Source organism: Spirosoma lacussanchae (genome assembly GCF_005870035.1).
GTDB classification, from domain to species: domain Bacteria; phylum Bacteroidota; class Bacteroidia; order Cytophagales; family Spirosomataceae; genus Spirosoma; species Spirosoma lacussanchae.
This window is the reverse complement of sequence record NZ_SWJG01000014.1, coordinates 1-57074: the sequence shown is the minus strand read 5'-3', so window position 1 is coordinate 57074 and position 57074 is coordinate 1. Positions and strand designations below refer to the sequence as shown.

The 57074-nt window shown below is 55.4% G+C and carries 53 protein-coding genes and 2 tRNA genes (1 of these 55 running past the window's edge); 6 read left to right on the top strand and 49 right to left on the bottom strand.

Translation table 11 applies throughout. The features are described from left to right. The 17 genes from FBR45_RS25790 to FBR45_RS25710 all read right to left on the bottom strand — a co-directional run. On the bottom strand, nucleotides 1–1540 hold the 5' portion of the coding sequence (locus FBR45_RS25790) for a hypothetical protein (protein WP_138507347.1). 191 nt of this gene lie to the left of the window's left edge; the window shows 1540 of its 1731 coding nt (coding positions 1–1540); it begins with the start codon at nucleotides 1538–1540; its stop codon lies beyond the left edge, outside the window. A gap of 142 nt (nucleotides 1541–1682) precedes the next feature. After that, a complete protein-coding gene (locus tag FBR45_RS25785) occupies nucleotides 1683–2291 on the bottom strand; it encodes a hypothetical protein (protein WP_138507346.1) in 609 nt (202 codons plus the stop codon). Between the two features lie 95 nt (nucleotides 2292–2386). Then, on the bottom strand, nucleotides 2387–3865 hold the full coding sequence (locus tag FBR45_RS25780; protein WP_138507345.1) for a terminase large subunit: 1479 nt from the start codon (nucleotides 3863–3865) through the stop codon (nucleotides 2387–2389). After that, nucleotides 3807–4424: a terminase small subunit gene (locus tag FBR45_RS26535; RefSeq protein ID WP_138507344.1), complete on the bottom strand. Its 618-nt coding sequence runs from the start codon at nucleotides 4422–4424 to the stop codon at nucleotides 3807–3809. Before FBR45_RS26535 ends, FBR45_RS25780 begins: the two co-directional genes overlap by 59 nt. Before the next feature lie 117 nt (nucleotides 4425–4541). Next, nucleotides 4542–4796, bottom strand: a complete 255-nt coding sequence (locus FBR45_RS25770; protein WP_138507343.1) for a hypothetical protein — start codon at nucleotides 4794–4796, stop codon at nucleotides 4542–4544. A 271-nt stretch (nucleotides 4797–5067) separates the two neighbouring features. Continuing rightward, on the bottom strand, nucleotides 5068–5325 hold the full coding sequence (locus FBR45_RS25765) for a hypothetical protein (RefSeq protein WP_138507342.1): 258 nt from the start codon (nucleotides 5323–5325) through the stop codon (nucleotides 5068–5070). Between the two features lie 5 nt (nucleotides 5326–5330). Beyond that, nucleotides 5331–5519 carry a hypothetical protein gene (locus FBR45_RS25760; protein ID WP_138507341.1) on the bottom strand — a complete coding sequence of 63 codons (189 nt, stop codon included), beginning with the start codon at nucleotides 5517–5519 and terminating at the stop codon, nucleotides 5331–5333. Beyond that, the gene (locus FBR45_RS25755) at nucleotides 5516–6169 is read right to left on the bottom strand and encodes a PD-(D/E)XK nuclease-like domain-containing protein (protein WP_138507340.1); all 654 of its coding nucleotides are present in this window, start codon (nucleotides 6167–6169) and stop codon (nucleotides 5516–5518) included. The genes FBR45_RS25760 and FBR45_RS25755 overlap by 4 nt, the downstream gene beginning before the upstream one ends. Nucleotides 6170–6171: 2 nt before the next feature. Beyond that, nucleotides 6172–6768, bottom strand: coding sequence for an NUMOD4 motif-containing HNH endonuclease (locus FBR45_RS25750; protein ID WP_138507339.1), 597 nt, complete (start codon nucleotides 6766–6768; stop codon nucleotides 6172–6174). A gap of 110 nt (nucleotides 6769–6878) precedes the next feature. Further along, nucleotides 6879–7328 (bottom strand): hypothetical protein, encoded by a 450-nt coding sequence (locus FBR45_RS25745; protein WP_138507338.1) that lies wholly within the window; start codon nucleotides 7326–7328, stop codon nucleotides 6879–6881. A 184-nt stretch (nucleotides 7329–7512) separates the two neighbouring features. Next, nucleotides 7513–7746, bottom strand: a complete 234-nt coding sequence (locus FBR45_RS25740; RefSeq protein WP_138507337.1) for a hypothetical protein — start codon at nucleotides 7744–7746, stop codon at nucleotides 7513–7515. Between the two features lie 3 nt (nucleotides 7747–7749). After that, nucleotides 7750–9084 (bottom strand): hypothetical protein, encoded by a 1335-nt coding sequence (locus FBR45_RS25735; protein ID WP_138507336.1) that lies wholly within the window; start codon nucleotides 9082–9084, stop codon nucleotides 7750–7752. A gap of 90 nt (nucleotides 9085–9174) precedes the next feature. Beyond that, a complete protein-coding gene (locus FBR45_RS25730; protein WP_138507335.1) occupies nucleotides 9175–9843 on the bottom strand; it encodes a hypothetical protein in 669 nt (222 codons plus the stop codon). Between the two features lie 73 nt (nucleotides 9844–9916). Next, nucleotides 9917–10111 carry a hypothetical protein gene (locus FBR45_RS25725; protein ID WP_138507334.1) on the bottom strand — a complete coding sequence of 65 codons (195 nt, stop codon included), beginning with the start codon at nucleotides 10109–10111 and terminating at the stop codon, nucleotides 9917–9919. A 1-nt stretch (nucleotide 10112) separates the two neighbouring features. Further along, nucleotides 10113–10457, bottom strand: coding sequence for a hypothetical protein (locus FBR45_RS25720; protein WP_138507333.1), 345 nt, complete (start codon nucleotides 10455–10457; stop codon nucleotides 10113–10115). Nucleotides 10458–10491: 34 nt separating this feature from the next. Continuing rightward, nucleotides 10492–10848, bottom strand: a complete 357-nt coding sequence (locus FBR45_RS25715; protein ID WP_171044966.1) for a GIY-YIG nuclease family protein — start codon at nucleotides 10846–10848, stop codon at nucleotides 10492–10494. A gap of 123 nt (nucleotides 10849–10971) precedes the next feature. After that, on the bottom strand, nucleotides 10972–12375 hold the full coding sequence (locus tag FBR45_RS25710) for a tyrosine-type recombinase/integrase (RefSeq protein WP_138507331.1): 1404 nt from the start codon (nucleotides 12373–12375) through the stop codon (nucleotides 10972–10974). Between the two features lie 281 nt (nucleotides 12376–12656). On the opposite strand from FBR45_RS25710, the gene FBR45_RS25705 reads away from it, so the two are divergent. Beyond that, on the top strand, nucleotides 12657–13634 hold the full coding sequence (locus FBR45_RS25705) for a helix-hairpin-helix domain-containing protein (protein WP_138507330.1): 978 nt from the start codon (nucleotides 12657–12659) through the stop codon (nucleotides 13632–13634). A gap of 30 nt (nucleotides 13635–13664) precedes the next feature. Here FBR45_RS25705 and rlmD read toward each other — a convergent pair whose 3' ends face one another. Beyond that, a complete protein-coding gene (gene rlmD / locus FBR45_RS25700; protein ID WP_138507329.1) occupies nucleotides 13665–15098 on the bottom strand; it encodes a 23S rRNA (uracil(1939)-C(5))-methyltransferase RlmD in 1434 nt (477 codons plus the stop codon). A 70-nt stretch (nucleotides 15099–15168) separates the two neighbouring features. Here rlmD and FBR45_RS25695 point away from each other — a divergent pair, with 70 nt between their 5' ends. Next, on the top strand, nucleotides 15169–17415 hold the full coding sequence (locus FBR45_RS25695) for a T9SS type B sorting domain-containing protein (protein ID WP_138507328.1): 2247 nt from the start codon (nucleotides 15169–15171) through the stop codon (nucleotides 17413–17415). A 27-nt stretch (nucleotides 17416–17442) separates the two neighbouring features. Beyond that, on the top strand, nucleotides 17443–18252 hold the full coding sequence (locus tag FBR45_RS25690) for an SDR family oxidoreductase (protein WP_077921012.1): 810 nt from the start codon (nucleotides 17443–17445) through the stop codon (nucleotides 18250–18252). Nucleotides 18253–18277: 25 nt separating this feature from the next. On the opposite strand, the gene FBR45_RS25685 is transcribed toward FBR45_RS25690, so the two are convergent. Next, entirely contained in the window at nucleotides 18278–18952 is a 675-nt protein-coding gene (locus FBR45_RS25685; protein ID WP_246082393.1) for a hypothetical protein, read from the bottom strand. 118 nt (nucleotides 18953–19070) lie between these two features. Between FBR45_RS25685 and FBR45_RS25680 the strand changes: the two genes are divergently transcribed. Further along, nucleotides 19071–19146 (top strand) — tRNA-Lys (locus tag FBR45_RS25680). Between the two features lie 69 nt (nucleotides 19147–19215). On the opposite strand, the gene FBR45_RS25675 is transcribed toward FBR45_RS25680, so the two are convergent. After that, complete coding sequence (locus FBR45_RS25675; RefSeq protein ID WP_138507326.1) at nucleotides 19216–19638, bottom strand: DUF3127 domain-containing protein; 423 nt, start codon at nucleotides 19636–19638, stop codon at nucleotides 19216–19218. Between the two features lie 151 nt (nucleotides 19639–19789). Here FBR45_RS25675 and FBR45_RS25670 point away from each other — a divergent pair. After that, nucleotides 19790–19871 (top strand) — tRNA-Leu (locus tag FBR45_RS25670). 813 nt (nucleotides 19872–20684) lie between these two features. Here the strand turns inward: FBR45_RS25670 and FBR45_RS25665 are convergent. The 5 genes from FBR45_RS25665 to FBR45_RS25645 all read right to left on the bottom strand — a co-directional run bounded on the left by FBR45_RS25665 (nucleotide 20685) and on the right by FBR45_RS25645 (nucleotide 22680). Further along, complete coding sequence (locus tag FBR45_RS25665; RefSeq protein ID WP_138507325.1) at nucleotides 20685–21083, bottom strand: helix-turn-helix domain-containing protein; 399 nt, start codon at nucleotides 21081–21083, stop codon at nucleotides 20685–20687. A 4-nt stretch (nucleotides 21084–21087) separates the two neighbouring features. Further along, nucleotides 21088–21555 carry an ADP-ribosyltransferase gene (locus tag FBR45_RS25660; RefSeq protein ID WP_138507324.1) on the bottom strand — a complete coding sequence of 156 codons (468 nt, stop codon included), beginning with the start codon at nucleotides 21553–21555 and terminating at the stop codon, nucleotides 21088–21090. Nucleotides 21556–21648: 93 nt separating this feature from the next. After that, nucleotides 21649–21933 carry a hypothetical protein gene (locus FBR45_RS25655; RefSeq protein ID WP_138507323.1) on the bottom strand — a complete coding sequence of 95 codons (285 nt, stop codon included), beginning with the start codon at nucleotides 21931–21933 and terminating at the stop codon, nucleotides 21649–21651. A 59-nt stretch (nucleotides 21934–21992) separates the two neighbouring features. Next, the gene (locus tag FBR45_RS25650) at nucleotides 21993–22382 is read right to left on the bottom strand and encodes a hypothetical protein (RefSeq protein WP_138507322.1); all 390 of its coding nucleotides are present in this window, start codon (nucleotides 22380–22382) and stop codon (nucleotides 21993–21995) included. 58 nt (nucleotides 22383–22440) lie between these two features. Continuing rightward, nucleotides 22441–22680: a hypothetical protein gene (locus FBR45_RS25645; protein WP_138507321.1), complete on the bottom strand. Its 240-nt coding sequence runs from the start codon at nucleotides 22678–22680 to the stop codon at nucleotides 22441–22443. Between the two features lie 1441 nt (nucleotides 22681–24121). Between FBR45_RS25645 and FBR45_RS25640 the strand changes: the two genes are divergently transcribed. Continuing rightward, on the top strand, nucleotides 24122–25723 hold the full coding sequence (locus tag FBR45_RS25640; RefSeq protein ID WP_138507320.1) for a hypothetical protein: 1602 nt from the start codon (nucleotides 24122–24124) through the stop codon (nucleotides 25721–25723). Between the two features lie 580 nt (nucleotides 25724–26303). Here FBR45_RS25640 and FBR45_RS25635 read toward each other — a convergent pair. From FBR45_RS25635 to FBR45_RS26460, 24 genes are all read right to left on the bottom strand, one after another. Continuing rightward, nucleotides 26304–33842 (bottom strand): hypothetical protein, encoded by a 7539-nt coding sequence (locus FBR45_RS25635; RefSeq protein WP_138507319.1) that lies wholly within the window; start codon nucleotides 33840–33842, stop codon nucleotides 26304–26306. Between the two features lie 123 nt (nucleotides 33843–33965). Next, the gene (locus FBR45_RS25630; protein WP_212748657.1) at nucleotides 33966–35354 is read right to left on the bottom strand and encodes a DUF6371 domain-containing protein; all 1389 of its coding nucleotides are present in this window, start codon (nucleotides 35352–35354) and stop codon (nucleotides 33966–33968) included. A 101-nt stretch (nucleotides 35355–35455) separates the two neighbouring features. Then, nucleotides 35456–36919: a DNA primase family protein gene (locus FBR45_RS25625; protein WP_138507318.1), complete on the bottom strand. Its 1464-nt coding sequence runs from the start codon at nucleotides 36917–36919 to the stop codon at nucleotides 35456–35458. A 279-nt stretch (nucleotides 36920–37198) separates the two neighbouring features. Beyond that, on the bottom strand, nucleotides 37199–37537 hold the full coding sequence (locus FBR45_RS25620; RefSeq protein WP_138507317.1) for a helix-turn-helix domain-containing protein: 339 nt from the start codon (nucleotides 37535–37537) through the stop codon (nucleotides 37199–37201). A gap of 57 nt (nucleotides 37538–37594) precedes the next feature. Continuing rightward, nucleotides 37595–38443 (bottom strand): hypothetical protein, encoded by an 849-nt coding sequence (locus FBR45_RS25615; protein ID WP_138507316.1) that lies wholly within the window; start codon nucleotides 38441–38443, stop codon nucleotides 37595–37597. 61 nt (nucleotides 38444–38504) lie between these two features. Beyond that, on the bottom strand, nucleotides 38505–39851 hold the full coding sequence (locus FBR45_RS25610; RefSeq protein ID WP_171044965.1) for a site-specific integrase: 1347 nt from the start codon (nucleotides 39849–39851) through the stop codon (nucleotides 38505–38507). 288 nt (nucleotides 39852–40139) lie between these two features. Then, a complete protein-coding gene (locus FBR45_RS25605; protein ID WP_138507315.1) occupies nucleotides 40140–40751 on the bottom strand; it encodes a hypothetical protein in 612 nt (203 codons plus the stop codon). 79 nt (nucleotides 40752–40830) lie between these two features. Next, nucleotides 40831–41805 (bottom strand): hypothetical protein, encoded by a 975-nt coding sequence (locus tag FBR45_RS25600; protein ID WP_138507314.1) that lies wholly within the window; start codon nucleotides 41803–41805, stop codon nucleotides 40831–40833. A 12-nt stretch (nucleotides 41806–41817) separates the two neighbouring features. Further along, nucleotides 41818–43632, bottom strand: a complete 1815-nt coding sequence (locus FBR45_RS25595; RefSeq protein ID WP_138507313.1) for a hypothetical protein — start codon at nucleotides 43630–43632, stop codon at nucleotides 41818–41820. Next, on the bottom strand, nucleotides 43629–47441 hold the full coding sequence (locus tag FBR45_RS25590; RefSeq protein WP_138507312.1) for a phage tail tape measure protein: 3813 nt from the start codon (nucleotides 47439–47441) through the stop codon (nucleotides 43629–43631). The genes FBR45_RS25595 and FBR45_RS25590 overlap by 4 nt, the downstream gene beginning before the upstream one ends. Before the next feature lie 2 nt (nucleotides 47442–47443). Continuing rightward, complete coding sequence (locus FBR45_RS25585; RefSeq protein ID WP_138507311.1) at nucleotides 47444–47629, bottom strand: hypothetical protein; 186 nt, start codon at nucleotides 47627–47629, stop codon at nucleotides 47444–47446. After that, entirely contained in the window at nucleotides 47626–48156 is a 531-nt protein-coding gene (locus FBR45_RS25580) for a hypothetical protein (RefSeq protein WP_138507310.1), read from the bottom strand. Before FBR45_RS25580 ends, FBR45_RS25585 begins: the two co-directional genes overlap by 4 nt. Beyond that, nucleotides 48149–48547 carry a hypothetical protein gene (locus tag FBR45_RS25575; RefSeq protein ID WP_138507309.1) on the bottom strand — a complete coding sequence of 133 codons (399 nt, stop codon included), beginning with the start codon at nucleotides 48545–48547 and terminating at the stop codon, nucleotides 48149–48151. The genes FBR45_RS25580 and FBR45_RS25575 overlap by 8 nt, the downstream gene beginning before the upstream one ends. Then, on the bottom strand, nucleotides 48501–49100 hold the full coding sequence (locus tag FBR45_RS25570; protein WP_138507308.1) for a hypothetical protein: 600 nt from the start codon (nucleotides 49098–49100) through the stop codon (nucleotides 48501–48503). The genes FBR45_RS25575 and FBR45_RS25570 overlap by 47 nt, the downstream gene beginning before the upstream one ends. Then, nucleotides 49100–49627 (bottom strand): hypothetical protein, encoded by a 528-nt coding sequence (locus FBR45_RS25565; RefSeq protein WP_138507307.1) that lies wholly within the window; start codon nucleotides 49625–49627, stop codon nucleotides 49100–49102. Before FBR45_RS25565 ends, FBR45_RS25570 begins: the two co-directional genes overlap by 1 nt. A gap of 2 nt (nucleotides 49628–49629) precedes the next feature. Next, entirely contained in the window at nucleotides 49630–50616 is a 987-nt protein-coding gene (locus tag FBR45_RS25560; protein WP_138507306.1) for a hypothetical protein, read from the bottom strand. A 221-nt stretch (nucleotides 50617–50837) separates the two neighbouring features. Next, nucleotides 50838–51029, bottom strand: a complete 192-nt coding sequence (locus FBR45_RS25555) for a hypothetical protein (RefSeq protein WP_138507305.1) — start codon at nucleotides 51027–51029, stop codon at nucleotides 50838–50840. Between the two features lie 169 nt (nucleotides 51030–51198). Further along, entirely contained in the window at nucleotides 51199–51774 is a 576-nt protein-coding gene (locus tag FBR45_RS25550) for a glycoside hydrolase family 108 protein (protein WP_246082392.1), read from the bottom strand. 1 nt (nucleotide 51775) lies between these two features. Continuing rightward, the gene (locus tag FBR45_RS25545; protein WP_138507303.1) at nucleotides 51776–52471 is read right to left on the bottom strand and encodes a hypothetical protein; all 696 of its coding nucleotides are present in this window, start codon (nucleotides 52469–52471) and stop codon (nucleotides 51776–51778) included. After that, a complete protein-coding gene (locus tag FBR45_RS25540) occupies nucleotides 52468–53391 on the bottom strand; it encodes a hypothetical protein (RefSeq protein WP_138507302.1) in 924 nt (307 codons plus the stop codon). The genes FBR45_RS25545 and FBR45_RS25540 overlap by 4 nt, the downstream gene beginning before the upstream one ends. 2 nt (nucleotides 53392–53393) lie before the next feature. After that, nucleotides 53394–53735: a hypothetical protein gene (locus FBR45_RS25535; protein ID WP_138507301.1), complete on the bottom strand. Its 342-nt coding sequence runs from the start codon at nucleotides 53733–53735 to the stop codon at nucleotides 53394–53396. A 39-nt stretch (nucleotides 53736–53774) separates the two neighbouring features. Beyond that, nucleotides 53775–54947: an SGNH/GDSL hydrolase family protein gene (locus tag FBR45_RS25530; protein WP_138507300.1), complete on the bottom strand. Its 1173-nt coding sequence runs from the start codon at nucleotides 54945–54947 to the stop codon at nucleotides 53775–53777. Beyond that, entirely contained in the window at nucleotides 54944–55711 is a 768-nt protein-coding gene (locus FBR45_RS25525; protein WP_138507299.1) for a hypothetical protein, read from the bottom strand. The genes FBR45_RS25530 and FBR45_RS25525 overlap by 4 nt, the downstream gene beginning before the upstream one ends. After that, on the bottom strand, nucleotides 55711–57074 hold a 1364-nt coding region (locus FBR45_RS26460; protein ID WP_171044964.1), incomplete at its 5' end, for a hypothetical protein. The genes FBR45_RS26460 and FBR45_RS25525, both read right to left, overlap by 1 nt.

Sequence of the window (57074 nt, the reverse complement as noted above, 5' to 3'; positions counted from 1 at the left end):
GGTTGAACTGCGCCTTAACGGCTACGTCCTGCTGACTCGTCAGGCCCATCATCAATAGGCCTTTGGCGTCCGATAAACTCATCTCCGGCATCGGCTCCAGATCCAATAGAATCTGGCTACGGGTAGCGTCACCCCCACTACGCAGCCGAAAGGCCTGGATGCGTTCGACCTTTTCCAGTAGAATGGTCTGGGGCGCTCCAGCCTGTTTGGCGCTGGCCAGTCCGTCCCACATTTCGGCTTCGGTCTGTAAATAAAACTCGGTACCAAAGCTGTGAGCAACCGACACAACCGCGCTAATCCCGTAGCGCAGTTGCCCGATGGTCAGCACTCCCCACTGACGGGCGGCTGACAAATGGCGGCTGATGTAACGCAGCACGTTTTCTTTGCTGGCAAACGTGCCGGTGGCCTGCTTCTCGTTGACCGCCTTGTCCATCAGGGCTGATTCGCCCCCGGCTCCGGTCAGGTACTGGACCAGCTGCCGGTACATCTTGTCGCGGTTCTCGTCCTGAAACGTCAGGCTATCCGTTGATGGCTCGACAATACCGACGGGTGCCACGATCTGATCGGTACCGGGCGGTAGTTCATACACATCCCCCGGCCCGACCCATGAACTGGCGGCTGGCGTTTCGGGCTTCTGGCAGTTGTCCGGATAGCCAGCATCCGGCGTACCGTCGGCGTTACGCGGCTGATAGGGTGCCGATGTGGCCGCTTCTGACGTGCTGGCCGTTGTCCAGTAAATGGGAAACGCGCCGTACAACTTAAACAGGTCGTACGCAACGTGCCAGAAACAGTAGTCTTCCAGATCGCTCAGCACCTCATCAATCAGCGAGTGAGACGCAACCGCATGATCTTTTACCCGCTCGTCCCAGAGCATTCGCGCCGGGCAGCGTCCCAGATAATGGGGAAAGACTTCTACCGTCCAGTTGTCCGACTCAGCGGCTTTGCTGTACACCCGGTAGGCGTTGTCGTCAATGACGATCATGCGCCCGTCGGCTGTCTTGTAAGCGATATGCTCACACGTGCCATCGTCGCGCAGCTCAATACTCTGAATAGCGGTCAGGTTCACCCGCGTGAGATACGGTGCGGGTAATCCATCGTCGCCGGGTTTAATGTCGACAACCAGAATATCGTTGTGACTCTCCACCAGCGCGGCAATGGCTTCATCCGGCCAGAACATCACTTCCCCCGACGTCTGCAGATACTCGATCAGTTCGGCGTCGATGCCGTCGCGGCCCTGAATGACCAGGCTGGGGTTCACCGCGTCAAACAGTTTCATCCAACCGTCCTGAACCTCTGATAGTAGTTTGGTCGTGGGAACGGGAAAAGGAAACCGGGCGCGGAATGCGGCCTGTTTGTCAGTCGCCTGCAGAAAACCGAATACCCACTTCAGATACGTTTCGAAATACCGACTATCCAGCCGATTGCGAACCGTCAGGCCGTGGAACTGAACCCGTTCCTGCCACGCGATTGCTTCGGCCAGTTGGGGTTTGTTTTTCGGGCTGCTGAGCAGGCTTAGGGCGTCGTCGTCGGAGAGAATCATCTTGAAACGTGTAGGGCGAATCGGCGGGAAGTGAATACGCGGTCAAAGACGGGTTGCGGGCTTGCAGGCGCAATATGTTTTCCGCCTGTTCGGGTGAGAAGGTTTTCACCCCCTCACCCGATACCAGTAGCTTAACCACGTCTTACGACTGGGCTAGGTTCAGAACGTCGTAGGGCAGATTAACCACCTTGTAGCCTTTCGACCAGCCAAACGGCAGCGTAAACGAAAACGGCGTTTTGTTGATGCGGTTGAGCCCTTCGCTCGTCACATCACCCAGGACCTGGTTGAAAATGTCGAAGCCTTTGCCGTTGGATTTCAGAATAGCCTGGCCGTACTGGTTGAAGAAAACAACCTGCAGGGCTTCGCCGTGTAGCAGCTGCATGGCGTCGGCCGTTTCGGTGCTGATACTATCGAACATCAGCTGCACCCGGGCCACGTTACCGCCCGCGACGTAGCCGACGCCGAAGGTCGTGCTGTTGTCGTTTTCGCCTTCAAGAATCGGGTCGAGCTGGGGCAGGGTAAGACCGGCAAACAGGGGCGTCAGTACGCCCTTACCTGAATCGGTATCCGCGAGTACGGCGGTCAGCGTCGCCTCGGTCGCAATGGACGAAACACCAGCGGTGAAGGTAAAGAGGGCACCGGCAGACCGGCGAATGAGCAGCGCTCGAACAATTTGCCCGAAGTTGACCGGGCAGGCCGTGGCGGGAATCGTGGTCAGCGCCGTCGGCAGGGGGCATGTATTGAAAGCCATTGCTACGATATAGCAGGAAACACGCAGCGTACAGCCCCTTTGCAGCCGGTGTCGGAGTGACACAAAGATAAACAGTTTTTGAAAAATGCAATAGGTTACCGTTGCCGGTTTTTCAGCGTGGTAATCAGCTGCGGTTTGCCGTACTTGGTATAGACCCCGCCCCGTACGGCGTCGATGGCATGGTTGTAGGCGTCAATCGGTTCGTTGGTGGCAACGTCGCCCATCATGATGTACTGGTAGTTGTTTTTTTCTTTAATGATGTTGCGGCTGCGTTTGGTGACGTAAACCTCGAATTCGTGGAGTTTGGATATACCGGCGCTGATGGAGTCGGGCCCTTTGACAGACGGCCGGATGGCAAAGCCGCGTATCCGCTGGTTGGTGTTGAAGTCGACGAAGCCGGTCTGTAGTTCCTTAATGGATTTGGGTTCGGCGCTGTCACCAATAATATCCGCGTTGTGGGGAATGCCCAGCGCAACCCAGCGTTTGGCAATATCCAGATTGGTCAGACCCGTTTCGTACAGCTTTTCATCCAGATAGAGACGGCGCCCCAGCTTACCGACCGCAACCGTCGCGCTCGGGTCATTGGTATAGCCAAAATCATGCACGTAGAAAATCAGCTCACAGTTGGCCGGGAACTCGTCGCATTCGTGCCAGTTGGGGAAAACCAACGATTCTTTGGAAGGCTTGGGGTCTCCCTGGTATAGACTGGTGAACTTGACCGAATCTTCTTTGGCTATTTTCTCGATTTTGGCCTGGCTGTGCTTTTCGGGCCACAGGGCCGCTCCCACCGGCCGGGGGTCAAAGTCGTTAATATCATCGGTTCGCAGGGCGGGAAAGTTAATCACGACCCAGCCGGTTTCGTTGTCAGCGCTATAGATGCCGTCCCGGTTCAGCAGCCGCCCCGCCAGATCATCCTGATGCCAGCGGGTTTGAATCAGCACCTGTACCGAGTCGTTGTGCAAACGCGTTTCAAACACATCGGTGTACCAGTCCCAGATTGATTCGCGCAGCGTAGGAGACTGAGCGGCCTGTCGGTCTTTGATCGGGTCGTCAATAATGCCCAGATCGACGCTGACCGAGGTGAGCGACCCACCTACGCCCACCGTGTAGATAAAGCCTTCTTTGCCCTCGACCTCAACAATATCGTTGTTGTTGAGATACCCGTTGCGCCCGTCACCCAGCCGCGTATCAGGAAATAACGCCCGGTAGCGGTCGGTTTCCATGCCGCGTTTAATGTCCCGGTTAAAGCGGCCCGCAATCGTAGAGGAATAAGACGTTACGCAGATTTTGGTATCGGGATGCTTACCCAGCACCCAGGCCGGGAACGTACGGGTAGACGCGGAGCTTTTGCCGTGCTGGGGCGGCATAAAGATCATCAGCTTGCGAATGTGGCGTTCGTGGAGCTGCTGGAGCCGGTCGGCAATTACTTCGTGAAACCACTGGCGATCATAACGGGGATTTGAAACGGTCAGGTAGTCGGCAAAGCGGTGACGGGCTGACCGGCGCGTCAGTATCTCACTGGCCGCGAGCTGGGCCGGGCTGGCCACCGGCGATAATGGCAAGTAGCTGCTCATCGGTCATGTTGGAATAATCGTGCTGATGCTGGATGGGTTGCCCGTCTTTGCCCGTCAACTCGTGGCGCCGAATGAGCTTACCCCGAACATCCAGGATAGTTTTAACCGCGTCTTTGGCGTCGTGCAATTCAATCTCGACCGTTATAATATCGGCGTCGGGCTGCTCGGTGTCGGGCAGACCTCGTTCTACCCGGGTGGTAATCTTCGACTTTTTAATCAGGTGTAGGTTAGCCCGGGCATCTTCTGTTGACAGGTCCAGATGGCCCCCGGCAGTCAGAAACGGCTCGATCGACCCCCGGCCCCATCGGGTGAGCTTTAAAACGGCTTCGGCTGCAGTCATTGACAGATCATCCAGATAGGTATCGACAGCGGCCCGGATGTTAACATTGGCTAACAGTCTGCTAGCCTGTTCGTTGGCTGTAGCGGGCGAATAACCGGCCCGGGTAGCGGCCTGCGTACCGTTCCAGTCAACGCAGTATTCCTCCACAAACCGGCGCTGTTTGTCGGTCAGTCCGTCATGCCAGGGTTTTACGCTACTGGGTTCTAGTTCCTCGTCCATAGGTCTGTTTACTTACGATATTGACAAAAATAACGCGTATTTATTAGAAAGTTGCTAATAAAACAGCCCGGCCAGCAGCGCCGACCGGGTGTAACGAATACTCCTCAAATAAGTCAATCAAGGTTGGTCAGTTAAGCAATTGATCTGAGATTTCATGTCATCCATCCAGACAAGTGCTTTATGAAGGTCGGTTATATCTTTGGTAGTAACCGCCCGGGTTTCTTCAAGTCGTCTACACACTTCTTCGACTTTGCCTTTAACGGAGATCTGCCAGTTTATTAGTTCGGCTTTTTGCTCATCAAGGGTTGGTCCTTTTTTCTTACAGTCCCAGTGCAACGGGGTGTTGGCGATTATTTCTTGTGAATTCTCCATCGTTCTGCTTCGTTAGTGGTTAGAAACTGCTATGCAATCCGTATAAAGACAACGTAAATGCGAAGGTCCGGCCCTTTACCGATGTAAAACAGGTGTCGATTGTTCAGCTGGAGCAAACCACACCCCCAATGGCTTTCAACGGTCCCGTCTGCCATTAGCATGTTTTGCCGATTGAACAGGTTGTAAGGCTTGAATAACGCTTTGCCGATGCGTGTAAAGGATGGACTTGCGTTGAAATATGTAATGTCGAATGTTTTCATGTGTACCCCGCTTACCGCCCGGTCGGCGTTGGTTTATCGAGTACTTGATTCAAGAGCAAATCCCTATACAGGGTCATGGTTGGCGTCGCTGTTATTTCGTTCGTGTTGCCGGTAAAGTAAGCCAGCGTCAGAAAGTACAGCCAGTGCGGGCAGTTGCGGCATAGCCCTTGCCGAATCCAGTGCCGACACAGTAACAGATACCCGTGTTGCCGGTCGGCGCTCATGTTGGTAAAATGGTGCTGGGTGACAACACGAACCTGTTTAGGCATGGCGTTTAGTTTAGAAGTTGCTCAACCTCGAATATGGCTTCCTTTAACACCTTGGCTTTGGCGTCGAAAATTTGTGCTTCAATCATGTAGTTGTGATTGCGGCAAAAGGCCGCTTCGCGTTCCAGATCGTTGCACTTGCGCCACAGGTCAGCGACAATGCCCGCCAGCGATGCTTGTGTGAATGGTTTTTTCATACAACCACCTCCTTTCTCGACCAGCTAATGGGCTGAAAATTCATTCGGTGGGCCATGGTCAACAGCTTCTCCATCTTCGCCCGACCGCCTTTGATAAACAGGTCGTCTTTGTAAAACGCGAGTCGGAACAGGTTGTACGGCGATTGCTTCTGTACGCCTACCAGCTCGAAGAACGTAGCGCGGGGGTTACTGGCTAAGTAGAATGCTGCTTGCCGGTCGTAGCCGTAGGTATAGCACGATTCCTCAAACTCGGCGCGGGTTTTGCAACTGGTTGTTTTCAGATCGATCAGCAGTTCACCCCTGATTACTGGTACCGCTGCGTCGATTTTGCATTTGAGGGGCAGTCCGGTTAGTGGGCATACCCACTGACGAACGGTTTCGCGCTGGGCTTTGAATAGGTTAGCAGACAGTACCGGGTCGGCCTGAACGGCTGACTGCATAGCGGCCAGCGTGTTCATGTTCGGCACAATCAGGTGACGGGCGGCAAACGTCTCGGGTTCGAGAATGAGCGTGTGAAAGGCGGTACCGAACGCGAGCGCTTCGGGGCTGGCGGTAAAGGCGGGGCGCCCGCTGAGTAGTCTATCCAACTCGGATAAGTCGCTGTTGGCGTAGGCGGGCAGGGTGCGATATTGATGGTCGGTGTATGTCATGGCTATAAGTATTTGTAACGAACACCTCTATATGGAAGGCCAGACTTCAAGCATGTGAAAAAGTGTTTGCTGTTGAATCCGCGTTCACGGCAAAAGGTCTTTATGCCCTTATGCTCGCTAACCACATTTCCATCATTGTCAAGGGCGGCAAAGTGTTTTCGTGTTGCGTCTATGGCGATTTTGATGTTCTTGCTGCCATATTTTGCGCCTACACCCACCATCCTGATCCGAGACTTTTGGGCCATACCGTCAAGAAGTCCCATAGCGGAAGCATGGAGCGCATTTTCGGTAGGCGTAACCCATTCTAGATTTTCAATCGAGGGATTGGACTTGTTGCCGTCAATGTGGTTTACCTGCGGCTTTCCTTCTGGATTGGGAATAAAATGGCAGGCAATTAGCCGATGAAGTAGTTTTGACGTGGTCTTATTACGACGAGTAAGGGATACACGCCAGTAACCAGACTTATCTTTATAGCACTTGAGAAAGGTGCCTCTCGACTTTGACTTGACCCTACCCAAGTTGCTTACTTGATAGAGTGACTCATAGCTTTCAACATCCTTCCATACCTCGGAAGGACTGCTTAAATTTGGGGCAGCCATAGCAATAGATGGTTTATTGTGTTGGTTAGGCCCGGTAGGTGTTGCAAGCGCCTGTCGGGCCGTTTTTCTGATACAATATACTCAATAAAATAACCATAACCAAAAGAATATCAGACTCTTAACGAATCTTTTGTTGTTGATATTTGCACAGGATCAGGTATGTTTATTCCGAAAAACTCGGCCGCCCACATCCGACACTTATCAACGTAAGTAGAAAATTCTACCGTACTCAATCGCTTCGTTGATCCTGGCATTTTGACCGTATACCCATTAGCGGTTTCGATGGTGCGAAGGTTAAACATGCTCTTTAGGTGTTCATGAGCTTCATCAACATCAACGTCTTCTCCATATGCCTCGCTCATGGCCTCGGCTATCATTTTGACAACTATCCCATGGTAGTATCTATTCTGACTGTTGGACCGCTGGGGCTCCAGCGCCTTCACTGTCAGACTGATTTCGCAGTCAGCAAAGGCGGAAAGGGATTGGTAGAACTTTTCCCTTTCCACGATCGACAGCTTGCCGCCGGTAATGTTGCCGTAGGTTGTCAGCGACTTGGGCATGGCTAGTCGTCAGAATCGGCATATGTGTTGTTCTTGTCAATCAGGTACCCGTAGCTTCGCTTCACCAAACGCTGGAAAGCGATTCGTTTGGCTTCGGCCTCTGAATGAGCCAAAACCTCAACGCCGAAAGCATGAAACTGGATGCTAACGTTATATCTGCGCTTCTTTCTTTTCTTTGCCATGGCTATCCATTCCACTGGGTTTTGTGTAGCACCTCGTAACGCAGTAGCTGGATTTCGTCCTGATCGAAACAGGCCCGGACGGGATCTCTCTTATAAATTGCGCTTTCCAGTCGAATGATTAGCGCGAGCCCGTCTTTAATGGATTCGACCATACAGACTTCGCGGACGCCCCAAAAGTTGGTTACGAATACTTCGCCTACTTTGGGCGCGAAGTGTTTAGGCTGGTTCTGTTCCATGGCCTACAAAGCGTTCAGTTCAGCCCGATACGCTTCGATAACCTGACGAATGGCGCCAGTAAACCGGTCGAGCAGATCAGCGATTTCGGGCTGCTCATAAAAGCCAACAGTCGAACCGGATTGGTAGACGCGCAGGTAGTCGGCAAAGGCCTTTTTCTCCTTTTTCAGCCGTTCGATACGCGCCCTGTCCGCTTTCTTGTTGTGGGTGCCTGCCAACTTGACGACCTTATCAAAGTCAGCGTCTGATAGGTCGCATACCCCCTCTTCGGTCAACTCAGCCGTTGGGTGTAAGTAGCGCTCATTCTCCAGCGTGAATCCCAAGCCATACAGGATAGAACTACGCCGCTCCGATACTTGCTCCCGATGACGCTGGCGGTCCATGCTTTCGGCGCTGGCTATCAAATCGGCAAACTGCTCATCGGAAAGTGTGGCGATTTTCGTAGCGTCAAACCACCAGTCGGTATTGCGGAACACATAAAAACCGCGGCTATTCTTCTCAAAGCCTTTTGTCTCCATCATGGGCACCCGGTACGCCAGCAGAGCAGCCAGTCTATCCTGTTCAGCCTGACGTTCGCGCTCCTGCTCTTTGCGTTTGGCGTCGGCTTCGAGTCTGGCCAATTCCTGTTCCCGTCGCTCGATTTCAGCCGCCTGGTCTGCCAGTCGTTTGGCCTGGGCTTCCTGCTCAATGCGTTGCTGCTCTAGCCGGGCCTGTTCTTCCTGACGCTCCCGTTCAATCTCAGCCAGCCGGATCTGCTCACACGTGTAGGCTTCTTCGAGCGTTGCGTAAATCTCCCCCCACTTGTCATCGGGCAGGGTTTCAATCTCTACCAGATCAACGCGGGTACCGAATACGTCGTAGGCGGCTTCATTGAGTATACCACCCAGCCGGATAACGGATTCGATACGGCTGGCGCGTTTGAGGGCTTCGGCCTGTTCAGCTTCGCGCTTGATGCGCTCTTGCTCGGCTTCGTAAACCGCTTCCTGTTTGGACAGCCCTTCTTCAATCACCTTCATCGGATCAACCAGCTGTTTGGCTAGTTGATCGACCGAACGGTTATAATCAATGTGAGGGCGCTTCAATTCCTTTTGCCGCTTTTCAACCCCGATGCGCTGATCTTTAACCATTTGCCGAAACGAGTAGACGGCTTTGTAGCCAGCCCGGTCGTTATGGTCGGCAATGGTCAGCTTACTGGCTTCGGCGGCTACCTTGTCGATTTCTTCCAGGGTCAGGGCGAAGCTGATCGGTGCCAGCGCCGGGGCGTCCAACACCAGTACGGCGTCGTGTATCTGCTCGTTGTCGACTACCTCAGTGTCGTGTAATTCAATGTCTGTTGTCATGACTAACAAAGGGGGGTTGGGTGCTGATAAAGTGGCCGGGACCAGTGACCCCGGCCAACCCGATTATCCACACCATTAACTAATGAATGATTAAGCAGCTTCGTCAGCCGTATAGTGATCTTCGACGGCTGCGTTCAGCTCCCGACGCGTCACGCCAGCGGGTGGCAATTCGGGTTCCTCGCTGACGGCAAAGGGGTTGTAGTAGTGCATAGCCGATTTGATGTTGGCTACGTCGGTCAGCGTCTCCTGACGGAAGATTTTGGTTTCTTGGGCAAACTGCTTAAAGACCTTGGTCTGTTCGGGGTCGGCCATGGCGTAACTAAATGTGGCCATGAACCACGTTCCGTTATCGACAGACCGGGTTTTCTTCTCAGCCGTAGCCGTCAGCACCACGTCGGCCAGCGTCAGGTCTTCGTAGTACAGGGGCTCAATCAGTCGAAACAGTTCGTCGACCGAATAGCCGTGAAACAGGATAGCCGATACGCAGTTTTTGGCGTCGACAAAGAACAGTTCGGCCCAGTTCTTGGTACCCATGCCCAGAATGTTGTCAGTGAAGATGCGCCAGGCGATAGGCTGAAAGGATAGGGTTTTACCAATAACCTGATCGCCGTTGATGTTGAATACCCCGGCTTTGCCATCAAAGCGATACTGGCGGGGGTGGCCTTCTAAGTATTTGAACTTGTCTACGACTTCGCCGGTCAGTTCGCTTACTTTCTGATACGGCAACAGGGTTGATTCGGCAGCAGTTTGTTTTGCCATGTTTGGGATTGGTTGAAAGTTGTAAGATTCTAAGGAGAGTCACGGTCTTCATGGGAGACCGGAATGTGTTGTATTATTCCGCGTCGTGGGGCCTGAGTTGCGGGGTACCCTGGGGCCGGTCGCCGTAGCTGATCAGGACGCGCAGAAACGACTGTCTGCTATGATTGCGCTGACGATTCGTATAGTGAGCCATGATATTATCTGCGGCTATTCGGCTCCGGTAGTTGATCTTGTGATGGATCAGACTTTGGGCGGGGGTGGCTTTCATATCAGCGTACGGGTCTGCGGGCTGCGGATGGACGGGCATACTCTACGTTGGCCAGTTGTTCAATACCAAACGTGTCGTGCCATTTGCCGGACTGGGTAACCGATACGCGGCCAATGAATGAGCAGTTGAGAGAGAGCAGCGGATTGATCTGGACGATAAAGCCGTTGCGTTGTTCGGGGTTGCGGGTAATTTTGACCAGGGCGCGGCTGTTGAGCCCTGATGCCGACAGGTAGCGCAGCCGGATTGAAACGAGTTCGGCGTCGGTAACGGTGGCGCGGGCCGTCTCCTGCTCGGTTCGCAGGGCTGGCAGGTAATTGGTGTGGTAGTTGTTGGCGTTGCTGTTCATTGGCGTAGGTGTTGGTTTGTGATTGGCTTATTATTTAGGCTTTTGAGTAAGGGCGGGCACGACCGATCAGGCTTTCTTTGGGATACTGCCAATCAGGATTGTGATTCTTGTTGTAGGGTGGCCTGAATGTTTTGATGGCTTCTACCTCCCATTCTTCGCGCAAACGGCGGTCGGCATAGAGCAGCGTAATCAGGGCAAATGGTATGAGCCCTTTGCAACGATGGGCCGACATTCGATTTCTCAGGGATTGAGTCGAGCCGACATAAAGCAGGTTACCGTCGGCGCTGAATAGATAATACGTACCGCTCATGCCACAGGTCAGGCTTTCGGGGCCGAATGATTGAGAGCGCAGCTTATCAATATTGAGGTGGTCGGGTATCGGCGTTTGCATATTCATTTGCCTTATTGTTGATACAAAGTAAAGCAAATGGTAATGAATATGCAAGCAAATGGTAAGAAATATTCATAAAATAAAGCAAGCGGTAATACCACCTGCTTTAAAGCACTCCCCTATTTACCGAAGCCGGTCGGTCTCGTGGTCGACCTGGTAGCCGGTCACTTTAACATAGTGGCGTTCGGTAATGGCTATCGTGCTGTGACCAAGAATATTGCTCACGGCCTTAATCGAGTAGTCACGCAGGAAAATAACACCCGCCGTTTTTCGCCCGACTTTCGGGGTCAGTCGGTGTTCGAAGCCAATCATACTGCCAATGTGGACCAGGTGATTGATCAGTGTCGAGTCGGTCGGCGCGTACGGGGCTTCGCCTATCACCTCGTCCCACAGATCGGTCAGGCGTTCGGTAATCGGAATGTTACAGACATTGCCGGGCGGCTTGGCTCTGCGGATCACGATTTTGGGCTTACCGCCGGGCGTATAGTCCTCATAGCTATAGCGGGCCTGGGCGTAGCGTACGGCGTCGGGGTAGTCCAGTCCCGTCAAACAGATCAGCCGAAACCACCAGAGCGAGACAGCCAGACTGTCGGGTACGCTGAGCTGAAAGAGCTTTTCGATCTGGGGTGGATTAAGAAAAACAACGTCCTTGTTAGGCTGACGGGGCAAATCACCCATATCCGTAATCGGATTCAGGGGGATCAGGTACTGGTTTTTCATCCAGGTAAGCACCTTACTGATATGCGAACAGTACGAGGTGGCCGTACCGGGCGACATACGCAGGTTCTTAAACTTCTGGTGCGGACTGCCCGATGGCTGCGACAGCAACCAGGTATGAAACCGGCTCAGCCAGTGGGGCGTCACGTCGGACACGCGGGTAATGGCCGACAGCGGGTAGCGCTCCAGATAATCACAGGCCGACTTACGCAGCAGGTACGTCGACCGAGACAGCTGGCCCGTCTCAACTTTGCTGGCAACCAGATCCGACAGGTAGGCCCGAAACGCAGTTTCCAGCAGCGAGTTTGGACCCAGATAGGCGGTCGGCCCGTCGGGCATGACTGACGCTTTGTTTTGCTTGCGGGCTAAAAACGTTGGCGGGTATACGAACTGGCCGGCCAGCACCGTTGGCGGTAAGCCGTTCAGGTACTCAAATTTTACGCTGTCGGTCGTTGGCATGGGCGCGTTGCCCGCGTCAAACCGGCGTTGCTGATCGGTACAGACAGTCTTGACGTCGTGCCGGATTCGATCAATGATGTTGTTTTTGTCGATGGCTTCCTGGTGGCGCCCCCTAACCTCATAGAGTACGGGGTTCCACTGGCGCGAATCGACCACCAGAATATCACCAAAGCTGACCGCCCCTGAATTGGGGTCGCGGAACCGTTCGCGGGCGGCAAAGCCCGAATCACGAACGGAGTTGACGGTAATGCGAACGACCAGGTACCGATCGAATCGGGACAGGCGGGCGCGGGCGGGAGGGGTGCGGAAACGAAATTGAACGGTGACGGGCATTCGTAAGCGAAACAACATAAGCGGATAGAATACGGTCTAGAGGAGTACAAGACCGAAACTACACGCCAGATAGTTAGTACCTACCTACTGTAAATCATATTAAAACCTGACCACGATCACCTGTTCATATAATGCACTGTTATTTAGTACTATAGCAGTAAAAAATATTTACTTTTTGGTAGTCAGTTTTTGCGTGGTAATAGGCTTGGGTACTGGCTGGGTTTTGCCGTTTGGGTACCCATTTATAATTCGCTGATTCTGAGCAAAAGTGCCAAATCAGGTGGCAATCAGGGCGGCTAATGAGCGATTTAAGGGGGTTTGGCTTTTCCCACAAAGAGAGCCGCGGCTTTCTGGTATTACTTTGCCTGACCCTGCTGTTTCTGGCACTTCCGTTTCTGTATCGACTCTTGAGCGACCGGCAATCCGCAGACACTTCGGCCGCCGACCAGCAAAAACTGGACAGTCTGGTGGCGTTGATGAAAGCCGAAGAGGCCCGCCAACCCCGCTATTCCCAGCAACGAGCGCGCGAAACAACCACAACAGAGCATCTTCGCGAACCATCCCTGTTTCGCTTCGATCCTAACACAATCAGTGTGGCCGGCTGGCAACAGCTCGGCTTACCCCGCTGGCTGGCCGAACGGATTGACAAGTACCGCAACAAAGGCGGAAGATTCCGGAAGAAAGAGGATCTGTTGCGCATCTACGATTTCCCGCCCGATCTGTATGACGACCTGGAGCCCTATATCGTTTTGACTACAGAGGCCGCGCCCGGTGCTAACCCATACCCGGCCCCCACGGCGCCCCGTTCAGACCAGACTGCTCGAACCGATCGGGCTGACGCCATCGACCCGGCGCGCGCCGACCGACCGGCGCGGGTAGCCCCTCTACCTTTTGACATCAACACCGCCGACACAAGCCAGTTGGTTGCCCTCAAAGGCATCGGCCCGACGCTGGCCGCCCGTATCATTAAGTACCGCGATGCGCTGGGTGGGTTTGTATCCCAGAACCAGTTTGAGGACGTATACGGTCTTGACTCGCTGGCGCTGGTCGAGTTACGGCGGCTGGGTCAGATCCGGTCTGCCCCGCGCCGGATACCGGTCAATACGGCCACAGCCGAACAGCTCGACCGGCTCCCCTTTCTCTCGCGTCGGCAGGCGCAGGTGATTGTCAGCTATCGTGAGCAGCACGGAGCCTATACGTCCGCGGAGTCACTCAAACCCATCCGCATTCTCGATGCCAAAACGATCGAAAAGCTCACCCCATATCTGGATTTTTAACCATCCGATACGAGTTGAGCTTCTCCCCGACTAGCTCCGCTTCGTCAACAAAACGACATTTTCTACATGGTGGGTATGGGGGAACATATCGACCGGCTGCACACTGGCCACCGAGTACCCTTCGTCCAGAATTCCCAGATCACGGGCCTGTGTTGCCGTATTGCAGCTAACATAGACGATCCGCGCGGGGGCTGCCCGTAGCAATTGACGCGTCACAGCCTCATCCATACCGGCCCGGGGCGGATCGGTAATGACCACATCGGGACGACCGTGCTGGTCGAAGAAGCCATCCGTCAGGATGTCGCGCATGTCGCCCGCGTAGAAGCTGGCATTGGTGATATCGTTTACCTGAGCATTGACGCGGGCATCGGCCACGGAGGCTTCAACGTACTCGACGCCAATCACTTCTTTGGCCTGCCGGGCCACGAACAGCGCAATGGTTCCGGTGCCGGTATACAGGTCGTAAACCCGCTCCTGACCGGTCAGCCCCGCCCACTGACGCGCCACGCTGTACAGATTATACGCCTGCTGGGCGTTGGTCTGGTAGAACGACTTGGGGCCCACCCGGAATACAAGGTCTTCCATGCGTTCTTCGATGTACGGCTTCCCGGCCCAGTTGATCACCGTCTGATCCTGATAGCTGTCGTTTTTCTTGGTATTGAGAATATAGTTGAGGGACGTAATCTCCGGAAACGAACGGTGCAAATGCGTCATCAGACCATTCAGCAGATCCGGGTTATCCTGCGCTACCTGCAACGTCACCATAATCTGCTGCGTAGTATCGGCGGTACGGATGATGAGCGTTCGGAGGAAACCCGTATGCAGTTTCAGGTTGTACATGCTGATGCCGTGCTGAAAGGCATAGTCGGCTACGGCCAGCCGGATGGCGTTCGACGGATCGGGCTGAAGGTAGCAATGCCGGATCGGAAGAACTTTATCGAAACGGCCCGGCACGTGAAACCCAACCGCGCGCGGGTCCATATCGTCATCGGTGCTGACTTCGGCCCGGGTCAGCCAGCGGCCTTCGGCACAGGTAAACTCGAGTTTATTCCTATAGTACTGCGTTGGATGCGCAGCCAGTATAGGGAGAATAGGCGGCAAATCGACTTTTCCGATGCGAGTCAGGTGGTCAACCACCTGCTGGTGTTTGAACCGTAGTTGCTCATCGTAGCGAATATGTTGCCATTTGCAGCCACCACAGGTACCAAAGTGTTCACAGAACGGCTCGGTCCGAACGGCAGACTGCTCGTGAATATGCTCCGCAACGGCTTCGCGGTACTGCTTTTTGCGGTTCGTGATGCGCAGGTCCACCCGGTCACCGGGGGCCACGCCCGGGCCACCCGTGGGGTTTTCTACGAATATGACGCCATCGTCGGTCCGTACAATACATTTCCCTTCGGCGGCTACGGAATCGATCGTAACGTCGTACAACCGTTCGGGTGCTTTATGACTCTTTCTGCGCATGAATGTCTTTAAAAACTGCTAATTTAAGCAGCCGTTTTCGGACGGTCTCACTGCCGAATCGTTTCTGTCTATGCTGAATCTGTACTGTCGTTTCTGGGTTGTGCTGTTCGTTACGGGTTTATCACTGATTGTCAGCCATATGACTTCAGCCACGCACATTGTCGGTGGCGAGCTGGAATTACAGAAGCTGGGGCCCAACAGCGCCTTTAGCCACCGGTTTAACCTGAACCTCTATTTCGACGATATAAACGGCGATGTGGGTGCCGAAGACCAAAGCGCGGTCGTTTATATTTTCCGGAAACGCGACAACGCCCTGCAGGGAAGTGTACAGCTCTACCGGGTTACCAGTCAGTTTGTTAATTATACCAGCCCGACCTGTTCGCGTCAGGACCTGCGCACCCGCCTGATCCGCTACAGCACCGATGCCACCTTTCCGCAAACGTTCAACGACGCGGGTGGGTACTACATGAGCTGGGAGCGCTGCTGTCGCAATGGCACGATCAGCAACATTGTTGATCCGGGTGGGGCGGGGTCAACCTTTTACCTCGAGTTTCCCGCTCCTTTCACCGCTGGCAATGCTCCCTACACCAACTCGTCGCCCGTCTTTACCGTGGCCAAAGGCGACTATATCTGCATCAACCGCCCTTTCACGTTCGATTTCAGCGCCCGCGACCCAGACGGCGATAGTCTGGCTTATGCGATGGTGACGCCTTACAACGGATTCAGTACCCGGGCAGTGCCAAACCCGGGCCTGTCAGGTCAGCCGATTGCTTATGCCGGGCCATACCCGCCCATTCAGTGGGTCAACGGCATTGGTCAGCAGAATCAGATTCCGGGGTCGACTCCTTTACAGGTTAACCCCCGCACAGGACTACTCAGCGTTACAGCTGACAAACAGGGACTCTACGTTTTCTCCGTCGAAGTTACGGAATACCGGAATGGCCGACAGATTGGCCGCGTCCGGCGCGATTTTCAGCTTAAAGTTGTTGACTGCCCCAAAAACGACGCCCCTCAGCTGCTATTCCGGCCCGATGGACAGACAGCCTTCTACAAAGAAGGAACGGTGTTAACCATTATCGAAAAAGACACAAACTGCTTGAGCCTCTTCGTTACCGACATTAACCCGAATCAGCGGATCACAATCACCAACATGAGCGGATCCTTGCCCGGGCTCACCCTGAACCCGGGCGAGTTGCTCACCCGAACCGGGCAGGATACGTTACAGGCCAAGTTCTGCTTCGGCCGGTGCGTGGGGGGCGACGGACGCCCGTTTACCCTTCTCGTGCGCGCTACGGACGAAGGGTGCCCGCAGGGGCTGAGCGATACCCTCAGCATCCGGCTTAACATTATTCCCTCGACCAACAACCGGCCCGAAGCCGGCACCGACCTGCGGCCCGATCAAAGCCGGGTAACGGTAGGTTCTTCGCTGACCTTCAACGCCTTCGGAACTGATAAAGACAATGATAATATTTCGATCCAGGCCGTTGGGCGCGGGTTCACGCTGGCGCAGGCGGGCATGTCTTTCGGCTCGGCATCGGGGGTCGGCAACGTGTCGCAACCGTTCACCTGGAAACCCACCTGTGTACAAACGGCGCAGGATACGTATATCGTCGATTTCATCGTAACGGATACCCGCTGCAACCGCAATCTGAGCGATACTGTCAGCGTTGTGCTAACCGCTACGGGCACTCCCAGCCAGCCCCCCGCCATCCGGACAACCCTGAACCAGCCGGTTGTCGATCTGGTGGTTACGCCCAGCGATACCGCCGGTCGGTCTACCTTCGACGTACTGGCCACCGATCCCGATCGGGATATTCTGTACATGACCGGTACCGGCCGGGGTTTCGACATGAAAGCCGTAGGCATGACTTTTTCCAACAAAACCGGTACCCCTACCCTACAATCGGCGTTCGACTGGAAACCCACCTGCGAACTTTTGGCCGGTAAACCCGAAGCTATATTTGTGGTCGACTTCGCAGCGGATGACCGGTCGTGTCAGCCCAATCGTACCGCCACGACCACGGTCACGTTTCGGCTCCTCGACCCATCTCTGACCGCCACGATTGTTGTGCCGAATGTGTTTACGCCCAACGGGGACGGGTACAACGATTTTTTTGCCGTCAAGGATATGCCTCAAAACGCCTGTAGCGAGCAGTTTATATCCGTCGATATTGCCAACCGCTGGGGGAAAACCATCTTCACATCGACCGATCCGAAATTCAGATGGTACGGTACCGACGCCCCGGTAGGTACGTACTACTACTTCATTCAGACCAGCAAACGTACGTTCAAAGGGCCCCTCTCGCTGATTCGGTAATGCGAATTACCTATTTTTGCCCTGTATATGAACAACACTGTAGTTTTAATTACCGGTGCCTCTTCGGGCATTGGTCGGGCGCTCGCTTTTGCGTTTGGGCGCGAAGGTGCTTCTGTCGTTATCTGCGCCCGTACCAATACGGCGATCCAGGCCGTGGCTGATGAGCTCCGGCAAGCTAATATCAACACCCTGGCCCTGGTGGCCGATGTAAGCGTTGAGGCCGATGTGAAACGGCTCATCGAGCAGACCATAGCCCAGCTCGGCCGTCTGGACATTCTCATTAATAACGCGGGCATCTCAATGCGGTCCATGCTGATCGACACCGATCCGGCCGTGATTCAGAAGGTCATGGATATCAACTTCATGGGAACTGTATATGCTACCCGTTACGCGCTTCCCCACATTATTCAGGCTAAGGGGTCGATCGTGGGGATCTCGTCCATAGCAGGCTACCGGGGTCTGCCCGTGCGCGCTGGCTATTCGGCCTCTAAGTTTGCCATGAACGGATTTCTGGAAGCCGTGCGTACTGAACTTTTACATACCGGGGTACATGTTCTGACGGCCTGCCCGGGCTTTACGGCATCAAACATCCGCTTTGCCGCCCTCGGTGCCCAGGGTCAGGTTGTTGGCGAGACTATGCGCGACGAGGGGAGCATGATGACCGCCGAGGAGTGCGCTGAACATATTCTGCGGGCCGTCCGGCAACGGAAGCGCGAGCTGATTCTGACAACCCAGGGTAAATTCACCGTATTTCTGAATAAATGGCTACCCAGCCTGATGGACAAGCTGGTTTACAATACCCTGGCCAAAGAGAAAGATTCGCCCCTCAAAAAGTGACTGGGTAGAGCACAAGAGCGGGCCGTTAAATAATCCAGACGTTATCGCGCCGGATGTAATAAAGCTGATTGTTCCAGAACACCCGCAGGTAGATATCTTTTTGCCCCAGAATGTTGACCTTATGGCCCCGCCCAATGACTTCGGCAACCGAAGCTGCGGCCGACGGGGCTGTCCGGAGCAAAACCCGATCGGTACTGGTAATACCCGACTGAACCCCTTCGGGCAGGTTTACGAAAGCCAGCAGTATCAGCAGATATCCCACCAGAACCCATTTCTGCCGTTGCGGAGTTGGCTGCCGACGCAGCGCCTTTACCAGAATAACCCCGAACACATACCCGGCGGGAACCAGCAGAAACAGCAGGACGTAGAGACTGTATTTTCGGTAGAAGAGATAAAAATAGTTCAGATCGTCGGTCTCGTAACCATGCAAATTGTTGGCCCGGGCAATTTCATTCATCTTGAGCAAGACGGCATCGTCGGGGTGCCGATCGAAGTAAACCTGCAGGTAGTATAACAACCGGGAAACGTCCTGTTGCTGCTCATATGCACTCGCTAATTTTAGTAGCATGGCGTCAGTTGCCGTGTGTCCATTGGCCAGCGCACTTTCGTAGTGAACAGCCGCAGCGGCCTGATCACCAGCGGCAAACAGCGAATCAGCCTGGTGTAGTGAATCGGCTCGGCTCTGGAACGAATACGCCATTACAGCCAGGAATAGGCTTATTTTTAGGAGCAGGGCTTGTATTGAATCAAATAAGGCCATACTTTTGCACCGCGATAAAGGAAAAGACGTTGATCGAACAAGGTCGATTCTGGCATCCGATCTGGTAGCTCAGCTGGTAGAGCAATACACTTTTAATGTATGGGTCCTGGGTTCGAATCCCAGCCGGATCACCAAAAAAACGGGGAGAAAAAGAAAGGAAGTTTGGACTTCCTTTCTTTTTCTCCCCGTTTTTTTGACTACTCTTAGAAGGGTAGATCGTTGCTTTCGTCGTCAAATGTGGTGTTGAACGGCATACCGGCAGGCTGAGACGCCTGAGCCGGACGAGACGCCTGAGCCGGGCGACCAGCCGGGGCAGCGTAACCCGGAGCAGGCGCTCCAGCGCCATCACCCTCGGTCAACTCGATCCGGAAAGCCCGCAATTCGGTGTACCAGCGATCATTGTACTCGCGCGATTCGGCACTGAAAGTTGCCTTGAGCGTATCGCCATCAGCAAACTGCTTCAGATCGTTGGCCTTCTCTCCCCAGGCTGTCAGACATACTTTTTTAGGATATTGGCTGTCAAGGGTTTCGATTACAAATTCCTGCTTGTTCCAGGGGCCGTTTTTGCCCTGACCCGTTACTTCGGGCAGGACTTTTACGAGTTTTCCTATTAATTCAAGTGCCATAATGTCGTAGGCGATTACAATTGATTTAGAAGGATAAATTTACGAAAAAAGGCGGTAAATGCCTTGAATCGGCCTAAAAAAGAGAAACTTTCAGAGCTTGCTTTTGCTTCGAATCAGTAAAAAGCTATCTTTGCACCCGCAATCACGTTTTGGCCACGTGGTGAAACTGGTAGACACGCCATCTTGAGGGGGTGGTGCTGCAAGGCATGGGAGTTCGAGTCTCCCCGTGGTCACATAAACACCTAATTAATAGCTACTTATCATTATCGGTAAGTGGCTATTTCTTTTTCAGTTTAAATTCCGGTTTAAACAACATCATTGATGGGCTTTTCCGGGCTTCTACTGCGGGGGCTCGTTTGTGTAAGGACAGTACGTGTAAAGCCAACAAACGCTGCCTTTTAAACATGGCTAAACACCTCAGTTCAACTAAAACAGCCTTGATTGCGCGGATAAAGAAGCGTCTAACCGGATGGCACCAGATGATTTGTGAACATCCTGTTACAACCTTGGAAATAGAATGCAGACAGGCTCGGCCACTTGCGGCTAATGAGCCCTGTGAAGGCCGAGTTGAAGTTTGGTTCAAGTGTCCACAATGCGGCTGGCATCAACGAATACACTGACAAAGCCATTGCACACTGGCTCCCCATTAGCGAAGGAAATAGGGTTGGTTACGCTTGTGCCAAACCTAACCAACCCAGGCACCATCTTCGACTCATCTTCTAATTAGAAGGACTCAAATCACTGGTTAACCTTCGGCCGACGAGGATAGCTCAACGTTGAGCCCTCCTCCTCTTCGAGGCTACAGGCACTTATCAAACCGTATATCCAGGACCGGCCTGTTCGAATGGTACCATGCCTCCATGCCCCTTCCCTAGCCCGGCTGTTTTTAAAAGGAATTTTGAATCCCTTTTAAAAACGGAAGATGCTATAACAAAGCTCAGGACCTTCTTCATGCCTGGCTTATGCTGCAGGCATCCACTCGCCTGGGTCACGACTAGATAGCATTCCGGAGTCAGTGACGCTATGTGAGCCGGCATGAGATAGGATTACTTCTCACGGTACTCAATGTATAGATCACCCCCCAGCGCATTGAATAGATCACCCAGCGTCTTCAATCCCAGCTTGCGCCTACCCTGCTCAATGTTGCCAATGACGGGAGCCGGATAGCCGATGGCCTCCCCTAGTTCGGCCTGAGTCATACCTCGAAGCTTTCGAAGGGATGTGATCAGATCCGGCATGGCATCAGGTGTGTTGGATAGCCGCAGACCACCACCCGGCAGCAACTCACCCGGTATGTTGATCTCCTCCACGTCAAAGGCCGGCGTATCCGGATCGTTGTTGCTGTCTTCGTCTGAGCGACCAAACCCGCCAGACTGCATACGGTCTCCCAGCGTACTGGGTGCCTTCTCCTCTTCTGTCTGTTGTTTCTGTCTTTCCGTTATCATCTGGTTATACCGGACTGTCGGCCCCGGCTCCGTCTTCCACCTCTTTGAGTTCCAGTGTTACACTCCACAATTTGCCGGCAACCTTAACCGTATTCAATTTGGTAATCCTGCATCTAAGGCCCGGTAGGTATAATACCTCCTGCTCATGGCGGTACTTGCTGTAGGCGACTATGTCGCGCCCCGTCTTTCCGGTGATGGTCATCATCACGTTGCCTCTAATGTCATTTGCTACCCGCCTATCCCGGCTCGTGCTGGTAAAGGCATCAAACGTTATGACTTTGTTTGACCTAAGCCACTGCACGTACCCGCCGATGTCATCCATCCAGAACGCTCTGTAAGTGATAGCTGGCGTTTGTGGCAGCTTACTTACTGCCTCTACTAGTTCGGCGGCCTGCTCGGTAACAATGCCGTTGCGCAGGTTCCGATTAATGTCCCGGTACGCGCTTTTGGTGTACTCACGAATGATTTTCATGGTTAGCCTCCGATAGTTCACCTCGGGAGCGGGCTGATTGTGTAACGAATATAATACAAAAAAGTATTAGTTCAAAGGGATTGGTATAAAATCTCACCTCCGGGCGTTCAGACGGGATTTCATCTCTACATAATCCAGGGCGTCGCCCCATTTGATGCGCACGATCTTCGACCCCTCTTCGTAGCGGGGCAGGGGCCAGCGGCTAACTACCTCGACACTCAGGCTCATGCGGCTGGCCAGTTCTTTAAGAGTAATCCACCGCTCCCGGCTCTGGGCTTCGATGAGTCGGTCGTTAGTCTCATTCAGAACGCGCTCTACCGACTGGGCCAGCATCTGCTCGGCCTGCTGGGGGCTTAGTACATAAAATCCGGATTCCATACTTATGTGTATTTAAGGCGGGTTGCCCTGTGTCATCGGCTGCCCGCCGTTTGGTTGTCCTATCCTTGCTCAATAACTATCTCCAAAAACCTTTTCGTGAGCTGATCAAGCACCCTGGTAATTACTGGAATTTCATAGCCTAGCTGACACAGGCAACGCTTTGGGTTCGGCAGGTCGTAATAAAGACGGTCCCGGTAGTTGATTACGCACTCGTAAAAAACCATCATTTCGTCCATTGTTGCTAAGGTGAGCGACTTGTCAGCCTTAAGCGTTTGCGTTGCCCGTTCTCTCAAAGCAGTCCATAAAACAAGCCTCCCGGTCATGTTAGCTACCTCCTTCTTTGACCGTCTAAACTTAACTGCCTGCTCCCTGGTCAGAATCTCGTCATAGAGCTTGAAAGACAGTAGGATCACCTTTGCCTGAGAGTTGTGTCTTAGTTGAATTGTCATGTGCATATCGGTATAGTGGGCGGGATAGCAATTGCAGTACGGCCCCGCCCAACATGTTTTATCCCAAAACGGCGCTGATTTCCTTCAAGCTTTTGAGCATTGACTCGGTTATAAAATCGATCTCTTCGTTGACGATTTCGAGCTCTCGAGCCAACGCCTGCGGATCGGATACATTAACCACATTGCCTATGTAGCTAAACTCCAACAGTTGCTTAACGAGTGAGTCGCGGTACATCTCGAGGGCCGCCTTGACGACCGGAAGATTATAATTCGTGTGAAGTCGGAGAGTGGTAAACATCGCAAAAATGAGTTTCTGGGAGCGGTTATCTATCGGCCCGCTGCGGCTCCCTTTCGCATCGAACAATCACAAGGTAGCATCGATTTTCGCATTTACAAATAGCCTCAACTCATTGAAAATCAGACACTAAGTTGACTAAAGTTGACGCTCTTTGCCCAGGTCGGCACCACGACTATTCTGCGATAGTTTGCCCAGCAAAAGCGGGTTGACGACGGTTGACCGAATCTCCTGATAGAGCATAATATTTTTAAGCGCACATGTAGAAGCCTTACTATCTCTCCCTATTGGCGGCTATGAGAACCATAAAGGGGTGTGGGCCTGCGAAAGGGGGGTGGTACGTCAGAAAACTATGCCGGGGAGGCTTCCCCCACCCGGGGGTGAGTTGCCAAACACGGGGGGGTATACCGGCTTTCTTACTACACCCCGTAGATAGGTCTTTCTCTGACCAAGCTCCGTACTCCCAAAAAAAATCTTCTTTTTCAGCCATCACTTCCGTCACTATCGTCACTATCCCTGTTCGGGAGTGTTTCTCCCTGCCCGACGTATAGATTGGCCTGAACCGCTATAATGTACTTCCAAGGCGCAGTTTAATGAGAGGTAATAGGACTAGAGCTTTCTGCCTGGCCGTTATCCATCCCGCTAACCCGTGCCGTACTTTTAAAAAAAACAATACAGGGACTTACATACACATACATTAGTTGCCAAGACAATCTTATTCCTTATACACGCATATGCGGTCCTTCGCGCACGCGGGCATGAGCGCGTTGAGGTGAGAAGAAGGGGAGTTTGAATAATGCCTCGCTGACCCTTTGTTTGGTGCAGGCTGAATGTATCTCACGGTGTGCTCCCGGTAGGAGGTGTCCTTGACCGGATATTGTGCGAGTTCGAAGGGGTGAAAAGGGATTCATCGAAACCGGAAATAACGGTTCCGTAACGGTTCCGTAACGGTTCCGTTGGTTATCAGTAAGTTAGGCATCTATAAATCCCTCAGGCAGCGATCATCCCACTCTCAGTTCGGGATTTTCCCGAAGTGCGCCCCATACCCATTTGGCCTGACCTATAAGTGATGTCCTTTCTACGGTCAACACTCGGCAATCCTCTCAGCAATTTGCTGATTATCAACGCTGTCCTTTTTTCGGACTTCGCTCTCCTAGCTATAAATAGCTGATTTTCAGCGATACCCATTTTTCGGGTAACGGATTCCGGGACTATAAACTGTACACAAAACGCACAGTATTCTGAGGCCGCCTGCTTCTGCCTTGACCACATACATTCACAATGACAGCTCAACGTTGAGCTATCCTCACTAGCAATGAGTTCAACATTAATTCCTGAACACTTTGCAAAAAAACCTCGCCACCAAATGAGTCATATTGGTCTGATTTATAATTGAATAGATGCGGAAGATTGGTTATTTTTAGGTGTAAAACCACGCCAACCGATGACACCCATAACGCCCGGCTTTGCCCCCAACCCCAACTCAGCCCCCTCTCCTACGCTGGCGGCTGCGCTGATGCCGACCGAGAATCTGGCCCAGCGCAGGGCGGATCAGCAGGCCGGGCTGTATTTCCAGTCGCAGCTCAACGAGGTCTGGCGGCAGCAGAACGCCGAACGGCAGGCCGCCATCGTGGACCTGGAAAAGACCAACAACCAGATCGGCAGCATGGGCCTGCTCGGCCCCGACGCCAGCCGGCTCTACAACCAGTTCGCCGAACCCTGGCGCAGAAAGGTCGAAGACATCATCAAGAACGAATACCAGGGCGACGTGCGCCGGTTCCGGCGCGAGAAGGGTGACTACCTCATGGGCGAGTTCAACACCATGCTCACCACCAGTAGGGAGTTGCAGATGGCCCAGCAGAACAAAACCAACTACGCCCTCTGGCTTAAAGACAAGCAGGATGGCAAGCTGGCCCTGGGCGACATGGACACGGCCTTCGCCCAGTTCACCAACGGAGATCGTCCGGACCTGCCCTATGCCGGCGGCTACGAGCCGCCCAAGAACGTCTTCGACCGGATCGCCAAAGGCACCAAGCCCGGCTACGAGTGGGGGCTGTCGGTCAAGGACGAGCGGGGTAATCACATCGGCTACGCGCCCGTGCCGGCCTCGCGGGAAGACATCTACCGCGAAGCCCTCAACGACGGGCTCTCCCCCGCCCAGGCCAGCGACTACGTGGACAACAAACTCCGCTACCAGGGCGGGGTGAACTGGGGCATGAAGCAGCCCGACCCCTACAAGCTCCGCCAGGACGCCATCGAAAACGAGCAGTGGAAGATGAAGTTCAACCAGTCCGAGCGGTTCCAGGCGCAGGACATCGGCGAACGACGGGCCGACCGCGCTGCCCGTGAAAAGGCCCGAAAGGAAGAAGCAGCCGCCAAAGCCAAAGTACCCGGTGCGGGTCTGCCATCCTACTACGACCGGCTGTTTGCCACGACGGGCTTCAACGAGCGGTTCCAGGTGCCGGGCCAGCCGGGGATTTCTTTCCCCCAGCGAAGCGGTATCGTGGCCGGGGAGCGAGACGCCCTGCTGGCCGCGCTGGGCTACGACGACAAGAACGCCCGCGAGTTGACCAATGCGGACAATCCGGCGATTCCAACCAACAAACCCATGAAGGTCAATGCCGTGACGCCGGGGCAGGTGATGTACCGCGTCGGGGTCGGACAGACGGTGACGGGACCGGCGGTGATCTCGGCCGATGGCAACAAGGTCATCCCGATGAAAGACGGTATCCTGCGCGAAGTGACCGAGATCGACCCCAACCGCATCATCCAGCTGCCGGCAGCCCGCTTCGGTGGTCCGGCCGGGGTGCCCATCATGGCCGTCAAGGCGAAGGTCAACCTCAAAGCCGCCGACGGCACGACCAAATTCAACCAGGACGTGTTTATTCCCGTCTCCACCAGTATGAACACCCGAGCGGGCCTGACCGACATGACCCCATTCGGGTCGCCCAACCCCCGCAGCGCGGCCATGCAGCCCACGGGCTACGACGGCCCCGACCAGCCTACCACCCGAACCTACGTCCAGCAACTCCTTAACGAAGACTGATGCAGCCACTGCTCATGCCGGTCGCTAAATCACAAGTCGATTGCTTTTTTGCTCCATCTCGGAGCAGTAGGTTTGAGACTACACACGTCGTCAGGGTATATGAGTTTGCTTTATTTCTGGGTGTTGCCGGGCATCATAGGTATGGCCCTGATTGAGATGCTCAATTTCATCAATTCGGGCAAAAGGCCGCAGTCATTAAAAAGCTTTCGTAGCTTCTTCACGACGGTAGCAGCGGCTGCGCTTACCGGGTGGCTCAGCATTGGCGTACTTCTGGCGTCAATTTCAGAGGCACCTCCCCTACTGCAGCGGATTGCTCTATATGCCTTTGTCGCGCTTTTACTGACGGCCTGTGCTACTGAGTTAACCAAAACACGGGTTGGCTGCAGGTGCGAAGACGGAACGTTTAGCGCAGCAACGGGCGCGGGTGCGTGCTCATGGCACGGTGGGGTAGATCGGTGGGAGTATGTATATTGGTGGGAATAGCCTCTATTTTGCCCATTAAAAAACCTGAGCGTCCACAGCCCCGCCGAAAGGTAGCTTTATAGACGCCCAGGTTTACACCTACAAATCACCGTTGAGGCTAATACGGTCCCCTTCGCAATTTACTTTTCTGTTTACCCCCCTCGGGAGCGTCACCAAGCAGTACATCATCTGAGCCGTAAGTCGCTGGCATCTGGTGAGGGGAGGGTACTGGTAGCAGGTTTTCGATCTGTATATTAATCTGACGAGTAATCTCACCCGGCAACCCAACCGTCTCGGACAGGCTCCGGTTAAAGCTGCGAATGGCTTTGTTTAGCTCTTTCATATAGTGAGCTCTTGACTTAAAGTCGTCCCGCTGTATAACCGGAATCGGAGCAAATCGAATCAGACTTATAATATCAAAAGCCAATTGCCCTACTGGTGTAAATGGCGTCTCCATGAAGGCGCTCTCCGCCCAGGGCACTCCGCTGATAACATCTACACCAGACTCCACGATCTGAGCCGCCCCCGGCGGTGTGTAGGAGCCAACAAGGTTGCGAACATATCGCCACAGAAAATCTGAGATCGTCGTATCTCCCTTCTCGTCGTCGTCACTAAACTTATAGCGAAGTGACTGCAGCATCGTGTCAATAACGGCCACCAGCAAAGGGTTGATGACAGCATTGACTACCAGCTGCTTGCTGAGTGCCTCGACCGCCGAATTTCGGGCTGACTCATCGGAAGCATACCCAACCTCTAACACACGCTGCACCGTTGCATTCATCACCTTGCTCGACTGGCCCCGGTAGAGTGCCAGTATCTGCAAAAACGGGTTACTATCCACCTGCAGGGCCGATTTGTCGGTGCGGTCATACGTCTGGTTGGAAAAATAGAGTGCCTCAACAGCCAGCCTGGCCGCTTCCGCCCGCTGCTCATCGGGCGACGCCTGTGGTATTGTGTCGGACACCTGCCTCAGGGCTGCCCGGTAGAGCGACAAGGCAACCGCAGCGTCTGCCCTATGCATGGCCGCCAGTCCGTACTTTCGCGTCCACCGCTGCCGTCCGGCCTCCATCTGCTGCCAGCGAGAAGTCGTGCCTGTGTACTGGTTCCACGAGTCAAGGTCGGTGTCGGGCGTTGCCGTTCCGTTCATCCGCCACAGCAGAACGTCAGCACTCCCGGCACTCTTCACGCCACTTCTGGCCACCTCCTGTAGCTCAGCCATTCCCAGGTCAAACGCCGTCGGTGTGTTGTCGTAGTCTCCGGAGTCGCTCCCTCTCGCCCATAGTCTGTATGCGTTGCCGACTAAAGACGCATAGGAAGGGGCTTCGGCGTATAGATACTTATCGTCAATAAAGCCGTTGCCTATAGCCGACACGTAGCCGGTTACCTGCTTTAGGCCAATTCCTACGTTAAAGGCGAAGCGTGAAAGTGTAGCCTGCCGCATCCTCAGCCCAACGTCCAGGCGTCCGAGCTTTGGAATGGAGATACCAATGGATGCGCTGTTTCGCCCTTCATCGGGGGAGCCAATGCCCTCCATGAGCTGCCTCCAAGCCTTCTCTGGGCCTGATCCCCCAGCTAGACCTTTGAACTTCCAGTAATCTTTTTGTCCTGTCCCGTAGCCATTTGCCTGCGCCTGGTGAAGGCGGTCCATCTCGGCGTAAACCGGATTAAACTGAACGTAATTTTCCGCCTGTCGAACATACCGCTCAACTCCGGCCAGAAAGGGCTCCGCTATAACCACGGCAGGAATACCCGACGACTCTTTCAACAGACCGGCGTCTGAGACGAATTGCTGGATTTGCCGCCTATTGAGCGATTTCTCCTCGGCAATGGTTCGCATAGGGAAGTATTCCTTGACGAGTGCCAGCTGCCTGCCTGTAGACAGTTGATACTCAAGCTGTATCTTGGGTGCAACAGCCGCAGTCAACTCCCGCCAAATTCCCATGATACCAGTAAGATTAGCGTCTGACTCAACGCGAGATTCCATCTCTCGTAGCGTTTGCAGGCTCAGCCTCACCTCAACGGTCTGATCGGCGTTGCCAGGGTTAACCATACTAAAGGCGGGCGGCTCAACGTAGGAAACGATGCCATTGACTTCCTTCTTACCTCCGTTGGTATTTGCCATGATCCGCTTATAAACAGCCACCATAGACAAGGCTACGTCTACCGGAACCTCAAAAGGTTTAGTCTGCCCGTTAACCTGACCAACCACGGTCCATGTTGGCACCTCCTCTGTCAGGGTCAGGTGCCGGTGAGAGGTAATCCCCTCGCTCTCTTTATAAAGAGCTTCCAGGGCCGCATGACTGACTCGCTTTAACGGAGCTACCCGGTCGCGAGCGGCATCTACAACCGCAAGAAATCGCTTACCCGTCAGACTATTTCCAAATAGCAGCCTGGCCAGGTTTCTCAGGTCAAGCGAAAGGGCGATGCCGCGAACAATATTGTATATGCGACCAGAGAGCTGCCTCTGGGTTGACTCAAAGTCTAGCTGCTGACCTGCCAGATCGGGAGCAATCCGCACAATTTCGTTGGTAACCGGGTCCACATCCCGGCCATAGGCCTCCAATGCCTTTAACTGTTCCTTAGAGAGCGAGAACTTGCTGAGCCAGTTACCATCGATTGATAGAGGGAGCGGCCCAACGTGTATAGCAGCCCTGTCGGGGGCCATACCCATCTCGCCGGCCAGCTCCCCAAGCTGCTCACTGGTCGCCAGCGAGAGGGGCAATCCGGCGAGGAGTTCTTCGGCGCGGGCGTCGGCGAAGGCGGCCAGAGTTGTCTCGGGCGAGAGGGATAGGCCCAGCTTCGCGCCGATCCGCTTCATCATCACCGAGAGCCAGGTGCCAAAGCGTTTCAGCAGGCCGGGTTTTGCCAGCCCCATCCCCCGCTCGCCTATGGCCGTCACTAGAGCCTCCTCAAGTAGCTGCTCGTCGGTCAAGCCGCGACCGGCGTAGACCTCGCGAACCCTTGTGTCGTATTCGCTACCTCGGACCAGGTTTAACCCGGCCTGGTAGAGGTCTCTCATCTCCCGCTTTATCAGGGTCGTGTAAAGGTGCCCAAATTCGTGAAGTGGCGTTTCCGCTGTGGCGTAGTCCGCATTGAGGTAGACAACCCCCTCTCGTACCGCCCCTACGACTCCATCGCCGAACCCTTCGGTCATGGCCTCGTTAGAGAGCACTTCTGCACGAACCCCAGGAAAGGCGTTCCTGAAATCACTGATAAAGGATTCCAGGCGAAACCGGCCAACAGGGTCAGCAGAAAGTGACCGACCCGAAGGTGGGCGTTGCTCCCGGATAACGGGAAGCTTCTTGGGAATGGCTTTGTCAACAAGTTGTCTGCCTTTAATCCGCTCAGCCTCGCTGGCTTCCATGAGCTTGCCGGCCAGAATCGACCTCCGTTCTTTTGTGGCGATGACGTACACGTCGGCGATGACTTTACCGTCAGGGGTAGTGCTTAGATCGGCGACCCGGACGAGGTAGCCCTTCTTGCCCGCTCCCGGCAGGGTAAAGTTTTTGTAGATGCCCTCCACCTCGACCGTTGCAGCGGCCACCGGCTCACTGGTAGAGGTAGTTGTGGCAGGACCGGCAGCGGCTATGGCGTTGGCTTCGTTGATGTTGGCCGGCAGCGTCAGGGAACGGACCCCCCGCCCGTCCCGCACGGCGTCGAGGGGGTAGGTGAACTTACCCTTCTTGCCCAGCCGGTCGCGGTTCACCACCACTTGCCCGTCTTCGGTGAAGCCAATGATGGTAGCCTCGAAGGGGTTAGTGCGGCCCACCTGCACGTCCATGCCCACCGCAGCTTCCACGGTTGACGAGCCCACGGACAGGGGCGTCGATGCTCGTCCGCTTTCGGCAGCGGCCAGTTCGAGATCGGTAGCGTCCATGCCGTCCAGGTTAATGTCGGCCATGCCGGACGGGGGCGTAGCCGGAGTGGTCGTCAGCCCACGGCCACGGGCGATGAGGGGGTCGATCTCGGCCCGTCGGTTCTGGTAGATCACCTGATCGCGGGTGTCGGAGCGGCCTTCGCGGATGCGGTCGGCGATGCCCTGCGCCAGTTCGGGCGTGAGCAAAAAGCCCGACGGGTCTTCCCGGAAGGCGCGGTAGTCGCTGTCGGAGACGGGCTGATTCAGCGCGTCCGGATTCCCAGCGGGAGCCGTACTGCCGTCTGGATTTGCTGGCGCACCTGGTTCTGCAACTGCTCCGTTCGTAACGCCACCATCGGGCTGATCGTTGCCAGTGACTGCGACAGCCGGCCCAGCACCTGCTGACGTTGGGTCGGCGGCAGCCGGTGCAGCTGCCGGTTCAGGTTGAACAGCAACGCCTGCATCGGCAGGGAGCGGATCGCTTTGGCCCTGGCCGGGTTCTGCCACTGCACCGGGCTGGTCTGTATTGTCGGCGGGGTTTCCGGCCGGGGTTGTGGACTCTCCATTGGTATTGGCTTGGGCTAACGCATAAAGCGTGGTAAAGACTTCGTCTACCTGGTATAAGCCGGGTATGTTTTCGTCAATGTAGCGACCCAGCACCTCGGCGTCGGATGCGATCAGGCCGTCGCCTGGGCGCATGGCTTCGAGCTGAGCCGCTACCGACCGCACGACCGAGCCGGCCGCGCCGATCTCGTCGGCGGTAAAGCCTTCGCCCTGCACCTGCACGATCTGCGCTACCGTATCCGACGAATAGACCGCGTCGAACAGGGCAATAGCCTGGTTCATGCGCTGCTGGCCTACGGGCGTCAGCGCGTCGGGGTCGGTAGCCGACTCGGCGGCTTCGGCCTGGGTGTCGGCGATGGCTTCTTCAATGGCCTGACCAACGACCGGCTCCGGCAGCGCACTCATCTGCGCCTGCAGATCAAGCACCTGCAAGGCAGAAAGCACATCGCCCTTGCGGATGGTGCGCTCAGTGCCCTTGCTATCCACCAGCTTCACCCCGAAGAGTTTGCCGTTCTTGTCGTAGGCAAAGGCGTCGGCCAGTACCTGCCCCTCGGGCAGCGTGTAAGGCAGACCGTTGATCAGGACGATGCCGTTCTCGGGGTCGTAGGCTACCGGCCCGTTTTCCAGGATAGACTGGGGATCGGCAGTGGCCGCCGTGGATTCGGGCAGGGACGCATCGGGCGTGGGTGCGGAGATAGCCGGGTTTGTTTCATTGGCGGGGGCAGCGGTCAGGCCGCGCTGATCGGCGATGAAGTTGATGTAGTCGCGCAGGGGCCGCTCGTCGGCGGCCACGGTACGCCCCTTGAAGCCGTCGCGCCGACCCAGCAGGGCCGCGTCCGAGAGGGCGTTGATGGCGGCTACCGTCGTCGGGCTGAGTTTGGCTTCCAGCTTGGCGCGGAGCTGGTTGGTCTGGGCCTCGCGCCGGGCGTTGGCTTCCTGCTGCAGAGCCAGCTCGGGATCGTAGCCGCCGATAAAGCCGTTGTCGGCGTCGCTCAGTAGCTGCTCCATGTCGTAGGTCTGGGGCGTAATCCCGCCCTCACCCGGCATCGCCAGGGTGATCGTTGGCACCTGACCGTCCTCGTTGCTGACGGCGTCCACGCGGATAGGTTCGGCGATGCCCGACAGCCGGACGAACTCACCGGGCTGGTAAGCCGACAGCGGCTTGATCCCGGCGGTGACAAAGCCGGGCTCCTCGGCGACGGTGCGCGGACTGGCCACACTGACCGATGGGGGGGCTATGTCGGCTTCGTTGCGCACGACTACTTTACCGGCGGGCAGAGTGACGGGTACATCCGGCTGACCATCTTCGGTCGGCTGGCTGATGGTGACCCGCTGCCCGTCGGCGGATATGTCTACGATAGAGCCGGACACCGGCCCGTTCTCGCCCTGTCCGCTGGCCAGCATCCCCACGTCCAGCCGGTTGATATGGCCCAGCCCTTCGGAGACGGCCATCGCCTGGCGGCCCGACAGCAGCCCATCCACCTGATCGGTGAGAAAGCGCATCCGGCGGTCGTCTTTGGCCCGTTCGCTGTCGCTGTAGCCTTCCGGCAGGGCCGAGTTGATCTCGGCGATCCGGGCGGCAATGTCGATCTTGTCGTCACCCTGGGCCGCTGCGTACTGCTCCTGCAGGGCGGGTAGTTCGTTGGCGACCGCTTCGGCGGCCATGATCCGGCCGCTGACTTCGGGGATGTGATTGCGGGTGATGTCGTAATACTGATACCGCTGAAAGGCGGTCGTATTCGGCAGGCGCGAGAAGCGCATCGCCACGTCGATGAGGTCGGCTGCGTTCTGGCGTATCTCCTGCCGCGCCTGGGGCGAGAGGTTCGGCTGACTGTCGAGGCCGTCCAGCATCGGGCTCAGCCACTGCTGCACATCTTCGACGCCCTGACCTTCGCGGATGCGCTGGTCGATGGCCCCGAAGAGCGTTGGGGTCATCGCGCCCGAGTTGTGGAACGTATTGAGAAAGCCGCCCACCGCTGCCCCCATCGACATGGAGCCGATGATATTGTTGAGCACGCTGTTCATCGACTGGTCGAACTGACCCTTGCCCGTGCCGGCGTTGGCCCCAACGGTGTTGTTGAAGATCAGCTTGGCGAACTCTTCGCCGGCCGACTGCAACCCTTCCTCGTAGATACCTTCCTTGAACGCCCCTTCCAGTACATTGGCCGGCGCGTTTTTTATGTACCGCAGTACGGCGTTGGTGGTGGATTTGGCCGCCTGACGAAGCGAGGCTTCGCTGACGCCCGCCCGCAGTTCGGCGAGGCCGGCCTTGATGGCGGAGTCTCGGATGCTTCGACCGGCTCCCGCGAAAAAGTTTTTTTCGATGCCGAGCCGGCTTTCCATCACGCCCATGACGGGAGCCAGCAGGCCAGCAAACAGGCTCGTCTCGGTGGGCGAGAGGCCGGCGGCCCTGGCTTCTTCGGTGATGGGGCGAACCATCGACACGGTAGACGACAGGGTAGAGAGGCCCATCTGCGTCTGGCGCAGGCGAGCTGTCAGGGCTCCCGCTTCGGCCAGATCACCGGCCAGCTCGGCCGCCCGGATGAGTTTGGGGAGCTGGCCGATCCTGGCGGCTCCCAGCGCAGGGGCCATTGCCGAGACGGCGGTAAAGAGTCCTTCACCCAGGGCCGCTCCGGTGCCTTCGTCCAGAGCCCCCGTCCACTCGACACCGTCGTTATACGACAGCAGCGTCTTGGGATCGACGGCAAACTTCACCTGTTCGAGTCCGTTGTTGATAAACTCACTGACCGAGCGCAGCCGGCCCAGCACCGCGTCGGACTTGCCCAGGCCCAGCGAAGACTGGCCGATCTTCTGGTCGGCCTGGTCAAACGCCTGTCCGAACCCATCGGCGGTGCGGGGCACGTCGCCCCGGATCACCTGACCGGCGGCCATCATGCCGGCTTCGATGCCGCGCTCGGCCCCGAGTACCGTCTCGGGTAGCTCGACAACGCCCTGCGCCAGCGACACCAGCCCGTTCCAGAGTCCTTTGCCTACCCCCCGCGTGGTGGCGGCCAGCCCCGGCTCGGACGGCGGGGCAGACTTGGGCCCGGCCAGCCGCTCGGCCCCACCCGGCAGAAAGGCCGCCCGGTTGATTTCAGTGCCGGCGATGCGGCCCAGCTCTTCGAGTTTGGGCATAAACTGATCCACGTAGTCCGGCCCTTTGGCGACGGCGTTGTTCCAGCGGTTCATCACCTGGTCGTAGGTGGCGTGTCCCGACTGCTGCAGGGACTTCGCCATTTGGGCGACGAGGGGATCGTTACGCTTATATGCCGGTGCGCTGGAAAGCCGGGGCATAGGGCCACCGAAACTCAGGGAGTCAGCAGCGGAGGGTTTTGTTTTTTGTTCCATTTTGTGTGTGGTTTACTGCGTCAATGATGATGCGCCTAGCGTCGAAAAGTGCCTATGTTGCTGTTGCCATTCGTGAAATGATTTGGCTGAGATCATCGGAACGGCACCGGGCGGGCTCGGATTGTCCCAGTCGGCCGGTGATGGCTCGTCGGCAACCAACGGGGGTAACCGTTCGATGTCTGTCTCATCCGGCCTGAGCGTTATGCCTGGGTTTGCGAGCTGCTCGGCGAACTGGCTAACCGTCGGAGGTTCCTTAAGAAGAAGGTCAGCCAGATCAAAGCCGTCACGCTTCTGCTCCGGTGTTGCCGTTTTTTCAAGGAAATCGGAGACCTCAACGTCGATACCTGCCCGCTGCAGTTCCTCGGCCAATGTCAGCCAACCCTTGATTCTTTTCCCTTCCTTTAGGATGTCATGGTAGGCATCGGCATCTGGGTACAGGACGATCCGCCTACCCCGCACTGCTTCCAGCCTTTCGGGCTTCAAGTACGATTTCGCCCCAACGGCCATCCAGACCAGCTCGGGGAAGAATGCTGCACAAACAATGGCAGTTTTCGGCGACTCCACTATGGCAATGGTTGCATCTCGGGGGGCATCGTGAAGCTGGGTCAGTCCGAAAAGGCAAGGGGAGCAATCGGCGTACTGGCAGTAATCGGCGAGCCATTCGGGCAGTTCATCACCGGCCTGCTGCAAGCGTCTCCTGAGGGCCGAGTGCGTCCAATCAACCATCGCTCGCCGATGGCCGTCCCTGTTGGTATACTTTGCCGTGTGCCAATCCTCAGCGAATAGTTTTATCTGGCCACCTCGCTTTCGCCCCGCCGGGTCGATGTACCAGAAGACCGTTGCGCCGGGCCACCTGGCCGACGTGCCGACGTTGAATCGGCTAAGTAGCAACAATGCTTTACTGCTGCCAAACTGTTTTTCAAGCAACTGGGCGAAGACGTTGTATTTGTAGGCCGACGGGGAGAGCGACTTTTGAAATATGTCGTCGGGGATGGAGAAAAACCGCTGCGTTGTTCGGGCCGGGAGTGCGTTCGCCGGAAAGATAATTTGGCAAACCCTCTCAACCTGCTCAGGTGTAGCCGCCTGTCCTTCCAGCCACGACCTGGCCTCTGACTCTGACTTGCCCTTGCGCTTGAGTGCGCCTGCGCCTTTGATCCAGTCTTTCGGTACGCGGTTAGCCCCTTCATCAAGGTCGTAATAACTCTGGCCGTCTGGCCCCTTCTGGTACGGCCCAAAGAAGTAGCCGCAATCGTTTTGCCGGTCACAGCGTCCGTAAATCTCGGGCAGTACTTCGCCGGTCGCAACCTTGACGAACCGGCTTAGCTTCTTTTTGTGACCGCAGGCAGGGCAGTCGGACTTGATCGACTTCTTTGCCAGGCGGTATATATGGTTCTTCTCCATAATAGTCTCTGTTGGTGCGTCACCACCGTCATGACACCACAACTCGGATGGTCAATAGTGACGGTAGTGACGGTGGTGACGGCCTAGAAAAAAGATTATTTTTACGATCGTTCGGTGTAGAGAACCTGCCCGATGTTCGATTTTTTTGAGAGAATGCCGACAGATTCGGCTCGTTCCCGGAAGTTTTTAGCGTTAACAGGCCGGTAGCCGCTCTCTGAACAAAATGCCCGATATTCTCCGTAGACGAGCTTCAAGGCGATGTTGTGTTGGCTGGCGCGATAGCCGTTTTCCTCAAGAAAAAGGAGAACCGAGTCCGACTGTTTCCGGTAGTTGCTCAACTGTAGATCAACCTGTTCAGATTTGGTAAAGCCACGCTGATAGAGCAACCGGCGGAGTCCGTCGAGGACCCAGTTTAAAACACCAGGCAACTCTGTAGCGATTATCGACGAAGCCAGCATTGGGTCTCGCTCGTTCTCCGGAATAGTGACAGTGAACGGAAGAATCAAAAGCCGACGGAAGAAAGCATTTGTGTGCTCAACGTCGGCAGGGAGCACGTTGCAATTAAATGCGAGCTTAGCGTAGTTCCGGATGATGAAAGGCTGGCCGTATGGCAGCCGGGCTTCCATTGGCTCACCCGATACGAGTTGCTTAAATGTGTCAGCCTCCAGTCGGCCGGAAATTTCGGACGCGTAATTGAGCAACATTGTGACCAAATGCGCACGACTGTACGCGGGTTCGTTGGTCAGCGAGGTAAGGCCAAATTGACTTACATTGTCGGGTCCGAGGAGCGCATTAAGCACCTCAAAAATCACAGACTTTCCATTTGCACCTCCCCCGTACAGTAGAAGAGCTTTTTCAAGTTTGAGCTCAGACGACCGAACGAAGACGTAACCGAAGAACTCCGCCAAAATTTTTTGACAGTCAGGGTCGGGCAAACACCGATCCAGGAATCGCTTGAACGTTGGTGCCTGGGCGGTCGGATCATAGTCGAAAGGCAGCTCATAGGTTAGAAAATCGCCCGGGTCGGGTGGTCTGAGTTTTGGAACACTTCTAGTGTTGATGTCGAGGGTGCCATTTCTCAAATTAATCATTACCCCCGGTCGGGATGGCGGGGGTGGCAGCCGGGCTGCTTCGGAGAACTGGTCTAGCAAGCTCTTTGCAAACTCTACATACCTGGCTGTAAACTTTTCAACCCCCATCCGCTCGGCTGCCTGCCGAAGGAAAGTCCTCAGCTCCGCAGCATCGACCGGCCGCCAGCATCGCCCATTGAAGATATAGAAGAATCCGTCCCGGTTCGCAAGTTGCCAGCGGTTTCGGGACGCGATTTCCAACACCTGTTCGACGGCAAGTATTAAATAGTGCGGTCGTTTTACCTTTTCTTCGGGTTCAAGGCCAGCAAGCGCCCGAAAATCAACCAGCTCGATCTGGGCGAGTAACGAGTTTAGAACCTCGTCGTGGCTAATTTCTCCCTTCTCCTGCGTGTGGCGGGCCACTTCCTCTTTTAGGGCCTCAATAGGATTTTTATTTTTGTCGATAATTCCGTTATCTTTGATAGCCAACTGCATATTAATCAATATTTTAGATGCTCACAGCCCTCCCAGACTGTGAGCATTTTATTTTCTGGGACAAAAAGCACTCTAAGTTTTCGGCATCCGTAACGACGTGCGTTATCGAGGACATCTCTTCGGAAACATCCTTGGGACTAGAGCCTTGCTTGAGTTTGACGACGCGAAACTGATTCCTTCCAGACTCGGCGCGGAAGACAACCCCAAAGGGCTGGTCGAAGTCGATGTGCCAAATCAGGCCTCCAGCGTTTCGGATGGCTTGCGAAATGGAGAAGAGAGTCACGCTGGTCCTCCTTTCTGGCCACGACGACCCTGTTCAAGCCAGTTCACAAGATCCGATCGGCGGAAAGTCAAGCGGTTTCCCCGCTTAAAATGTGGAATGTTCCTCTCGGCAACCAACGCATAGATTCGCGCCCGACTCAGTCGGGTCACCTCCCTGGCAACCTCAATTCCTCCTATTTCTTTTTGAGGTGATGCTTCTGCCGGGGACTGGATAATTGAAATTAGCTGCTCGATTTTTTCTCCCAGCTGGCAAACGTATGCGGGCAGTTCCTCGAAAGTGATTAATTTATTTTGTGTCATTGTCCCATCATTTATTGTTGATGGGGCAAAACTCATTAGATATGGAGGAGTCAACCGGTTGAACCGGTTGAGTTTTTTTACATTTGCTACCTGCTATCTAGGATTTTTGTTCTTCTTCTTAGCTTCCCTGTACTCCTCTTCGTATACTCGACGGCGATCCTGGGAGACTAATTTTTCAATGTTCTCGTAGTCTTTTAGTCTATTCTTCGCTTGTCCTGTTCTAATGCCAAGGTCTCTCATCTGGTCGTATTGTGAACGAATCTTACTGCCGCTGTTTTCAGCGATATATCCAAATTCTCTGGCGATTCTATTTTTATTTTTGAGGTTTATCTCTTCACCATTTACATGGTAAAGAATGGCTATTTGGGGCTGAGTCAGTTGCTCCCCATTGAGGCCTAATTTTATCCCTGTCATACTCCCTGCGGTGCCTGTCTCGCTTTTATGGTGCAAAGGGCTTGTCTTGAAAGTTGACATATACGGTCGCCAGCATTCGTTTGCTGTGTTTCTTACGGCTTCGCAAGCCGTATAAATTTGTGTTACCACATTCCGAACTCGACTCAGGTGATCCTGCTGGTTACGAATAGCGAAAGCCATTTCATTAGATGACGCAAAAGATACTAAGTCTGGGTTATTCGGGTTGGCTTCGATCCAGCTCTTACATTCCTTCCGGACATCCATTAAGGGACTTATGACTGGGCGAAACCATTCACCGAGCTGGGGTAACTGATCTCTTCCGGCTGCCCATTCCAGGTTCCTTGTTAGCTCCTCTTTGAAACCAGAAAGGTCGGGGAACGGGGCTTCCTGCCATATAGACATTAATTCTTCGTCTACCTCCTTCATTGACCCTAGCCAGCCCAAAGATGGCGCGACCTTATTAATAAATTCTGACAGCTTCCGTGCTTCGACTTGAGTGAACTGATGTGAGTTCTTCGGTGTTTCCATTCTGGCAAAAGTGAGTTTTGGCCCGTTATCGTATTGCAGACGATGGCGGGCCTTTCTGTGTTTATAAAAGAGCGTTCAGCTTCTCATCGAGGGTTTTGTTGGCAAACGAGTCCAGATAGATCGTGGTAACCTTCTCGTTCTCATGCCCCATGATCTGGGATGTCTCTGCATCGGCAACACCTGACCGGCGCAGAGTCGTGGCCATCGTATGCCTGGCTACGTAGGTGGTCAAGGGGGTAGCGACCCCAACCCTCTCCCCTATACGTTTAAGATCGCTGTTGATCTGACCCAGCACCTTCTTTAATCGGTTCGCAATCGACTTCGGGTTTTGATGCACAGACCTGCTCAGTACATCAAAAACATAGTCATCCGGGCCATTGAAAGTAAAGGGTCTGTACGTCTCGATGATAGACAGGGCCGGAGCCAGCAGCCGGGTCGAAAACACCCCCCCGGTCTTCTGACGAATGTAGTTAAGCCGGGAGCCGGCTTCATCATTCTGAATGTCCCGCCAGCGTAGCTGAGCCATATCCACGAAGTTGATGCCCCCTACATAGAAGCTGAACAGAAACAGGTCTTTCGCTCTCTGCAGTCCGTCTACCTCAGCCTCGTTCTTCACTTCGGACCACCTGCCGGAGCTGGTTCCCTGAGGGACAAAAGCCTCGATCTTTCGCACGTCATCACGGCTGATAGCCCTCTTCTTTGTTGACAGCACAAACTTGCTTACACTGAACTTATGCCGGTCGCTCGATTGGCGACTGAATGGGTATGTTTCCGGACTGGCTACCCCCTCGGCTATGGCTTTATTAAGTACGGATCGCAGCGTTCTAAACCGATTCGACAGGGATGTCTCAGCGTTGCCCCGTTCTCGCAGGTATACCTCAAAGTCGTTACAGAATTTTACGGTGACATCAGCGAACCGGATAGTATCCTTTTTGTATTCCGTGTGAATGAAGGCGGATAGCTGATTCCGGAGTGTGCGATACACTTGCCGGTTGCCGAGCTGGCTGGTTCGCTTCATACCTGCAATAAGCTCATCCATGTAGGGCAGCAGTGTAGCCCGGCGCAGCTCATTCCGCTTCTCAATCGCCTTACTGACAACGTCAGCGGGATCGTGCATTTCATCGGCGTCGGCCAGACTGCCGGCCGCTTCGCTATACTTCTTTTCCCAGCGTTCCAGGTCGTTGAGCAGATCATTCCGGAAGGGCTCAGGGTAACTCTTGCGGACTTCCTTTTTCTGGGGGTTCCAGTATTTTGGGTGCAGCGTCAAGCCGGTCGCAATGTACTTTAGCTTCCGGTCCTTTGTTATGCGCACCATGAAGGGGTGACTTCCATCGGCCAGCGTCTTGCTGGTGTAGTAGACGACCTTCACGGTGGCTCTTCCCTCCTTATACTGCGTTGTCCTTGCCATACTGTTTAAACCAGGCTATGGTTTACTCTTTAGTTTAAACAAATGTAATGAACTAGACGGATTTACTGTGAACAACTAGATAAAAGTCAGAGAAGAAAAAGCTATTTATCAGGCTTTTAATGATGACCAATGTTTTGCAATGAAATTATATGTAGTGCCTGCAAGGCATGGGAGTTCGAGTCTCCCCGTGGTCACGCTTAAAAGTAAATAACCCGCACAAAATCAATTGATTAGTGCGGGTTATTTCTATTTCTACCGAAACATTACCGAAACATTCGGCCAAACTGCCTACAAAGGGGCGTCGAAACGATCCTCTTCGCAGGTAGCATCCCATTCGATGGTTACCGTCCAGCGGTGGGCCATATCGGTGCCGCCTGGCACAATGCCATAGGTAGGTTTGACTGCGCATCGAATACCCACTGCCGAACCAGCTCCCGTCTTCGAGGCATCCTTACCATAGAAGTGTTTGCCCGAGCGGTAATACAGCAGCGCGTTCGGATTACACTGGTAAGCCAGCCACATTTTGTACTTGGCGTCGCTGTCATCGTCATCCACAAACGTGATCGTCCGGGTCGATTTACCCAGCCGGGCCTGCGTCCCCCGCAGGTTCTTTTTGTAGTTGAGAGTAGGCACAGGCTTCTGGCCGTCCACGATCTCGATACTACGAATTGGGTGGGCGACGTTGCCATCACCGGTACCGGATCCGTCGCTGGTGTTCGACAGACGAGCGGTCCAGCTGGCAGCGAGCGTAGGATCACCGACGATGGGGTGCCCCTGATCCGTTAAGAAAATCTCTGTGATGGCCTCATCGTTGGACACCTCACAGGCCGGTTCCAGGGCCGGCAGTACCGCATCAACGCAATAGTCGTCGACGCAATCTCCGCAAAATGCGTTGGTCATAGGACGGCCGGGAAGCGCCCCGGCGGGCTTTTAAAGTGAGAACCAAATATAACTACTACTCTCATTCGTACAATACGAATTATTCACTTATACACTCAACCTCAACGAGTGAACTGCCTCCACCGGCTGGCCCCTCGGATACGCCACAACTGGCTGTCGACAGACCCGGCGTGTCCCAACGCGTCGTGGATACGGGCAGGCTCAGCTCGACATCAAAGCCGGCCTCATCAGCCAGGCTGACTTTGGTCCGGGCTGCGTAGGCCATGGCCCGGATGCTGCGACTGGCTGAGCCATCTTTTCGCATCAGCGTAACCTCTACCAGCTTGTGCAGGCTCGCGTGAGCCAGGGCATCAGCCAGCGACTCAGTAACGCCTGTCAGCGACAGCGTGTAGGTTTTCGTCACGGTACCGGAGGTTTTCTCCGAACCCGACTGGGTGGCACTCTCTTCGTAGGTAGGCCCCGTCAGTTCCCCCTCCACGTAAACCACCTGCTGAAACCCGTAGGTGCCGTACAGCAGCCCGCCGATCGGCGTATCATTCAGCAGCCGGATCCGGATCAGCACACAGGGCAGACAGCGAATCGCAAACACGTCCGACACCTGGTCCGACAGCTTCAGCCGGTACTCGCCGTTGGGCAAAGGGTTGTCGAGCTGAGTACCGGTGTGCATGATGTACAGGGTGTCGCCCTTGGTGAATCGCCGTAAGATCACGTCCGGCTCCTGAATCACCGCCCCGGTCTGGGCATCGACAATCTGTAGCGGCTCCGTACAGTAAGGCGAGGTTGTCAGGTTTTCCGGCAACGGCACCGTCAGCACAAACGGCAACAGGTACTCACTCGTCGACGTGGCCAGCCCCTGCCAGGGCTCCCAGGCCTGACCGGAACGGCCGCCGAGCAGACAGTCTCCCATCAGGCCAGGCGCATCCGAAAAGGGCAGTACGGCCCCTGCAACAGAGCCGACACTATCGGTACCCGTCGGCGGGAACGTGGGCGTTGCGACTACGGGCGCCCGCTGAAAGGTGTAGTCAAAGCTTTGGTCGAATGATGTTAGTGCCATGTCGCGTATTTATTAACAGCCTCCCGCTCCCATCGTGGAGCCGTATTCATCAATTGTACCGCATGCCCCGTCGGCATACGTATAGATATCCTGAGTAGCCATCACCGTCACGCCGTCCGAGCAGTAAGCAACTTCGGTTCTGTGCGAAATGTACGTGCCTTTGGGGGCGCAGTCAGAGCCCGGATCTGGCGGCTGGATGACCAGCTGTTGACAGCGTGAATCAGCCAGCACGTCGAGGGTCAGGATATCGGTCGACGGATCCAGTACAGCGTTGGCCAGCACAGCCCTCTCAAACCGGTTTGTCTTGATATAGCCATTGAGTCGCAAAGGCAGGTCCTCACAGCAGACCGGTATCGCAATGTTTTCCTGACGGCGGGTTGGCAACGTTGACAGCATGGCCATGCGTACCCCGGCCGCGTAGGAGCCATCTGATTGCTTTACTGCATTGACCAGGCCTGACGAAAAACTACGGCCGTGGCGATGGTAGTCGACAAACAGCATAGAGGCTGCCTGATAGCCATTGTTGCCCAAACCCACTACGGTGGTATAGTCCCGATACTCGACCACTTCAAAAGCGCTGGCCAGCATGGGCAGGCTACTGGCAGGAGCTCCGTACGCTTTGGGCTTCATAAGTTCAGCCAGAAAGATGGCGTCGTCAGGCACTGAATCCGGATTGCTGTAAGCCGCATCCAGATCGGTAAAAAACCGGCTGACCGATATCGAATTCGTTCGTACGGCTCCTTTCTCGTCCCGGACTACGCAGCCGTCGTCGTAGCGAACCGAACCCCGGGCGAACTCCTTTTTCTCGGCACCAGCATTGTTCTCGATCACCAGCTCTTCGATACCATACAGAGCCTCCGTGTCGAAACTTTCGTTATTGGCCTTGGCCAGGGCGTCCGGGTATCGGTCGAGGTTCAGCGCCACCCGGCCGAGCTGCACGTAACTCTGCTCCGCAAACCAGCTTCGGTGCTCCAGTCGCAGTTTGCCCGTTTCGGGATCAATCAGGTAATACACGTTGTGAAGACCTCTCAGCCCCTCCAGCAACTCTTTCAGCGTTACGGTCAGCGTTACGGCCGGAGTTACTGAAGCCGGACGCTTGGCATCCGATCCGGCCATAATGATTTTGTTCAGGTTCTCCCGGGAGGTAACCGGATTGACAGCTAACTCGTAAAATTCACTGGTGATCGGACTCAGTACCTGGGCAGGTAAGCCGGTAGCAATCTGGTCAAACACCCGATTGATGGCCGTCATCAGGTCAATGCCCTGTCGGTAGGTATGTTCCTGACTGCTGGGGCCGGTGCCGGCTGCGTTGCCGTCAGGCAGCAGGTTCACCAGTTGCCCTTTGGCGTTCGGCGACCAGGTTCGTTTGTCTGGATAGATCGCCACAAAGGATTTATAAGGGAGCGGGTTTTCGGTCGACGTGGCCAGCAGGTTGACCGGTTTCTCCCAGATCCGAAACAGCGCATCGTAGCCGTCGCGTGGCAACACATCCCGCACCTCGGCGGTACACTCCGAAAAATTCCAGCGCACAGTGGCCAGATTGAAATAACCGGGCCAGAACAGCTCGTCGGTCTCCCCGTCACAGCTGGGCGTAAAAACATTGACGGCCACCTCGACGCAACAAGGGAACCTGTCGTATTGCGTTTTGAGCCAGGTAAAGTCGTCGCCCTGTATGGTTAGCCCACCCGACTGTTTGGTCCGGTAATACAACTCCCCGTCCGGCTGGGCACAGTCGAATTTCATGTTGGGTTGGGGCGTCAGGATCCGGTGCACCTGGGGAGCACTGGCATCCTGAGCCGGCAACGCTATTTCGATTACGAACTTCATTTAATAATCCGGACGGTCTCGCGCCCCTCTTCAATTTCCAGTACCTTATTACCACCCAGTCCGGTCACCTGCTTGCGGGGCTTCGTATTCTGCTTGATGGCTCTGAGTTCATTCCCCAACGCATCGATCTTGCTTTCCAGCGCCCGGGTGTCCATCGTGCTCGTTATGCCAGCGGGTTGTTTGAGCTGCTGAACCAGGAAATCTGGCACCCCTAAACCACCCTCGCGTACCAGGTTGAGAAAGGCTTCCAGCGGGTTGTTCTGGTTAAGGGCTTCCAGGGTCTTATCGAAACGCTCCGAACTCTGCGCGTTAGTGACGTGCTCGCCCCGCTCAACTTCGATGTCAGTACCCTCGATCCGATGACCACCCTGTTCGTGGGTTCTCCCGTTGACTGGCACCCTCCCACCTTTCCGGAGCTGAGTCAACGCCCGGGCTTTCGCTTTAACTGATGCAATCGTCGAGAGGATGGTCGCCACCGCCCCGATCGCCAGAATGATCCCGACAAATGGGATCTTACCGTACTGCTTGAACATCTCCGATATGGCGGTAACCGTGTTCGATACAGTCACGGCATTGTTGGAGATCTGGGCGGCCAGATCCAGCGACTGTTGCACCGCCAGCGCCCGACGGCGGACGGCCTGTTCCTCGGCCTTCTGCCGCTTCAACTCCTCGAGTTCGGCCCGGCGCAGCTTCAGGTTGTTGGCAGCGCCTTCTTTATCCCGTTCCTCTTCGACACGCACCTGTTCCTCTTTCTCCTGAATCAGGGCATCGAGCGCCTGAATACGTTCTTCGGAGGCCTGCACGGCGATCTCGGTAGCGTTTCGCACCGCGGCCGATATCTGGTCGACGGCCTGCAAAAAGATCTGCCGCTCGGTTTCGTCGGTAAACGATTTACTGATACCCAGCACATCCCAGATATCCCGGTTGGCCGGCTGTAACATCTCGATCTCTTTCCGCTTTTCTTTGAGCACTTTGATGTATGCTTCGAGCCGTTTGATCTCGGGCGTATTGGCAATGTTTTGCTGGCCCCGTAGCGCTTCCACCTGCGATTCAGCGGATAAGATACCGTTTGCTATTTTGTCGAGCTCATTACGCCTGTTGAACTGGGTACCGGTTTCGGTATCCGGTTTACGGCGCAGGTCGACGTTGTAGTTGGCAATCGTCTCAATGGCTTTTTGATCCCGGATGATCTGATCGAACAGCAAATCATTGCGCTCAGCATCCCGCTTTCTGATCAGAGCGAGATACTTCGCGGATCCTTCTTTCTCACTGGCCAGGATCTCTTCCCACTTTTTGTCGAACAGGGCCACCTCCTGATCGTTCGACTGCTTGCCCAGCTCCAGTAGTTCGCGCTCCTGACGTATCCGGTTGATACGGATCTTGCGTTCAGCCTCCACGTCGATGGCCTGCTTAGCATCATCGAACTGCTTCTGCACGTCGGCCGGCAACCGGACAGCCGCGTTGGGTACGATCTCCCGTTGACCGGTCAGCTTGTTGATCTGGGTGCGGTTGGAGCTGGCCAGCTGGAGCATCTTCTGCAGGTGCTGCCGTTGGTTTTCGAGTTCCTGTTTGTCGAGGTTGGCTTTTTCCCGGATGTAAGCGTTCTCGTCTTTTTTCAGCGCTTCGAGCCGGTCTTTGCCAAACTCGTTCTCGATTTTCTGATACTCTTTGACGTACTCTTCCTGAGCCGACAGCAACAGTTTATAGGTGTCCTGGGCCGCTTTCTCCCGGGCCTTACCGGCTTTCTTATCAGCCTCCGCAGGTGGTTCACCTAGGGCCGTAGCGAGAGCCTTCGCGCGTTCGGCATCAGCCTTGGCCAGCCGGGACACTTCGGCGTCGGCTACCTTTTTAGCGGTCTGGGTACGCAGGATCTGCCGGCGAGATTCGGCAAATTGCTTATCATAGTAGCCTTTCTGATCGGTCGTCGCTTTCTCAAATTCACGACGAAGCCGGGCGTGATTGGCTACCGCATCGGCATAGTATGCATCATTCTGCTCTTTGACCTTGGCAGCCGCGGCCCGCTGGGCTTTCGGCACCGCCTGCCCCTGCTTTTCGTACAAATCGGTCAGCACTTTGGTATCATCAGCAACGCCGAGGGTAGAGGCTTTGACGATGCCGTCGATCTCAGCCTTTTGTTTGGCCTGGTCGAGGTTCGCCTGCCGTTGCCGGTTCGCATCCCGTCCGGCGGTGAACAACGCGCCGATCAGTCCATCCTGCGTGTTATTGACGTAGCTGCTGATAAAGGTTTTGAGCACGCCGGTCTTGCTGCCAATCTCGTTGACCGTCGAGGTGAACCGTTGGACCAACCCCCGCAGGAACCCGTCGTTACTCTGTCCCAGATTCCGGAAGAAACTGTTAATAGCGGTCCCTGCTTTCTGCAGATCGGTAGCCAGGTTGTCAGTGCTCGTTCGGGCCTGCTCGTAAGCGATCGACGTACCGGTAATGTCTTTGGTCAGTTTGCTGATCTCTTCCCGGGTATCGAGGACGCGCCGGGCGGCTACAATATTTTCAACACCGAAGACTTTGGTTAGCTCCGTAGTGGTTTTATACTTGCCGGCTGCATTCTCCAGGGCTTTGTCCAGCCCAACGATCGACGGGCGCAGGTTCTTGTCGGTATCGGTTTCCAGTTTCAGCAGCACGTTACGTAAACCCGTACCGGCCTCCGAACCCTTGATCATGACACCTGCCAGCGACTGGATCAGGGCATTCCCCTGCTCGAACGAAAGACCGGCCGCTTTCATAGCCGTGCCCGAATTCTGCAAAGCATCAGCGGTTTCGTTAATCTCTGACGCGCCCAGTTTGGCACCGGCTGCCAGCACGTTCGAGAACCGGGCCGCCTGATCAGCGCCCTCATTGAACTGGTTCAGCGAACCCAACAGCGCCTTGGCGGCTTCGGGCAGCGCCAGACCCGACGCCTGGGACAACGTAATTACTTCTTTGGTCGTTTGGGCCAACAGCTCTTTGCTTTCGAGCAGTTCAGGCTTGATCGAACCGATGCTTTTGAACGCATCCAGAATGACCGTACCCGCCATCCCGGTGTCTATTTCAATCTGCTGGGCCTGTTGATCCAGAAACGCCAGATCCTTACCGGTCAGACCCGTAATGGCCGAGACCTCCGACAGCTTGGCGCCGTATTCGGCCCACTCTTTGGTTGCTTTCACGGCTGCAGCACCTCCCGCGGCCACCGCTCCGGCGATCGCCAGCTGGCCACCGGACAGTTGCAGGCCAGCGGCCCCGCCTGCTTCGTCCAGTACAGAAAGCCCCAGCTCCTTGAGCAGGTCGTTTCTGGATTTCGACGGCTTGTTACCACCCCCACCGCCCGATCCCCCCTGGCCAGGCAGGAAGCGGCCCCGTTCGTCCCGGGTTTTGACCGGCACCTCCACCGGTGGAACAAAAATCCCTTTGGAGAACTTGGCTTTGAGCCGATCCCAGAGTGAATCAGCTTCGACGAGTGGGGAGTTCATCTCCCGTAACTTCTCTCTAACCAGGCCGATCTGCGTACGGAGTTCGGCGTAGCGGCCCGCAGCCAGAAACTCCATCTGACGACTTTTCAGGTCAGTATACTGCGCTTCCAGGCGTTTCTGTTCATTCCGAAAGGATTCGGCAGAGGCCTGGACGCGTTGATAGATCTGCACCTGTTGACCCAGTGCTTTGTTAAACCCTTCCTGTTTCTGGGTGTAGCCAGCGATCGGGTTTTTACGGGCCCCGGCCTCTAGCTTCTCCGTAAACTCTGTGTGTATGCGACCTGACCGTTCCATGCCCTCGATGAAGTTGGTCATGTCCAGGGTTAACTCATTTGTAATTACCATGATCAGGTCGTTTTATAGGCGTTTTCAATCGCACTTTGCCGCTCGCACCAGGCTGCGTAATAATGCCAGAAATCAATGGTATCCATTTGTCGTAAGGCCGTGATCCCTTCCGGTCGCCCCTCGGACAAGTTCAACAGCAGGCTATTCCAGTAGCTATCCCGGTCAACGACCTGCTGACGAATCGTCATGACTCGAGTTCGCTCAACTCGCTTAGTGGGTTTAGACTGGGGAGATTGAGTGAAATACTTTGGATGGTTTTGCTCCAGAGTTCTTCGGTAATTTGTAGATAGTCGAGAGCCAGTTTCTTGAAAAAAAAAGCGCTGATGCCGGCAGTTTCCCAGTGTTTGATCTTCTGCTCACCCAGCTCCAGGGTGTAATGGCGAGTGTCCTCTCCTTCTTCGTTGATGAAGAGCGTACATATATAATACAGGGGGGAGGACTTCGCCCCCAGATCAGCGGCTCCCTTCATCAGGTTATCGGTCAATACCGCAGCATCGGCCAGTTTGCCCGCGTTGATCGCCTGATAGAGTCGGTTCAGCTCGGTCAGAAATGCCGAAGACTGTCGACCCAGCAGGGCAAACAGGCCGAACTTTTCCAGCCACCGATCCCGCTCGACCGATAGTCGACCGTTGCGGTTTACGTGGTAGGTGTGCCCGTCGGCGACAAACGTGCTGGTGGTCAGTTCCAGATCCACCGGAGTAATGATATTAGTCATCGAGCGGAAAGAGTTTTTTCTGAATGTATTGGAACAGCCCACCCATGTACACCGACAGCACGGCCGTCAGCAGGCACAGGGCAAGATTGATACGCGTACCATACGAGTTTTGTACGTAGATAGACAGCCAGAAACCCAGCTGCCCTCCCACACAGTAGACGCAGGTCAAAAGCGGTTTGAGCAGGGTGTCACTGAAGCGGTGGCGTCGCTGCACCCGCTCGGGGTCGTCACGTACCGCCCCCACAAACGTTTCCTGCAGACGGTAAAGAAATCGGGCCCAAAAGTCGAGCACCTGCCCCGGAGCGGTCAGGATATTAACATAGGTAGTAGCAGCAATGCCGGCACTAACAGCGAGGAGCAGGCACTGCAGTAAGATCTGATAAGCAGTCATGATTGAGAACGAAGGTTAATTGTAAGTCGAGGCCAAAAGCGAAATAGGGAGACAGCAGATACTGCGAGCGAACCTCCCCGTAGGTGTAGCGACTGAAGAGGTTGGCCGAGGCTTCCGGACTGGCCACCACCTGACAGCGCAGGCCAGATATTGGGTTGTGCGCAACCGGCAACCGGTGCTCCAGCCTGGTGGTAATGTGAGCGATCAGCAGCCCCGGTACTTCAATTGGTTGGGCAGAAAACTGACGGGCGTCGCCCCAGCCGATCAGGCGCAGTTTACTGGTCCAGCGCATACCGGATTTCGTAGCGCCCCCGTCTTCGAAGTAGACGATGAACCGTTCCGAATCGTCCGGTACCAGATCCGGAAACGACTTACCCCGTGAGGCTTTTGGCGTCTGGCTGGCTTCTACCGGAATCGGAAACCGGGACGTTTTGCCTTTGGTGAACGCGTCAGTTTCCAGCGTTTTCACCAGACCCGCCAGCCGGGAAATTACCGGGCCGTCCATATCCAGCAGGGCACGACGGCAGTAGTCAGCAATCAGGGAGTTGATCATTATAGAAATCGGTTTACAATGTCGGCGACATCAGCCTCGGCATCGTCCTTGATAATACGTTCCTGCGCGGGGCTGATGGCTAAGAAATTGCCGTAGCGTTGCAGGTTACCCAGCAGCACCTTGACCGCTTCCTCATCCGAGGCTCCAACCAGTATCGAATAACGGTATCCGTTCTGGCTCTGGCTGATGATTCGGAGTGCCGTCCACATCCGGCCAGAGTAGAACAGGTTTACTTTGTCCGACTTCAGTCCTTGCGCGGCCCGGAACTCACCCCAGGTACCCTTTCCCCCCGAACTCGCATAGGCACTGCCGGCACTGTTGCGGGCCTTCGATTTGTACGACGACTTATACGTAGGCTTGCCCCCGTATTCGGCATAGGCCCCGTCGACGGTGATGCCATCCCGGATCGACTCTTCTTTCTTCAACGTGAGTGCGGTCTGGCCCATCCGCATCGCGATGTTGGGGGCCTCGGCCGCCAGTGCGGCCAGCATCTGTTGAACCCGGAGCTGGTAGTCGGTCGTTGACATCCTTAATAGGCGAAACGCCCCCGGCTCCAGCCTGTTGGCGTGTTAGCCTGAAAGCAGGTGTTTTCAACAGACAGCCCCAGTTTCGAGACTTCGCTTTTCAGCCAGCCCAGCCGGTTCAGGTATTCCTGCCGACAGCTCCCGGCTGCGTTGGATAGATCCGTTTCTGACAGAACGGTGCTGCGCTCGATCTCTCCGGAGACTGGTTTCACGCAGAGCGTATAACCGGTCTGGTAAGCCAGCATGTAGGCCAGCACCCGCGAGGTTCGCTCATTCTCCATCAGTTGTTGCAAGAGCGGATCGTAGCTGCACAGGCCCGACAGATTCATCATGAAGCCGGACGCTTTTCCCGAACAGCAGGACGACAGGATTGACCGGATCGGCTGCAGACCGCCACAGCTGTTACAGGCCATGGGGTTGTCGGCGACTTTAATGCCCTCGGGCAGGGTCGTGCGGATCTCGTACTGCGAGCCATCCAGGTCGAACACCCAATCGGCCAGAGAGTACTGCGTCGTCGTACGGGCGTTGATGTGCGCCAGGGTGACGGTTTTGAGGGGGGCGGTATCCCCCACCCGCCACAGTTCGATTACCTGATTGGTAACCGGTTCCGACAGGATCATGCCCAGCGAATTGATGCGCGCTTTCCCTCCCTTCAGGTAGTGGCTATGGAGGGGAAACGAGACCAGCTGACTAGCGATCGGGGGGAAATTCGTGTACGAGGCCTTACCCAGCAGACCCGAGCCCAAAGGGCGTGCCGGAAACGCTTGCCCCAAAAACGCTTTAAGGTCCGTGTCGAGCATCTGGGACGCTGTTCGGCGGGCGGTGTTTCTGACATCCCAGGAGCTGGCCCCTGACAGTCGTGCCAATGGGAGCTCGGGGATATCGTCGAGGTAAACGAGGGTATGCTCCGTTTCGTTTACAACCCCATCCGGTACTGTGCCGTCACAGTCGTCGGGGTTTCGCGCAAGTCCTACGTAGGGAGTGAAGTCCATACGCAATGTTACGAATTTTACGCGTACACTACGATTATAGAGCGTAAACAATAACCCCCTATCCTATGGGTGCGTGTACCTGTCAAAATCACCCTACTTTTGCAGTATGAATATGTATACCAGATGGCTGTACGAGCCAGCCCCATATTGTCAGGTCAGCCGTGCCCGATTCATTGTCTGCAGCGTATACGAACGCATTGTCCCCGAATATTCGAAGCACTTTATTTTATCAATGAACTGAGCTCATTAAGTAGCATCAGGGAGTGTTCGTCGCCAGCCTGCGCCCGTCTAATTGCATCGGGCAGGAACTTATCCCAGTCCTCGACCGCAACATAAGCATTGATCTTGAAAGGGTTTTTGGCTGACGTGGGGGGCAGTGTAGCCGTTTTGAAGAACTCCGTTAACTCATTCATGCAACAAATATCGGAAACGTATATACATTTGAGCAATCAAAGGGGGCTTCATCCCCCAATGGTGTGGATAGAATCAGAAAGCCGGTTCCAGATTGGGGTCGGTTTTTTTGTTAAAAAAAACAGGTCGCCCGAACCCGAACGACCTGTAAGCACTCCTCTCAATATACTGTCAGAACGCCACGCGGCTAAACCAGCTATTGGCGAATGTCTCCTGCGTCGGGTTGTTACGCATAATGTTCAGGTACCGTTCTGCCTGCAACGCATTGATCACTTTCAGTAATAGCGCCGGCCGCGGATGAGTGTCCGTCAGCGACAACGTTTCAGGACCTATAACCCCATCCTCAGCGATATCGCGATAGGCCCGACCGTTGACGTTGGTTAGGTTGAGCGCCTGTTGCAGCATCAGCGCGGCCCGCTTTACGCCCATGTTTACGCCGATATCAAACAGCTTATCGCCCAGTACCTGGCTGTCGATCAGATCCAGTCGGTTGACATCCCAGTAGTTCAGTTTGTAGAACTTCTGCACCTCGAGCTGCAGGGCTTTGTCGGCCGACAACAGCCGGTCCAGCTGAGCCACTACACCGGTCTGTTTTTTGGCCTGGTCGACCTTGTGCCAGCCACCCCAACCGGGGTTAAAGTTGCGGGCAATACCTTTGTAGGTCTCCCCGCCCGTGTCGAGGGGGTTGTTGGCATAGCCCCCTTCGTGACCCATCGTTTTCGTGAATGCTGCTGTGAAGTTTGCCATGTCAGTTGGGTTTTTCACCGTTCCTTATTCTACGTACATTTTCGGCCCGCTGGCGCATGGCTCTCTTGCGTCCCTTACCCAGAAACCGCTTTGTGCGGGCTTCCTGTAGCAGCTGCCCTTCGGCGTACAGACTCGAAGCAGCCGCGTTCTGCATCGCATCTTCAGCGACCTTTTGTTGCCCTTCAGCAGTGGCAACCGCTTTTAGTAGCTTGGCCGTCGAGTCCTGGTAGATTTCCAGCCACATCGACGTCTTGGCCACGGCCGCCACCAGTTCCGAGTCTGCCTGCACTGGTCCTGGCAATGCCGCTGCGGCCGTCAGATCCGCTCGTCGATTTTCCGGTAACGACTTGTTCCGGACGAGGCTATTCAGCGCGGCAATGCGCTGCTGTTGCTGACTCATGCCGGCCACGGATCGCCCGACGGTGGCCACGGCCTCGTTGAGTTGATCGGCGAGGGTATAGGCGTAGGCTTTGGCGTCGCTGGCCTGCTGTTTGCACGTGGCCAGTAAGGTACTGAGGTCGCCGATTCGCTTGTCACGAACCGAGACCTCAACGGTCAGGGAGTCACGTTCAGCTATGGCCAGATCGCGTTCAGAGCGGGCTTCGTCTTTTTTGCCGCACTCCTGGGTGCCCCAGAATAGCGAGCCGCATACGGCCGCCACCAGGGCAAAGGTTTTAAAAGCAGGGGCTATGTTCATTGATATAGGTAGGGGTTACGAGCTAACAGGGAATCACAATCGCAAGGGTCCCATTCGGCATAGCCGACCTTGTGGCGGTTGCGTCGCTGAGGGACTTCCACCGGTACCGGCTTGACCCGATCGGGACTCAGCAGGTTGATCGGGGGCGACGAACGAACGGGAGCCGGTATGATGATGGCCGACTTGCGGGCGCGTTCTACGTTGGCGTTGGTGCGGTCCAGCTTGCGTTCCATCCGGGATGTAGCGGTTTTGGTTTCTCTGGCCACCGTGGCCGCCAGCCTGGCCGTTTCCCGGTTGACCGTCTGGGTGCTTTCGACGATCGCCTGTTGACCGGCTTTCAGCGAGTCGGCCACCTCCTGCACCGTCTGGGTTAGTTCAGAACGTACCTTGACGACCTCCTTTTTCACTTCTCCGGTCGCGGCCTTCTGAGCCGCTACGGCCCGTTTTTCGCCCACAGCAATGGCCGTTACAACCCGATAAAAGCCGAAGCTAAACAGCGAGACGACCAGCAGGCAGGCCCCAATCAGCCACACCCTCGGATTGAAAATAGCGGGCTGGGATTCCTGACGACGACGCAGGTACCGACCCAGCCGGGTATCGGCTCCCAGCGTCGCACGGTGCACGTCGACGGGAGCCAGTACTTCAGTACCGATCGGAAACCGGTAGAAATACCAGTCGTTGTAGATCAGCCAGATCCCCGCGCCCAGCAGGCACCCGATCAGAAACACCACCAGGTACGAAAAGGCGAACATGGCCACCAGCAGGGCCACGAACGTACTGCCCACCGCGCCCATGCCAATAATGAAATGACCATGAGAGATCCGGTAGGACTGCATCCACCGGATGTAGAAGGCCACGAAGAACAACAACACGACGAAGACAGCGGCAAAATGCCAGAGCTCCGCGACAAACAGTTTCATAGTCATGATTGGTTGCCCGGACCTCCAGGCTTGTTTAAGAGTTCATCCTGTTTCTTTTTCAGGTACACTTTGATGCCCCAGTACCCACTGGCGCCCGCGACGAACCCGACTGTATAGGCAGGCGCGTTAAAGATGGGCGCGAGCAGTGGCCCCCCGAAGGCCCCCGCCAGCCAGCCCACCACGAACTGACCGGCAATCTTACCCGGTGAGTCGGCATCCGGCCCACCGGTGATGGCAACCACAATACAGGCTACCAGCGACCCACAGAAGGGAGCCAGCAGCACGATAAGAATAGGCGGAAAGCCATTGAGTGCTTTGGCTAACTCCTGTAGAAACTCGTTCACGGCTATACGTTTTGAGGGGTTGAGTGGGTTAGGGTTGGCTTAAAAAGTTATGCCTAACTGTTGCAGGCCCGTCGTAGTCGTGCCGTCGAAGTTGGTACCCGTCGTGATTGTATTGATGATTCCCTGGTGGCTGAGTGCCGTACCGGGGTGAATGCCATCTGTCACCACATTAACAGCCCCACCATTGCTATCGCTCGCTGCCCAAACTGAAAGACCCAACGTCCGGTCAAAAGATTTTCTAAGATCAATCACTTTAATTTTTGAATCGTTAAGGCTGGCAACAACTTCGATTAGTTTGTTGCGATACGCATCAACGGCCGTGTTTTTGGTCGTGTTGGCGACGGGGCTACTTGTCATTTTTATAATCGTGGCATCGGGGTAGAACCGACGAAGCAGGGCCAGTTCCCGGCGTGTATTTGTTTCGTAGGTCGATACCGGTACACTTTGCCCCTGATCGTTCAGGTCAAACCAAGAGAAGATGAGTGCGGGGTTCTCTACGCGAATCAGGCGATTTTCCAGCGCGTTCACGATATCCCCGCTTTTCATGCCCCCACGCGCTACGATCACGGAGCGGTAGATATTCCCGCTAGTGGCTTTCGCCTGCGCGTTGATCCAGTTCTGAACGCCCCATTGCATAATCTGATCTTGGGTCATGTCATTATTCAGTGTACCCACCGTGCGCGAATCGCCCAGCCACAGTATTTTCTTATTCGCCTGGGGGTTCAGATCGTTGGTCATTAGCGTGAGTTCGGTAAGCCCGACCGCGTTGATTGTGTCGCCTACGCGGTGCCCTGACAGGGAAATGGACTCGAGCGGATAGTTGACGTTACGGCGATATTCGACCTGTCCAGTACGTTTAGCGGCTGTTGAAATGGTGCTATAATTGACAGCGAACCAATCGGAATTACCCATATTCAACTGAACCGGCCAGCTGCTTTGCCACTCCACATATGTTTTTCGATACATAGCGATAAACATGCGAGGGTTATAGTTGGGCATAGTACCCATGCTGAGGGCGGAACTGGTCGAGGCCGGACGAGCCGAAACGCCGAACGTCCAGCTCAATTGCTGGCCTTCCGTTTCGACGATCTCGTCAATATTGAATGCACCGGAAACAGTCAGGCGTTGGTTGGTAATTGTCGTGGGGAATCCCGTCTGGCCGAAGCTGGCCAGCGACAACAGAGAGAATAGGAGCAGGATAATCGTTTTCATTGATCAGCGATTTCAAGTAAGGGAGAGATAAAAAACTTGGTACCGTTCCAGTACGCCCGCGTCTGACCGTACGGTGGGTGGCTCTTTATGATGAAGTCAGCCGACTTGCCCGGTACCGTCAGTGCCCTAGCTTCAGCAATCGTATTGACCTCGTAGGTATCGACTTTTTTAGCGTCGATCTGGGCTTTCGTGTACACGTCGCTGGCATTCGCCTTTTGGCTGATCGACAGCATAGTGTTCGTTTTGTCGATGTTGTACTGACTGACAAACGAGGTGTGTACGCTGGCATCGAGCTTGACGGGGAGTACTGCATTCACGGCCGCGATCGAGTTGCTGAGCGGTACCAGATCCGCCCCCGTCAGGTTCGACACGTTGACAGGAGCCAGCGCCAATGTGGAGCTGACCGGTTGCGACGCCCGCACGAACTGAATTTTATCAGCGCGTACGACGGTTTGCTCAGCCCGCAGCTCCAGCCAGATTTCGCCGGGTTGCCGGGCCGTCTGAGCCGCTGTCCAGTTGATCGAGTAGCTGGCCCCCGACCGGGTGAGCGTGGGTTGATCGGCGGGCGGCAGCACACGCCCGCCCGCCTGGTAGTACGAAACGACCGACAGCGACACCGGCGAGCCACTGATAGTGCCGGTCAGGCTGGCCGGGCTGGAAGGAAACAGCTGGATCGGCCTGGATGCCAGCGAAACGGGCAGGTTGCCCTGCGCCAGCACCGCGCCAGCCCAGAGCAACAGAACGAAGATGAGGAGATGGCGCATCAGGGTTGGGCGTTTACGGTGTTGATCCATTCAATCCGAACGCTCTCCCCCGACACCGGATCGTCCTGGTTCTCGGTCCCGAAATTGATGTACCGCTGGATGCTCAGCCGGTTGATGATGCCCCGCCAGTCGGGATTGCCCGCCAGCGGGATCTCGATGGTGCGGGCCACCCCGTCGCCCGTAACCGGAAACTCGACGAAAATGGGCAGACCCCCGATGTTCATGTCCGAGCGCCAGAACCGAAGGCGGAATTTGTTGAGCGGGCCGGTGTAGGCCATGCGAATGAAGATTCTGCTCGCCTGACCGGCCGGAAACGACAGCCGCGGGCTAACCACTGCCCCCTGCTTGCGAACCGGAAACCACGTCCAGCCATCTGCCGGCAAGGGGACCTCGTTGTCGCTCGACCAGTTGCGGAACCACCAGCCCCGATCGGCCGAGTTCTTGAAATTGACGGCAAACGAGCGGCTCCACGGCCGGGAGGTGGCGTACTGCCGGATCTCGTTGACGTGCCCCACGACGATATGCCATTCGCTGTACATCGTTTCGTTCCAGCCTACGTGCAGCTGAGGTTGAAACGCGACATAAGGACTGGCTTCGGCGAAGGTGTTACTGCCTCCGCAGCCGGGACACTGCCGTTTGTGGGTGACTTCGAACAATCGCTCCGCGACGATACCCGCCCCGCGGTTATTCTCGTCGATGTTGGCGATCCAGTTCTCCGTAATGGCGAACGCCCGCTGATCACCGGCGTCGTCGCGCTTGGTTACCGGGGCATTGCTGTAGGGCTGGTCGCCCGCATAATAAGCTGCGAACTGGTATCGGTCGTTGGCGTAGAAGCAAGGGTATTCCTGCCCCCAGGCATCCGACTGCAGCTGGTCGTCCAGCCGGTTGTTGGTGATTTTCCAGTAGATGCGAACCGCCCGATCGGTTCCGATGACCGACCAGGTTTCCAGAATGACGTCGGTAAGTTCATTACGCACGGGCCAGTTCATCAGCCGCGATTTGATATACACCGTGTTGGCATTCCACCCCATCTGCAGCACCGGCGATGAGTTTTTATACACGTCACCCGCCTGAATGGGGTTGTTACCGGTACCGCCCCCCGGCGCGGTTTTACCCTCCCGGGTGGCCCAATCGGTATTGATCTCGGCGAACGGGTTAGGACTGGTTCGACCGCCCCGGTACAGCGCCAGCTGGAGCTGCCGACCCAGATCGGCATTGTTGATGATGTTATCCCCCGGCGTGGGGCCTTTCAAATCATACAGCTCACAGGCCGCGCCCCCCGCTTTTTCCCAGAAACCAATTTTAATGAACTCGTTCTGCAGGTAGATTTTCCGGCCGATCGGCTGATTATTCAGCCGCTCCC

Bases quoted from the DNA above. Each gene is read 5' to 3' on its own strand.
- FBR45_RS25785 (WP_138507346.1), bottom strand. From the start codon at position 2,291: ATGGCTTTCAATACATGCCCCCTGCCGACGGCGCTGACCACGATTCCC.
- FBR45_RS25780 (WP_138507345.1), bottom strand. From the start codon at position 3,865: ATGAGCAGCTACTTGCCATTATCGCCGGTGGCCAGCCCGGCCCAGCTC.
- FBR45_RS26535 (WP_138507344.1), bottom strand. From the start codon at position 4,424: ATGGACGAGGAACTAGAACCCAGTAGCGTAAAACCCTGGCATGACGGA.
- FBR45_RS25770 (WP_138507343.1), bottom strand. From the start codon at position 4,796: ATGGAGAATTCACAAGAAATAATCGCCAACACCCCGTTGCACTGGGAC.
- FBR45_RS25765 (WP_138507342.1), bottom strand. From the start codon at position 5,325: ATGCCTAAACAGGTTCGTGTTGTCACCCAGCACCATTTTACCAACATG.
- FBR45_RS25760 (WP_138507341.1), bottom strand. From the start codon at position 5,519: ATGAAAAAACCATTCACACAAGCATCGCTGGCGGGCATTGTCGCTGAC.
- FBR45_RS25755 (WP_138507340.1), bottom strand. From the start codon at position 6,169: ATGACATACACCGACCATCAATATCGCACCCTGCCCGCCTACGCCAAC.
- FBR45_RS25750 (WP_138507339.1), bottom strand. From the start codon at position 6,768: ATGGCTGCCCCAAATTTAAGCAGTCCTTCCGAGGTATGGAAGGATGTT.
- FBR45_RS25745 (WP_138507338.1), bottom strand. From the start codon at position 7,328: ATGCCCAAGTCGCTGACAACCTACGGCAACATTACCGGCGGCAAGCTG.
- FBR45_RS25740 (WP_138507337.1), bottom strand. From the start codon at position 7,746: ATGGAACAGAACCAGCCTAAACACTTCGCGCCCAAAGTAGGCGAAGTA.
- FBR45_RS25735 (WP_138507336.1), bottom strand. From the start codon at position 9,084: ATGACAACAGACATTGAATTACACGACACTGAGGTAGTCGACAACGAG.
- FBR45_RS25730 (WP_138507335.1), bottom strand. From the start codon at position 9,843: ATGGCAAAACAAACTGCTGCCGAATCAACCCTGTTGCCGTATCAGAAA.
- FBR45_RS25725 (WP_138507334.1), bottom strand. From the start codon at position 10,111: ATGAAAGCCACCCCCGCCCAAAGTCTGATCCATCACAAGATCAACTAC.
- FBR45_RS25720 (WP_138507333.1), bottom strand. From the start codon at position 10,457: ATGAACAGCAACGCCAACAACTACCACACCAATTACCTGCCAGCCCTG.
- FBR45_RS25715 (WP_171044966.1), bottom strand. From the start codon at position 10,848: ATGCAAACGCCGATACCCGACCACCTCAATATTGATAAGCTGCGCTCT.
- FBR45_RS25710 (WP_138507331.1), bottom strand. From the start codon at position 12,375: ATGTTGTTTCGCTTACGAATGCCCGTCACCGTTCAATTTCGTTTCCGC.
- FBR45_RS25705 (WP_138507330.1), top strand. From the start codon at position 12,657: ATGAGCGATTTAAGGGGGTTTGGCTTTTCCCACAAAGAGAGCCGCGGC.
- rlmD (WP_138507329.1), bottom strand. From the start codon at position 15,098: ATGCGCAGAAAGAGTCATAAAGCACCCGAACGGTTGTACGACGTTACG.
- FBR45_RS25695 (WP_138507328.1), top strand. From the start codon at position 15,169: ATGCTGAATCTGTACTGTCGTTTCTGGGTTGTGCTGTTCGTTACGGGT.
- FBR45_RS25690 (WP_077921012.1), top strand. From the start codon at position 17,443: ATGAACAACACTGTAGTTTTAATTACCGGTGCCTCTTCGGGCATTGGT.
- FBR45_RS25685 (WP_246082393.1), bottom strand. From the start codon at position 18,952: ATGGCGTATTCGTTCCAGAGCCGAGCCGATTCACTACACCAGGCTGAT.
- FBR45_RS25675 (WP_138507326.1), bottom strand. From the start codon at position 19,638: ATGGCACTTGAATTAATAGGAAAACTCGTAAAAGTCCTGCCCGAAGTA.
- FBR45_RS25665 (WP_138507325.1), bottom strand. From the start codon at position 21,083: ATGATAACGGAAAGACAGAAACAACAGACAGAAGAGGAGAAGGCACCC.
- FBR45_RS25660 (WP_138507324.1), bottom strand. From the start codon at position 21,555: ATGAAAATCATTCGTGAGTACACCAAAAGCGCGTACCGGGACATTAAT.
- FBR45_RS25655 (WP_138507323.1), bottom strand. From the start codon at position 21,933: ATGGAATCCGGATTTTATGTACTAAGCCCCCAGCAGGCCGAGCAGATG.
- FBR45_RS25650 (WP_138507322.1), bottom strand. From the start codon at position 22,382: ATGACAATTCAACTAAGACACAACTCTCAGGCAAAGGTGATCCTACTG.
- FBR45_RS25645 (WP_138507321.1), bottom strand. From the start codon at position 22,680: ATGTTTACCACTCTCCGACTTCACACGAATTATAATCTTCCGGTCGTC.
- FBR45_RS25640 (WP_138507320.1), top strand. From the start codon at position 24,122: ATGACACCCATAACGCCCGGCTTTGCCCCCAACCCCAACTCAGCCCCC.
- FBR45_RS25635 (WP_138507319.1), bottom strand. From the start codon at position 33,842: ATGGCGAAGTCCCTGCAGCAGTCGGGACACGCCACCTACGACCAGGTG.
- FBR45_RS25630 (WP_212748657.1), bottom strand. From the start codon at position 35,354: ATGGAGAAGAACCATATATACCGCCTGGCAAAGAAGTCGATCAAGTCC.
- FBR45_RS25625 (WP_138507318.1), bottom strand. From the start codon at position 36,919: ATGCAGTTGGCTATCAAAGATAACGGAATTATCGACAAAAATAAAAAT.
- FBR45_RS25620 (WP_138507317.1), bottom strand. From the start codon at position 37,537: ATGAGTTTTGCCCCATCAACAATAAATGATGGGACAATGACACAAAAT.
- FBR45_RS25615 (WP_138507316.1), bottom strand. From the start codon at position 38,443: ATGGAAACACCGAAGAACTCACATCAGTTCACTCAAGTCGAAGCACGG.
- FBR45_RS25610 (WP_171044965.1), bottom strand. From the start codon at position 39,851: ATGGCAAGGACAACGCAGTATAAGGAGGGAAGAGCCACCGTGAAGGTC.
- FBR45_RS25605 (WP_138507315.1), bottom strand. From the start codon at position 40,751: ATGACCAACGCATTTTGCGGAGATTGCGTCGACGACTATTGCGTTGAT.
- FBR45_RS25600 (WP_138507314.1), bottom strand. From the start codon at position 41,805: ATGGCACTAACATCATTCGACCAAAGCTTTGACTACACCTTTCAGCGG.
- FBR45_RS25595 (WP_138507313.1), bottom strand. From the start codon at position 43,632: ATGAAGTTCGTAATCGAAATAGCGTTGCCGGCTCAGGATGCCAGTGCT.
- FBR45_RS25590 (WP_138507312.1), bottom strand. From the start codon at position 47,441: ATGGTAATTACAAATGAGTTAACCCTGGACATGACCAACTTCATCGAG.
- FBR45_RS25585 (WP_138507311.1), bottom strand. From the start codon at position 47,629: ATGACGATTCGTCAGCAGGTCGTTGACCGGGATAGCTACTGGAATAGC.
- FBR45_RS25580 (WP_138507310.1), bottom strand. From the start codon at position 48,156: ATGACTAATATCATTACTCCGGTGGATCTGGAACTGACCACCAGCACG.
- FBR45_RS25575 (WP_138507309.1), bottom strand. From the start codon at position 48,547: ATGACTGCTTATCAGATCTTACTGCAGTGCCTGCTCCTCGCTGTTAGT.
- FBR45_RS25570 (WP_138507308.1), bottom strand. From the start codon at position 49,100: ATGATCAACTCCCTGATTGCTGACTACTGCCGTCGTGCCCTGCTGGAT.
- FBR45_RS25565 (WP_138507307.1), bottom strand. From the start codon at position 49,627: ATGTCAACGACCGACTACCAGCTCCGGGTTCAACAGATGCTGGCCGCA.
- FBR45_RS25560 (WP_138507306.1), bottom strand. From the start codon at position 50,616: ATGGACTTCACTCCCTACGTAGGACTTGCGCGAAACCCCGACGACTGT.
- FBR45_RS25555 (WP_138507305.1), bottom strand. From the start codon at position 51,029: ATGAATGAGTTAACGGAGTTCTTCAAAACGGCTACACTGCCCCCCACG.
- FBR45_RS25550 (WP_246082392.1), bottom strand. From the start codon at position 51,774: ATGGCAAACTTCACAGCAGCATTCACGAAAACGATGGGTCACGAAGGG.
- FBR45_RS25545 (WP_138507303.1), bottom strand. From the start codon at position 52,471: ATGAACATAGCCCCTGCTTTTAAAACCTTTGCCCTGGTGGCGGCCGTA.
- FBR45_RS25540 (WP_138507302.1), bottom strand. From the start codon at position 53,391: ATGAAACTGTTTGTCGCGGAGCTCTGGCATTTTGCCGCTGTCTTCGTC.
- FBR45_RS25530 (WP_138507300.1), bottom strand. From the start codon at position 54,947: ATGAAAACGATTATCCTGCTCCTATTCTCTCTGTTGTCGCTGGCCAGC.
- FBR45_RS25525 (WP_138507299.1), bottom strand. From the start codon at position 55,711: ATGCGCCATCTCCTCATCTTCGTTCTGTTGCTCTGGGCTGGCGCGGTG.